48 protein-coding genes (1 of these 48 running past the window's edge) are annotated in these 57,671 nt (G+C 72.2%); 24 read left to right on the top strand and 24 right to left on the bottom strand.

What is annotated here, in order from left to right; all coding sequences use genetic code 11:
- Window positions 1–26 precede the first annotated feature (26 nt).
- Complete coding sequence (locus NOSIN_RS12265) at window positions 27–278, bottom strand: hypothetical protein (protein WP_077690864.1); 252 nt, start codon at window positions 276–278, stop codon at window positions 27–29.
- A gap of 360 nt (window positions 279–638) precedes the next feature.
- On the opposite strand from NOSIN_RS12265, the gene NOSIN_RS12260 reads away from it, so the two are divergent.
- The 4 genes from NOSIN_RS12260 (at window position 639) to NOSIN_RS12245 (ending at window position 7,380) form a co-directional block, all read left to right on the top strand.
- Complete coding sequence (locus NOSIN_RS12260) at window positions 639–2,666, top strand: hypothetical protein (RefSeq protein WP_077690863.1); 2,028 nt, start codon at window positions 639–641, stop codon at window positions 2,664–2,666.
- Window positions 2,656–4,017 (top strand): hypothetical protein, encoded by a 1,362-nt coding sequence (locus NOSIN_RS12255; RefSeq protein WP_077690862.1) that lies wholly within the window; start codon window positions 2,656–2,658, stop codon window positions 4,015–4,017. Before NOSIN_RS12260 ends, NOSIN_RS12255 begins: the two co-directional genes overlap by 11 nt.
- Before the next feature lie 222 nt (window positions 4,018–4,239).
- A complete protein-coding gene (locus NOSIN_RS12250; protein ID WP_077690861.1) occupies window positions 4,240–6,603 on the top strand; it encodes a serine/threonine protein kinase in 2,364 nt (787 codons plus the stop codon).
- Window positions 6,604–6,684: 81 nt separating this feature from the next.
- Window positions 6,685–7,380: a potassium channel family protein gene (locus tag NOSIN_RS12245; RefSeq protein WP_077690860.1), complete on the top strand. Its 696-nt coding sequence runs from the start codon at window positions 6,685–6,687 to the stop codon at window positions 7,378–7,380.
- A gap of 72 nt (window positions 7,381–7,452) precedes the next feature.
- Here the strand turns inward: NOSIN_RS12245 and NOSIN_RS12240 are convergent, their stop codons facing one another.
- The gene (locus NOSIN_RS12240) at window positions 7,453–8,055 is read right to left on the bottom strand and encodes a uridine kinase family protein (RefSeq protein WP_077690859.1); all 603 of its coding nucleotides are present in this window, start codon (window positions 8,053–8,055) and stop codon (window positions 7,453–7,455) included.
- A gap of 111 nt (window positions 8,056–8,166) precedes the next feature.
- On the opposite strand from NOSIN_RS12240, the gene NOSIN_RS12235 reads away from it, so the two are divergent.
- From NOSIN_RS12235 to NOSIN_RS12205, 7 genes are all read left to right on the top strand, one after another.
- Window positions 8,167–9,342: an ROK family transcriptional regulator gene (locus NOSIN_RS12235; protein ID WP_077693556.1), complete on the top strand. Its 1,176-nt coding sequence runs from the start codon at window positions 8,167–8,169 to the stop codon at window positions 9,340–9,342.
- A 313-nt stretch (window positions 9,343–9,655) separates the two neighbouring features.
- Entirely contained in the window at window positions 9,656–10,801 is a 1,146-nt protein-coding gene (locus NOSIN_RS12230; protein WP_077690858.1) for a sugar ABC transporter substrate-binding protein, read from the top strand.
- Between the two features lie 82 nt (window positions 10,802–10,883).
- Window positions 10,884–11,681: an ATP-binding cassette domain-containing protein gene (locus tag NOSIN_RS12225; RefSeq protein WP_077690857.1), complete on the top strand. Its 798-nt coding sequence runs from the start codon at window positions 10,884–10,886 to the stop codon at window positions 11,679–11,681.
- Window positions 11,681–12,961, top strand: a complete 1,281-nt coding sequence (locus tag NOSIN_RS12220) for a sugar ABC transporter permease (RefSeq protein WP_077690856.1) — start codon at window positions 11,681–11,683, stop codon at window positions 12,959–12,961. Before NOSIN_RS12225 ends, NOSIN_RS12220 begins: the two co-directional genes overlap by 1 nt.
- A 298-nt stretch (window positions 12,962–13,259) precedes the next feature.
- Window positions 13,260–13,994, top strand: coding sequence for a TSUP family transporter (locus tag NOSIN_RS12215; RefSeq protein WP_227014386.1), 735 nt, complete (start codon window positions 13,260–13,262; stop codon window positions 13,992–13,994).
- Between the two features lie 267 nt (window positions 13,995–14,261).
- On the top strand, window positions 14,262–16,184 hold the full coding sequence (dxs, locus tag NOSIN_RS12210; RefSeq protein ID WP_077690854.1) for a 1-deoxy-D-xylulose-5-phosphate synthase: 1,923 nt from the start codon (window positions 14,262–14,264) through the stop codon (window positions 16,182–16,184).
- A 69-nt stretch (window positions 16,185–16,253) separates the two neighbouring features.
- On the top strand, window positions 16,254–17,651 hold the full coding sequence (locus NOSIN_RS12205) for an FAD-dependent oxidoreductase (protein WP_077690853.1): 1,398 nt from the start codon (window positions 16,254–16,256) through the stop codon (window positions 17,649–17,651).
- Here NOSIN_RS12205 and NOSIN_RS27200 read toward each other — a convergent pair.
- Window positions 17,644–18,945: a neutral zinc metallopeptidase gene (locus NOSIN_RS27200; protein ID WP_077690852.1), complete on the bottom strand. Its 1,302-nt coding sequence runs from the start codon at window positions 18,943–18,945 to the stop codon at window positions 17,644–17,646. The genes NOSIN_RS12205 and NOSIN_RS27200 overlap by 8 nt on opposite strands.
- 134 nt (window positions 18,946–19,079) lie before the next feature.
- Complete coding sequence (locus NOSIN_RS12195) at window positions 19,080–19,826, bottom strand: TetR/AcrR family transcriptional regulator (RefSeq protein ID WP_077690851.1); 747 nt, start codon at window positions 19,824–19,826, stop codon at window positions 19,080–19,082.
- A gap of 148 nt (window positions 19,827–19,974) precedes the next feature.
- Here NOSIN_RS12195 and NOSIN_RS12190 point away from each other — a divergent pair, with 148 nt between their 5' ends.
- Window positions 19,975–22,206, top strand: a complete 2,232-nt coding sequence (locus NOSIN_RS12190) for an MMPL family transporter (protein ID WP_077690850.1) — start codon at window positions 19,975–19,977, stop codon at window positions 22,204–22,206.
- Between the two features lie 126 nt (window positions 22,207–22,332).
- Here NOSIN_RS12190 and NOSIN_RS12185 read toward each other — a convergent pair whose 3' ends face one another.
- On the bottom strand, window positions 22,333–22,908 hold the full coding sequence (locus tag NOSIN_RS12185; RefSeq protein WP_309232677.1) for a hypothetical protein: 576 nt from the start codon (window positions 22,906–22,908) through the stop codon (window positions 22,333–22,335).
- A 411-nt stretch (window positions 22,909–23,319) separates the two neighbouring features.
- On the opposite strand from NOSIN_RS12185, the gene NOSIN_RS12180 reads away from it, so the two are divergent.
- Window positions 23,320–23,619, top strand: a complete 300-nt coding sequence (locus NOSIN_RS12180; RefSeq protein WP_077690849.1) for a YrhK family protein — start codon at window positions 23,320–23,322, stop codon at window positions 23,617–23,619.
- Window positions 23,620–23,679: 60 nt separating this feature from the next.
- Here NOSIN_RS12180 and NOSIN_RS12175 read toward each other — a convergent pair whose 3' ends face one another.
- The 5 genes from NOSIN_RS12175 to NOSIN_RS12155 all read right to left on the bottom strand — a co-directional run bounded on the left by NOSIN_RS12175 (window position 23,680) and on the right by NOSIN_RS12155 (window position 30,335).
- Window positions 23,680–25,773, bottom strand: a complete 2,094-nt coding sequence (locus NOSIN_RS12175) for a 3-hydroxyacyl-CoA dehydrogenase NAD-binding domain-containing protein (RefSeq protein ID WP_077690848.1) — start codon at window positions 25,771–25,773, stop codon at window positions 23,680–23,682.
- Window positions 25,770–26,969, bottom strand: a complete 1,200-nt coding sequence (locus NOSIN_RS12170) for a thiolase family protein (protein ID WP_077690847.1) — start codon at window positions 26,967–26,969, stop codon at window positions 25,770–25,772. Before NOSIN_RS12170 ends, NOSIN_RS12175 begins: the two co-directional genes overlap by 4 nt.
- A 217-nt stretch (window positions 26,970–27,186) precedes the next feature.
- Entirely contained in the window at window positions 27,187–28,224 is a 1,038-nt protein-coding gene (locus NOSIN_RS12165; protein WP_077693555.1) for a tetratricopeptide repeat protein, read from the bottom strand.
- Between the two features lie 199 nt (window positions 28,225–28,423).
- The gene (locus tag NOSIN_RS12160; protein WP_236743357.1) at window positions 28,424–29,686 is read right to left on the bottom strand and encodes a ribonuclease D; all 1,263 of its coding nucleotides are present in this window, start codon (window positions 29,684–29,686) and stop codon (window positions 28,424–28,426) included.
- A gap of 73 nt (window positions 29,687–29,759) precedes the next feature.
- Window positions 29,760–30,335: a DUF3000 domain-containing protein gene (locus tag NOSIN_RS12155; RefSeq protein ID WP_077690845.1), complete on the bottom strand. Its 576-nt coding sequence runs from the start codon at window positions 30,333–30,335 to the stop codon at window positions 29,760–29,762.
- Between the two features lie 310 nt (window positions 30,336–30,645).
- Here NOSIN_RS12155 and hemE point away from each other — a divergent pair, with 310 nt between their 5' ends.
- Complete coding sequence (hemE, locus tag NOSIN_RS12150) at window positions 30,646–31,671, top strand: uroporphyrinogen decarboxylase (RefSeq protein WP_077693554.1); 1,026 nt, start codon at window positions 30,646–30,648, stop codon at window positions 31,669–31,671.
- 114 nt (window positions 31,672–31,785) lie between these two features.
- On the opposite strand, the gene NOSIN_RS12145 is transcribed toward hemE, so the two are convergent.
- Window positions 31,786–32,874, bottom strand: a complete 1,089-nt coding sequence (locus NOSIN_RS12145) for a DUF4349 domain-containing protein (protein WP_077690844.1) — start codon at window positions 32,872–32,874, stop codon at window positions 31,786–31,788.
- A gap of 161 nt (window positions 32,875–33,035) precedes the next feature.
- Here NOSIN_RS12145 and hemG point away from each other — a divergent pair, with 161 nt between their 5' ends.
- Together hemG and hemQ are read left to right on the top strand one after the other, a co-directional pair.
- Complete coding sequence (gene hemG / locus NOSIN_RS12140; protein WP_077690843.1) at window positions 33,036–34,505, top strand: protoporphyrinogen oxidase; 1,470 nt, start codon at window positions 33,036–33,038, stop codon at window positions 34,503–34,505.
- A complete protein-coding gene (gene hemQ, locus NOSIN_RS12135) occupies window positions 34,502–35,212 on the top strand; it encodes a hydrogen peroxide-dependent heme synthase (protein ID WP_077690842.1) in 711 nt (236 codons plus the stop codon). The genes hemG and hemQ overlap by 4 nt, the downstream gene beginning before the upstream one ends.
- A gap of 291 nt (window positions 35,213–35,503) precedes the next feature.
- Here the strand turns inward: hemQ and NOSIN_RS12130 are convergent, their stop codons facing one another.
- The 3 genes from NOSIN_RS12130 to msrB all read right to left on the bottom strand — a co-directional run bounded on the left by NOSIN_RS12130 (window position 35,504) and on the right by msrB (window position 37,660).
- Entirely contained in the window at window positions 35,504–36,307 is an 804-nt protein-coding gene (locus NOSIN_RS12130) for a CDP-alcohol phosphatidyltransferase family protein (protein ID WP_171986588.1), read from the bottom strand.
- Window positions 36,294–36,962 (bottom strand): phosphatidylserine decarboxylase, encoded by a 669-nt coding sequence (locus tag NOSIN_RS12125; RefSeq protein ID WP_077690841.1) that lies wholly within the window; start codon window positions 36,960–36,962, stop codon window positions 36,294–36,296. The genes NOSIN_RS12130 and NOSIN_RS12125 overlap by 14 nt, the downstream gene beginning before the upstream one ends.
- A gap of 254 nt (window positions 36,963–37,216) precedes the next feature.
- Window positions 37,217–37,660, bottom strand: a complete 444-nt coding sequence (gene msrB, locus NOSIN_RS12120; RefSeq protein WP_077690840.1) for a peptide-methionine (R)-S-oxide reductase MsrB — start codon at window positions 37,658–37,660, stop codon at window positions 37,217–37,219.
- A 204-nt stretch (window positions 37,661–37,864) separates the two neighbouring features.
- Here msrB and NOSIN_RS12115 point away from each other — a divergent pair, with 204 nt between their 5' ends.
- Entirely contained in the window at window positions 37,865–38,296 is a 432-nt protein-coding gene (locus tag NOSIN_RS12115) for a hypothetical protein (protein WP_227014374.1), read from the top strand.
- A 133-nt stretch (window positions 38,297–38,429) separates the two neighbouring features.
- Here the strand turns inward: NOSIN_RS12115 and NOSIN_RS12110 are convergent, their stop codons facing one another.
- From NOSIN_RS12110 to NOSIN_RS12070, 9 genes are all read right to left on the bottom strand, one after another.
- The gene (locus tag NOSIN_RS12110) at window positions 38,430–39,218 is read right to left on the bottom strand and encodes a GntR family transcriptional regulator (RefSeq protein ID WP_077690838.1); all 789 of its coding nucleotides are present in this window, start codon (window positions 39,216–39,218) and stop codon (window positions 38,430–38,432) included.
- Window positions 39,219–39,396: 178 nt separating this feature from the next.
- A complete protein-coding gene (locus NOSIN_RS12105) occupies window positions 39,397–40,206 on the bottom strand; it encodes a dihydrofolate reductase family protein (RefSeq protein WP_077690837.1) in 810 nt (269 codons plus the stop codon).
- 143 nt (window positions 40,207–40,349) lie between these two features.
- Window positions 40,350–42,512 carry a glycogen debranching protein GlgX gene (gene glgX / locus NOSIN_RS12100; protein WP_077690836.1) on the bottom strand — a complete coding sequence of 721 codons (2,163 nt, stop codon included), beginning with the start codon at window positions 42,510–42,512 and terminating at the stop codon, window positions 40,350–40,352.
- A gap of 358 nt (window positions 42,513–42,870) precedes the next feature.
- On the bottom strand, window positions 42,871–44,502 hold the full coding sequence (locus tag NOSIN_RS12095) for an acyl-CoA dehydrogenase family protein (protein WP_077690835.1): 1,632 nt from the start codon (window positions 44,500–44,502) through the stop codon (window positions 42,871–42,873).
- Between the two features lie 256 nt (window positions 44,503–44,758).
- Entirely contained in the window at window positions 44,759–45,367 is a 609-nt protein-coding gene (locus NOSIN_RS12090; protein WP_170293646.1) for a pyridoxine/pyridoxamine 5'-phosphate oxidase, read from the bottom strand.
- A 263-nt stretch (window positions 45,368–45,630) separates the two neighbouring features.
- Window positions 45,631–46,458 carry a sirohydrochlorin chelatase gene (locus NOSIN_RS12085; protein ID WP_077693552.1) on the bottom strand — a complete coding sequence of 276 codons (828 nt, stop codon included), beginning with the start codon at window positions 46,456–46,458 and terminating at the stop codon, window positions 45,631–45,633.
- A 73-nt stretch (window positions 46,459–46,531) separates the two neighbouring features.
- Window positions 46,532–47,236: a phosphoadenylyl-sulfate reductase gene (locus tag NOSIN_RS12080; RefSeq protein WP_077690833.1), complete on the bottom strand. Its 705-nt coding sequence runs from the start codon at window positions 47,234–47,236 to the stop codon at window positions 46,532–46,534.
- A complete protein-coding gene (locus tag NOSIN_RS12075; RefSeq protein ID WP_077690832.1) occupies window positions 47,233–47,439 on the bottom strand; it encodes a hypothetical protein in 207 nt (68 codons plus the stop codon). The genes NOSIN_RS12080 and NOSIN_RS12075 overlap by 4 nt, the downstream gene beginning before the upstream one ends.
- Before the next feature lie 124 nt (window positions 47,440–47,563).
- Window positions 47,564–49,261, bottom strand: a complete 1,698-nt coding sequence (locus NOSIN_RS12070) for a nitrite/sulfite reductase (protein WP_077690831.1) — start codon at window positions 49,259–49,261, stop codon at window positions 47,564–47,566.
- Window positions 49,262–49,660: 399 nt separating this feature from the next.
- Here NOSIN_RS12070 and NOSIN_RS12065 point away from each other — a divergent pair, with 399 nt between their 5' ends.
- The 5 genes from NOSIN_RS12065 (at window position 49,661) to NOSIN_RS12045 (ending at window position 54,900) form a co-directional block, all read left to right on the top strand.
- Window positions 49,661–50,668, top strand: a complete 1,008-nt coding sequence (locus NOSIN_RS12065) for a YihY/virulence factor BrkB family protein (protein WP_077690830.1) — start codon at window positions 49,661–49,663, stop codon at window positions 50,666–50,668.
- Between the two features lie 146 nt (window positions 50,669–50,814).
- The gene (locus tag NOSIN_RS12060; RefSeq protein WP_077690829.1) at window positions 50,815–51,267 is read left to right on the top strand and encodes a hypothetical protein; all 453 of its coding nucleotides are present in this window, start codon (window positions 50,815–50,817) and stop codon (window positions 51,265–51,267) included.
- Window positions 51,264–52,058, top strand: coding sequence for a hypothetical protein (locus tag NOSIN_RS12055; RefSeq protein WP_236743356.1), 795 nt, complete (start codon window positions 51,264–51,266; stop codon window positions 52,056–52,058). The genes NOSIN_RS12060 and NOSIN_RS12055 overlap by 4 nt, the downstream gene beginning before the upstream one ends.
- A gap of 461 nt (window positions 52,059–52,519) precedes the next feature.
- Window positions 52,520–53,962, top strand: coding sequence for a hypothetical protein (locus NOSIN_RS12050; protein WP_077690828.1), 1,443 nt, complete (start codon window positions 52,520–52,522; stop codon window positions 53,960–53,962).
- A gap of 116 nt (window positions 53,963–54,078) precedes the next feature.
- On the top strand, window positions 54,079–54,900 hold the full coding sequence (locus NOSIN_RS12045; protein WP_227014375.1) for a hypothetical protein: 822 nt from the start codon (window positions 54,079–54,081) through the stop codon (window positions 54,898–54,900).
- Between the two features lie 129 nt (window positions 54,901–55,029).
- Here the strand turns inward: NOSIN_RS12045 and NOSIN_RS12040 are convergent, their stop codons facing one another.
- A complete protein-coding gene (locus tag NOSIN_RS12040) occupies window positions 55,030–56,226 on the bottom strand; it encodes an MFS transporter (RefSeq protein ID WP_077690826.1) in 1,197 nt (398 codons plus the stop codon).
- Window positions 56,227–56,544: 318 nt separating this feature from the next.
- Between NOSIN_RS12040 and NOSIN_RS12035 the strand changes: the two genes are divergently transcribed.
- Both NOSIN_RS12035 and NOSIN_RS12030 read left to right on the top strand, forming a co-directional pair.
- Window positions 56,545–57,105: a GNAT family N-acetyltransferase gene (locus NOSIN_RS12035; protein ID WP_077690825.1), complete on the top strand. Its 561-nt coding sequence runs from the start codon at window positions 56,545–56,547 to the stop codon at window positions 57,103–57,105.
- Between the two features lie 131 nt (window positions 57,106–57,236).
- On the top strand, window positions 57,237–57,671 hold the 5' end (the start) of the coding sequence (locus tag NOSIN_RS12030; protein WP_077690824.1) for a phosphoribosyltransferase family protein. 879 nt of this gene lie beyond the right edge of the window; 435 of the gene's 1,314 nt are visible here — the first part of the coding sequence; the start codon lies at window positions 57,237–57,239; its stop codon lies beyond the right edge, outside the window.

Below are 57,671 nucleotides of genomic sequence, written 5' to 3'. Positions count from 1 at the left end.
ACGGGACCGGGTCCACCGAACAGACCCTAGTCGGCGCCGCTCTCGGTGCTGGAGGAGTAGGAGCCGTCCTTGCCGGCGTAGTCCCAGGACTCCTCGAACCAGGCCTCGCCGTCTCCGGCGGAGGACTCGACCTCGTGGTTGAACGCCCCGTGGGGACCGGCACCGCTGGTCTCCGACTCGTAGTAGGCGTCCGCCGAGGCGACGGCCGGAGCTCCGAACGCCAGCACGGGTGCGGCGATGACGGTGAGCGTGACTCGGTACAGGGTCTTCTTCTGCATGGCAGTGTGTTTCCCTTCGTGGCTTGGTGCGGGGACCGCCGATATCGGACCGGCCCTCGGACCGACGCCGCACACGAGGCGCGGAAAGCGCGGTGGAACCGCCCGGCGTCGTCCCCGCTTCCCAGCCTGCGGCCGGAGGAGGGCAAGAGGGAACACCGGGGAGCTGCGCAAACCCCAAAATCGGGGGAGCCGCGTGGAGGGCGCTCGCGGGGCATGCGACCGGCACCGGAGGCCTTGCGCTGGTCTTCAGTATTAGTCCGGTATGTCGCACTTATCCCACGGGTTCCGACGTCGACATGAGGGGTCGGGTAACCGCTTTCACGCCGGCGAACGTCCGTAAATCCCCGATATGCTCACTGCATGCCCGGTGTCACCAACCTCCGTGTCCGGCCCCCCGTACCGGTCCTTTCCTTCCTGGTCCCCCTGGTCCCCCTGGTCCTCCTCCCCGTCCTGGCCGCGGCGCCGGCCTCGGCCGAACCGGAGTCCGGCTTCGGGGCCTACGAGGAGCGCGTGACCCCCGCGGCCCACTACGCCGCCCTGCTGTCCGAGGAGCCCGAGGGCGCTGCCGTGGTCGTGGACGACGCCCTGTCCGGCGGGTACGACACGGACCGGCTCGAAGAGGACCTGCACCGCTCCTTCGGCGGGCTGGGCGTGCCCTACCACGTCGTCGTCAGCCCCTTTCCGGGCACCGGCGCGGAGTGGGGAGGGGAGATGCTGCCCTCACTGCACGACAGGCTCGGCGAGGAGGGGCTCTACGTCCACATCCGGCCGGAGGACTCCTGGATCGAGGCCGAGGCCCATGGCGTGGACCTGCCCGTCGACGACGCCTCCGGAGCGGTCGCGAAGGACCCGGAGACCGACTACGGGACCCCCGTCGACGAGCTGGCCGAGCACTACACCGCCGCCTTGCTGGACCCCGACGTGGCGGAGCGGGCCGCACGGGAGTGGGAGCACGAGTCCGAGTCCGGGCCCACGGTGTGGGAGGAGTTCCTCGGCGACCTGGACCCCACCAGCTCCGTCGGGCCCGGGAACACCGGCCTCGCGGCCGGAACGGGGGCGGGACTCGTCCTCGCCCTGGGCTGCTACGTGACCTGGCGGCTGGCCCGGCGGTCCCGTCCCGGCAGGCCCCGGATCCGGGTGTCCGTCGTCTCCCTGACGGTCGTACTGCCGTTGACCGCGGCCGTCGCGCTGCTTCCCCTCTCCTATACGCTCAGCGCTCCCCCGGGCGGGGCGGAGATCCCCGACCCGGTGGAGGAGGCGCGCTCCCAGCCGCCCTACGTCTCCTCCACGGTGAGGGTGGAGCACCTGGCCCGGGAGCTGGAGCGGGCCCCCGCGCCCCTGTACGTGGACCCCGTCTCGCCGATGCCGCTGGACGGACTGGCGGACGCCGCGGCGCGGCTGGCCGACTCCCCGGTCCCGGTCCGCGCGGTGGTCACGCCGATGGACGCCACCGACGAGTTCGGCGGGAACCCGGAGGTCCTGGCCCACGCGCTGGCCTCGGTGAGCGGGGAGGACGCCGTCTACGTCGTCGTGTCCGGGCGCGCCTACGAGGGCTCCGTCGAGGTGACCGCCGCACCGGTCGGGGTGGGGATCGACACCTTCACCCTGGGGGCGTCCGTCAGCGAGGTCGAGGAGCCCACCCCGGCCCGGGCGATCGGAGCCGTACTCGACCTGGTCGCGGACATGGAGACCTCACCGGAGGCGGACGACGCCCCCTCCTTCGCCGGGGACCACGTGTACGTTCCCGGCCCCCGGTGGGAGAGGTACTTCTCCGGGGGCTTCCTCCCCGGGCTGCTGGTCGTCGGCCCCCTGATCGGGCTGTTCCTCGCCGGTTCCGTGCTCGGCGTCCTCGCCCTGGTCCGCGCGCGCCGAAGGACGCGGCGGCGCAGCCCCTCGTCGCGCTCCCTGCGGGTCCTGGCCGGGAGGGAGCGTGCGCGGCTGGGCTCCCTGCTCTCCTCCGACCGGGCCGAGCGCGTCCCGCGCGCGCTGATGCCCCAGATCGAGGCGGCGCTGATGGTCATGGAGAGGAACCCCGACGACCTGGACCTGCTGGGCGTGGTGGCCGTCTCCCACAGGGTGCACGCGGTACTGGAGGACCCCGGCCTCCCCGTCGACAGCTCCCCGTGCGCGGTCAACCCCCTGCACGGCACCGCGACGGGCATCCACGGCTCCCGGGTGACCGGGGGCGCGGTCGCACCGCTGTGCCGCGGGTGCGCCGACCTGCCGAGGAGTGAGCAGGAGGCGAACGTGCTGCGCATCCGCGACCGCGGGGGAGCGTGGAGGAGCTACCTGTCGATGGACGACCGCACGTGGGTCCGGCACCGCTTCGGAGCGCGCAGCCCCGGCCGTATGGTCAAGAGCCTCGTGGAGGAGATCGATGTCCGCTGAGTCCCCGCCGCTCCGGTACGCGGCGCGAGTGCTGGCCGCCGGCGCCTGCACCCTGCTGGCCCTGCTCCCCGCGACCGGGGCGCCGGCCCAGGAGACCGGGGAGCGGCGAAACCCGGTCCAGGCCGTCGCCGAGGCCCTGGACGAGTCGCGCGTGTACGTCGATCCCGCCTACGAGAGCGCCTTCCCGGTGGAGGAACAGGAGCGCGTGGCCGGGGCCGTCGACGCCTCCGGCCTGGACCTGCACGTGGTCGCGGTGCCCCTGGCGGAGGGCGACGCGTGGGGCGGTGACGCCGCCACGCTCGCGTCGGTCCTGCACGACCGGAGGGGTGGAGGTGAGGGCCACTACCTGGTCTACGACGGGCTGGGCGGGTTCCACGGCGCGGACTTCGCCTCCGGAGGGAGCGGCCCCGCCCACTACGGCGCCCTGGCCGCCTCCTACGGGACGGAGTTCGACGGCTCCATGCTCGAACAGGTCGACCTGGCGGTGGAGACCGCGCTGTCCGACGACCCCCGGGCCGCCTATGACGAGGCCCTGCGGGCCTACGAGGAGGCCCACCCCGCCCCCGAGGACACCGGGGCGGACCAGGACGCGACCGAGCCGCAGGACGCGGTCGTGGTCTCGGACGGGGACGCGGAGCCGGGGCTGCCGGTCTGGCTCTGGGCGGTGCCCGTGCTCCTGCTCGCGCTCGTGCCGACAGTCCTCCTCTGGCGTCGGCGCGCGGCGGGGACGGCCGGGAGGAGGGCGGTCCCGGTCGCCCAGCACGCCGCGTTCGACAACGCCGACCGCGCCCAGCTGGACTCCCTGGTGGAACAGGGCGAGCACGACCTCATCGAGGTCGGTGAGCGCCTGAGCCGCCTGGACACCGAGAGCACGGCGGGGCAGGGGGCGCACCAGGGCCTGCGGCACGCCCTGGACGCGCGTTCCGCGGCGGCCAACGTCCACGACCGGATGGCGGAGGAGGGGGCCACCCTGCCCGACGCCGTCGGTGTGCTCGTCCTGCTGGACATGGCCGAGGACGAGATCGACGCCGTGTCCAGGGGGCTGCGCGCCGTCGTCCGGCGCCGCCACTGCTACGCCAACCCGCTGCACGGCACACGGACCAAGGTGACGCCCTGGCGCGAGTTCGGCGGCACACGCACCATCCGCGTCCCGCTGTGCGACGAGTGCGCCAGGGCCGTACGCGACCGTGTGCGCCCCGTCGTCCTGCCCGCCGAGCACGAGGGGGAGACGGTCCCGTACTACGAGGTGCCCGCCGAGGACAGCGTGTGGGCCGCCACCGGGTACGGCACCCTCACCGACGACCTCGTCCAGCGGATCCAGCGCGGCGCCCACCGCCGCAGCCGCTCCTGAGGGCGCGGTGCGCGGTCGAGGCGCGGCCGACCGTAACGGAGCGGTATCGGATGTGCTCTTCGGAGAACACGCGTCCCGGCGGCCACCATCTGCCCACACGGAGCGGAACTTTGGTACCCGCCCATGTCACCGGGTTCGGACCGACCGAAACGTGGCTATAGTTCCCACGGGCCCGTCATGGGCTACCGGGGGATGTGAAGACGATGGATACGGGGTGGACCGGTGGACGACCTGGACGGCCGGAACGGTAGCGGCGGGACGGGCCGGGACCCGAACCGCACGGCGGGGAACTACCGGCTGGTGCGGTCCCTGGGACGTGGCGGTTTCGGCGAGGTCTTCCTCGGCGAGGCCCCCGACGGCAGCCGGGCCGCGGTCAAGCTCCTGCACGCCAGCTGGGCGGGCGACCCCGAGATGCGCCGCCGCTTCGCCACCGAGGTGGAGCAGGCCCGCAGGGTGAGCGGCTTCTGCATCGCCGCGATCCTGGACGCCGACCCCGCGGCCCGGGAGCCGTGGATCGCCACGGAGTTCATCGACGGCCCCACCCTGCAGGAGGCGGTGGCCCAGGAGGGTCCCCGGAGCGGGGTCGAGCTGCACCGGCTGGCCGTCTCCACCGCCACCGCCCTGGCCGCGATCCATGCCGCGGGGGTCGTGCACCGCGACCTCAAGCCGGACAACATCATGCTGGCCCCGGACGGCCCGCGCGTGATCGACTTCGGTATCGCCCGCGCGGTGGAGACCACCTCGGTCACCGCCAGCGGCGTGGTCGGAACCATCGGGTACATGGCGCCCGAGCAGCTTGAGGGCATGCGGCTGACCTCGGCGGTGGACATCTTCTCCTGGGGTTCGGTGATGGTCTACGCCGCCACGGGGCGGGAGGCCTTCCCCGGGCCGACCCAGGCCTCCCGTATCGCCCGTGTCCTGGGGGCGGAGCCCGACCTCGGCGCCCTCACCGAACCGCTGGCCGGGATCGTCCGCGCCTGCCTGGACAAGGACCCCGACCGGCGCCCCGACGCCACGGTCCTGCTCAACCGGCTGATCACCGCGCCCGCCGCCGACCGGGCACCGGACGCGTCCCCGGGAGCGCACTCCCCGGGCACGGAGTCCAACGGGACCGCGCCGGACGCGCGCACCCGGGTGAGCGTGGACCCGACCCGGGTCGCCTCCGACGCCCCCGCGCGGGTGGGCCCCACCCGGCTGGCGGACCGGCCCCCCGTGGACCCGACCAGGGTGGCCCCGCAGGTTCCGGTGGACCCGACCCGCGCCTACACGCGGATGGCGCCCGAGAGCGCGGCCTCCGCCGGTCTGGCCCCGCCCCACACGGCCCCGCCCCACACGGCGCCGCCCGTGCCGGGACCGGCCCCCGTGGCCCCCGGTACGCCGCGGCCCCACACAGGGCCCGCGTCACCGCCTCCCCACTCCTCGGCCCCCGTGCCTGGACCGGTGGGCGGGAGCCCCGCCGCGCCGCCGCCGCACCATGCCGGTGTGCCCCCGTACCACTTCCACGGCATCCGGTTCACCGACCCGCGCGACCTGGCCGCGGCGATGCAGCAGAACTGGAGCGCCGCCGTCCAGGTCTTCAACGAGCCGGCCGAGCGCTCCGCCCTCGGCGCCTGGCTCATCAACGACCTCGGCGACACCACCCTGGACCGCTCCCTGTTCCGCGGGCACGCCAACAGCGACGCCAACCTGGCGGTGGCCTCCTTCGTCTCCCAGCTGCGCCCCGACCTGCCGCCCATCTTCCGCGGCCGGGGCGCCACCATGGCCGAGCTGCGCGAGATGTTCACCGACCCGCGCCCCCTGCTCACCGGCGCGCCCCTGGCCAACGAGATGCTCCTGATGGCCCGCCCGAGCCTGCTCAGGATCATGGGCGCCCACCACGGCGGCGACTCCGGTGAGCTGTTGCGGCTCGCCGAGCACCTCGACGAGGCGGAACAGGCGGCCAACGCCTTCCACCAGCAGCTGACCAGCGACCTGGAGGGGTGGCGCACGGCGCGCGTCAACGTCAGCACCGCCCTCGTCCTGACCTTCCTGCTGCACCCGGAGCGGATGGTGCCGCCCGCCGACGGGGGCGACACGGGCGTGGGGGAGTGGGTGACCATCCTCTGGCACCGTGTCCGGAACGCGCCGCTGCCCGTCAACGCCGGGTACGCGGCGGTGGTCTACGGCGCGGTGCAGACCATGCGGGCGCTGGCCGAGCAGCGGCGGCACTGGGAGAGGCGCCACGGCGAGGTCAGGGCCAAGCACGACTCCCTGCGCGGCCGGGTGCGGTTCCAGGAACGGCTGATGCTCACCCTGCGGCTCTGCCGGTTCGCCATCCTGGGCATCCCCGCCGGGATCGTGACCGAGCTGGGGGTGGGCTCCGACCTGGAGGGGATCACCAACCTGCTGCTCGCCGTGGGCGTACTCGGCTTCGTCGGGGCCGTCCTGGCGGAGATCACCGTGCGGATCGCCTTCGGCGGTCCGGAGCGGCGCCGCCAGCGCCACGGGGAGCTGAACGGGGTGTCGTCGCAGTTGCCGCCGCTGACGGCGGGGGTCGACCGCATCCGCGCCGACCTGCGCAGGGCCCGGGAGATCTGCGGGCTCTGACGCCCCGCGGAGCGGCCTTCCGGCGCCCCGGCCCCGGCGCGGCTTCCAGCCCGGCGGGGGAGCCCGTGCCAGAGTGAGCCCGTGCGCAGACGTGGAGGCGGTCCGGGCCGCCCCGTACGCCTCGGAGCGTTCCTGGGGTTCGTGGTCCTCGTCCAGTTCGGGTACCCCGTCACCCTCCACGGTCCTGTCTGGGCGGTGCTGTACCTGGTCGCGTACGTGGGAGTGGTGCTCTCCGGCATCCTGCTGGTACGGGAGGAGCGCGACCGGATCGCTCCGGCGGCCGTCACGGGCGCGGTTCTTCTCGGCTGCGGGACGCGGACGGGCGCGACCGGTGGCCACGGCCCGGCGCTGATGTCCATGTTCGCCGCGGCGGCGGCCTTCCAGACCGCGCTGATGTACTCGCTGCTGAGGTTCGTGTACCGCCGCAGCCGGACCCGTGAGCTCGACCTCGTCCTGGCGGCGGTGTGCGCTTACCTGTTGCTCGGCGGATTCTTCACCACCGTGTTCGCACTCCTGGAGAGCGCCTCCCCCGGAAGCTTCGTCGACTCCGTCCACCCCGGCGACCGGTTCGCCTGGCAGCAGCTCGTCTACTACTCCTTCGTCACCCTGGCCACCCTGGGCTACGGTGACGTCCTGCCGGTCTCGGCGTGGGCCCGCACGCTCTCCGCGGCCGAGGGGGTCGCCGGAACGCTGTTCCTGTCCACGGTCGTCGCCCGCCTGGTCGGCGCCTTCACCGGCCTCCACCGGATGGGGACGCCTCCACCGGACGCCGGCTGAGCGCCCCCGGCCCTCCTCGGTCCGGGGCCGGGCCGGAGCACGGCGGCGGGAGCCGACGGGTCCGGCTCCGTCTCAGCACGGCGGGTTGCCGACCACCGCGTCGGCGTGCTCCTCGGGGCGGTCCCGCCGGTGGAAGGCCTCCTCCTGCTCCGCCCACACGCGCCGGTAGGGCGCGTAGACGGCCGCGTCCCACCGGCCGTCCAGCCGCCGCGCGCGCTCGTCGTCGGGCGCGGCCACCCACACCAGCAGGTCCAGGAGGTCGCGCACGGCGGCGGCGCCGGAACCGGATCCCTCCACCACCAGGACCCCGCCCGCCGCCACGTCGTCGGGCAGGGCGGTCCACTCCCGCGCGAACGCGCCCCGCTCCCAGCGGTAGCGCCGCCACGCCGCCCGCCCGCCGCGCGCGAGCGGCTCCAGGACCCATGTCCGCAGCAGTCCCGGAGCCTCGGCCAGGCCCTCCCAGCCGGGGTAGAGGTCCTCCATGGTCAGCACATGGACCGCCTCCCCCCGCGCGGCCAGCGCCGCGGCCAGGTCCTCGGCCACCGTGCTCTTGCCCGCGCCCGAGCGCCCCTCGACCGCCACGACACGGGTGCGGCCCGCGCCGGTGGAGGGGACCAGCCGCGCGAGGCGGTCCGGCCATCCGTGCTCGGTGGTGCTGATGCGTGGTCTGGTCACGTTCGGACCCTAACGCCACCGACGCGAAGTTTCGGCTTACGTTCAATGCTTGTAACATTCCTCGCAACGGTGCCGAAGCGCCGGGAGACCACCGAGGCAGAGGGGCAGCTGGTGACCGAGGCCACCGTGACACCGGGATCCCAGTCCGCCCTGCGCCAGGCCAACGAACGGCGGGTCGTGGACGTGCTGCGCCGCGACGGGACGTGTACCCAGGCCGAACTGTCCCGGTCCACCGGCCTGTCCGCGGCCAGCGTCTCCAACATCGTCCGCGGCCTGCGCGCCGCCGGGACGGTCTCGGTGCGCGACACCTCCTCCAACGGCCGCCGGGCCAGGGCGGTCACGCTGCTGCGGCCGCCGGGCGCCGTCGTGGCCGTCGACTTCACCGCCGACCGCGTCCGCGTCGCGATCGGCGACAGCGACGGCAACATGCTGGCCCGCGAGGAGATCGACTACGACGTGGCCTCCGACGCCGAACGCGGGATACGGCGCGCCGCCTGGTTGACCGAGACCACGCTGGTCCGCTCCCGGATCGACCTGGGCACCGTGTCGTCGGTGGTGGTCTCCGTCCCCGGGCCGGTCGACCCGGCCACCGGCGAGGTCGGCGACATCTCCTGCGTGCCCCGCTGGGCGGGGTTCCGCCCGGCCAAGGCCCTGACCGAGCGGCTGGGGGTGGAGGCCCTGGCCGAGAACGACGCCAACCTCTCGGTCCTGGCCGAGCAGTACCGGGGCGCGGGCGTGGGGGCCGAACACGTGGTCCACCTGGTCATCAGCGAGGGCGTGGGCGCGGGCATCATGATGTCCGGCCGGCTCTTCCGCGGGGCGGGAGGCACGGCCGGGGAGGTCGGGCACATCGCGCTGGATCCGCGCGGACAGGTGTGCAGGTGCGGCAACCGGGGCTGCCTGGAGACCTTCGTGGGCGCGAACTACCTGCTGGACATGCTGCCGCAGAACAACGGTGCGGCCCGCGGCCCGCGGCCCGTCCGGATCCCGGACATGGTGGCGGCGGCACTGGAGGGCGACCCGGGCAGCCGGCGCATCATCGCCGAGGCGGGCACCGCGCTGGGCCAGAGCACCGCGATCATGGCGAACCTGTTCAACCCCGACCGGGTGATCGTGGGCGGTGAGCTGGCCGAGGCGGGGGAGCTGCTGCTGGACCCGATGCGCCGGGCGATGGAGCTGGGCTCGTTGGGAAGCGCCCTGGAGCGGCTCGAGCTGGTACCGAGCGCGCTGGGCCAGGACGCGGCCCTGTACGGCGCGCTGCGCATGGCCGCGCGGTACGCGAACTGACCCGAAGGTCAAGAAACCTCGCATCACGTACCATCGGCAGGTGTCCGCGCATAGGCTGACGGACGGCGAATGTCGAGGTCAGCGCCGCATGAAGGCCACGGTTCGGTAAAAACCGGAATTCCTTCACACAAGCTCACACGTCGGGATCCCCGCTGTGGCCTGGGTTTTCACTTCGTTCAAACCGTGAACGCAAGACTCGTGATGTTTCAGTTATGTGTTCAGGAGTTGACGGCAAGGTAGCGGCGGGGTTTGACTTCACTCCACCACTCGCGAGTTCCACCGTTCGTATCCCCCGTCATGAGAGGCACCCGCGTTGAACACACGACGCTTCGCACCGCGCCGCACGGCCGCCGGCGGTTTCGCCGCCGTCGGAGCCGCTCTGGCACTCCTCGTCTCGGGTTGTGGCTCGCTCACCACCTCGGGCGAGGACGCTGAGCGCGAGACCCACACCGTTGAGGAGGGGTTCCAGGTCGGCCTCCTCCTGCCCGACCTCCACACCGCTCGTTACGAGGCCTTCGACCGGCCCTTCTTCGAGGAGGAGCTCGAGAAGCTCTGCCCGAACTGCGAGGTGTCGTACGCCAACGCCGACGGTGACGTGAACGAGCAGAAGACCCAGGCCCAGGCCATGCTGACCGACGGTGTGGACGTGCTCGTCCTGGACGCCGTCGACGCCGCCGCCGCGGCCGGCACCGTCAGCGAGGCCAAGTCCCAGGGCGTGCCGGTGGTCGCCTACGACCGCCTCGCCGAGGGCGGTGCCGACATGTACGTCTCCTTCGACAACCACCGCGTCGGCCAGGTCCAGGCCCAGTCCCTGCTGGAGGCCCTGGAGGCGGAGGAGACCACGGGGGACGGCTCGATCGTCGTGATGCACGGTTCGCCCACCGACCCCAACGCCGCCAGCTTCAAGGCGGGCGCCCTGGAGGTCTTCGAGGACCAGATCAAGATCGGCCAGGAGTTCGACACCCCGGACTGGTCGCCGGACGAGGCCAACTCCCAGATGGAGGCCGCCATCACCTCCCTGGGCCTGGACGAGATCACCGGCGTCTACGCCGCCAACGACGGCCTGGCCTCCGGTGTCATCTCCGCGCTGCGCAGCGCCGGAGTCTCCGTCGAGGACCTGCCGCCCGTGACCGGGCAGGACGCCGAGCTGGCCGGCATCCAGCGCATCATCGCCGGTGAGCAGTACATGACCGTCTACAAGGCCATCCGGCCCGAGGCCCGCGTCGCCGCGGCCATGGCCGTGGGCCTGGCCACCGGTGAGGAGCCCAAGCTGGGCGAGCAGACGCTCACCGAGGTCGAGGACGGCTCCGGTGAGACCGTCGACGCCGTTCTGCTGGAGCCGGTCGCGGTCACCAAGGAGAACGTCGGCGACACGGTCGTCTCGGACGGGATCTACACCATCGAGGAGATCTGCACCGAGGACTACGCCGACACCGACTTCTGCCAGGAAGCCCTCTAGCACCGGTGCCACGGTCCGGTCCGGTCGGGCGGACCCCGCTGTCCGCCCGCCCGGGCCGGGACGAGAGAAGAGAAGCGAACGCATGAGCACACCAGTCCTGGAACTGTCCGGGATCTCCAAGACCTTCGGTGCCGTCCGCGCCCTGAGCGACGTCGACTTCCACGTCGGTGAGGGTGAGGTCGTCGCCCTGCTCGGCGACAACGGCGCCGGCAAGTCCACCCTGGTCAAGGTGATCTCCGGAGCCCACCCCGCGGACAGCGGCGGGGTCATCACGTGGGACGGCAAGCCGGTCAGTATCGGGAGCCCCTCCGACGCCCAGCGCCTCGGGATCGCCACGATCTACCAGGACCTCGCCCTGTGCGACAACCTGGACATCGTCGGCAACCTCTTCCTGGGCAACGAGAAGCTGCACTTCCCCGGCACCCTCGACGAGGTCGAGATGGAGGGCCGGGCCAGGGAACTGCTGGACTCCCTGTCCGTACGGATCCCCAACCTGCGCGTTCCGGTCGCCTCCCTCTCCGGCGGCCAGCGCCAGATCATCGCCATCGCCCGCTCCCTCCTGGGGCAGCCGCGCGTGGTGATGCTCGACGAGCCCACCGCGGCCCTGGGCGTCGCCCAGACCGCCCAGGTCCTCGACCTCATCGAGCGCCTGCGCGACAAGGGCCTGGGTGTGCTGCTGATCAGCCACAACATGGCCGACGTGCGCGCGGTGGCCGACCGGGCCATGGTGCTGCGGCTGGGCCGCAACGCCGGAGACTTCCCCATCGCGGACACCAGCTACGAGGAGATCGTGGCAGCGATCACCGGCGCCGCCGACAACCCGGTCAGCCGCCGTTCCGAGCGCACCGGTGCCTCGGCTCTGGCCACGGAGGACAAGTGATGACCCAGCAGACTCCTGTCTCCAAGGCACCCGCCCAGGGCGGGGCCGAGCCGGTCGCCCCCAAGAGCGACCCGCGACTGCTGGCCACGGTGGCCTCGCCCAAGGGCTGGCTCGACGCCTTCAAGCGCCGTATGCGCGGCGGTGAGCTGGGACCGCTCCCCGTGGTCATCGGCCTGATCCTCATCGCCGTCGTCTTCCAGTCGGCCAACGACCGGTTCCTGTCGCCGCAGAACCTGTCCAACCTGACCGTGCAGATCGCCGCCATCGGTCTGATGACCACCGGCGTGATCATGGTCCTGCTGCTCGGCGAGATCGACCTGTCCATCGGCTCCGTCGCCGGTCTGGCCGCCGCGGTCCTGGGCGTCGTCGCCGTCAAGCAGGGCGTCTCGGAGTGGGCGGCGATCGGACTCGCCATCGGGATCGGCCTCCTGGTGGGCCTGGTGCACGGCTTCGTCTTCGCGAAGCTGGGGGTGCCGGCCTTCGTGGTCACCCTCGCCGGCCTGTTGGGCTGGCAGGGCCTGCACCTGTACCTGATGGGTGCCGACGGCACCATCAACACCAGCCCGAGCGGGCCGATCGCACTCCTGACCCAGACCTTCTTCGTGCCGGTCGTGGGCTGGTCGATCGCGGTACTGGCCCTGGGCCTGTACGTCCTCGCGGTGTCCGTGGTGGAGCGGCGGCGCCGCCTGGCGGGCCTGCCCCACAAGCCCTTGACCGGGATCCTCCTCCGGACCGCCGTGCTCGCCCTGCCGATCCTCGGCGGCGTGTGGGTGCTCAACCAGTACAAGGGCGTGCCGCTGGCCTTCCTGATCTTCGTGGGCTTCGTCGTCGTCCTCGACCTCGTCCTGCGCAAGACCCGCTACGGCCGCATGGTCTACGCCGTCGGCGGCAACTCCGAGGCCGCACGACGCGCCGGTATCAACGTGGACATGATCCGCATCTCGGTGTTCGGCATCGCCTCCGCCCTCGCCGCCATGGGCGGGGTCCTGCTGACCTCGCGCAACTTCGCGGCGAGCGTGTCCACGGGTGGCGGCGAGGAGCTGATGATGGCCATCGCGGCCGCGGTCATCGGCGGTACCAGCCTCTTCGGCGGGCGCGGCAACGCCTACTCCGCCCTCCTGGGCGGCCTGGTCCTCGGCACGATCGCCTCCGGTCTGCTGCTGCTCCAGATGAACACCTCCGTCCGGTTCATGATCACCGCGGGGGTCCTGCTGGTCGCCGTCATCCTGGACTCCCTCTCCCGCCGGGGTCGCAAGACCCACGCCAGGGGAGGCGCCTGACCGGCGGACAAGACCCGCCTCCGGGGCGGTCGACGGTGTCCACTCCCCACCGTCCCGCCCGCTCCCACCCGGCCCGGCGCCCCGAGCGCCGGGCCGGGCCCTCGTCGTCCCGGCCGCCGGGTGCCGCCGGCGGAGCCGCGGGCCGTACCCGGGAAGGCGTCCCATGTCCCTATCCCCGGACCCCGGTCGGGAAAGTGGAGGTATAGCGTCGCACGCCGTGCCCTCACCATCTCCCGCCCCCACGGCTTCCGCGTCCACCCCGACCCTCACGGAGTTCCTCGCCCCCAGCGGCCACGGCCTGCTCGGACCGGAGGACCTGTGGGTGTTCGTCCTGTGCGTGGCGGTCTCCGTCCTCACGGGGGCCGTCGTGCAGAGCACCGTCGGCCTGGGGCTCGGCATGGTCGCCGCCCCCGCCCTGTCCTTCCTGGACCCCACCCTCATGCCGGGGATGCTCCTGGTCGCCGTGATCGCCCTGCCGGCGCTCACGCTCCTCCAGGAGTGGTCCCACGTGGACTGGCGGGGCATCGCCTGGGGACTGCCCGCACGCCTGCCCGGAACGGTCCTGGGCGTGTGGGTGGTCGCGGTCCTGGAGCCCCGGGCCCTCGCAGGGGCCGTCGGGGCGATGGTGCTCGTGGCCGTCGCGCTCTCGGCCGGGTCCCTGCGGGTGCGCATCACCCCGTTCTCACTCGTGGCGGCCGGCTCCCTGTCCGGCCTCGCGGGCACCGCCACCACGGTCGGCGGCCCTCCCATGGCGCTGCTGTACCAGCACGAGGAGCCCTCCACGGTGCGCGCCACCCTGGCCGCGTTCTTCCTCTTCGGCGGAGCGGTCTCCCTGACCGCGCTGGTCCTGGGCGGCCAGATGGACACCCGGACCGCCGTCGCCGGGGTCTGCGCCGTCCCCCTCGTCGTGGTCGGGTTCCTCGCCGGCACCGCGCTGCGCCGCCGCGTCAACGCCGGGCGGCTGCGCGTCGTCCTGCTGTCGGTGGTGTCCGTCTCCGCGTTCGGCCTCCTCGGCCAGGCGGTGTTCGGATAAAGCCACCTCAACGGGACGAACCGCTTTCGAAACCGAGTAATGTACGCGAAAACCCGGGTGGCGTCCGGCATGGTCCCGGTCACCTGGCGGGAAGACCGTACAGGGAGGCCATCCCGGTTTTCCGGCCCGGGAGGGGTGGGGTAGGACCCGTGGACGTACGCCCATAAACTCGGGTATGCATACCTGCCGGTAGCCGAACCCGGCCCACGTCAGGGGCCGGGGGCGGCAAACTCAACGGACACGCTGGACGAGGGGACTGACGAGACAGTGGCACTGTTCGAGTCGATACACAATCCGGAAGCGCTCAAGAGGCTCCCGGCCGATCAGCTCCCTGCGCTGGCACAGGAGATCCGGGGCTTCCTGGTCGACTCCTGCTCCCAGACCGGCGGGCACCTCGGTCCCAGCCTCGGCGTCGTGGAGCTGACCATCGCGCTGCACCGGGTCTTCGACTCACCGAAGGACCCCATCCTCTTCGACACCGGCCACCAGGCCTACGTGCACAAGGTCCTCACCGGCCGCCACGACTTCACCAACCTCAAGTCCGAGGGCGGGCTGTCCGGCTACCCCTCGCGCGCCGAGTCCGAGCACGACTTCATCGAGAACTCCCACGCCTCCACGTCCCTGTCCTACGCCGACGGCATGGCCAAGGCCAACGAGGTACGGGGCCGCGGGGACAGCACCGTGGTCGCGGTCATCGGCGACGGCGCGCTCACCGGCGGCATGGCCTGGGAGGCGCTCAACAACATCGCCGCGCGCAAGGACCGCCGACTGGTCGTCGTGGTCAACGACAACGGCCGCTCCTACTCGCCCACCATGGGCGGGATCGCCGACCACCTCGCCTCCCTGCGCCTGGCCCCCGGATACGAGCAGGCCCTGGACCTGGCCAAGACCACGCTCAACCGCACCCCCGTGGTCGGCCAGCCCCTATACGAGGCGCTGCACGGCATCAAGAAGGGCCTCAAGGACGCCATCCAGCCCCAGATGATGTTCGAGGACCTGGGTCTGAAGTACCTCGGGCCCATCGACGGCCACGACGAGCAGGCCATGGAGAAGGCGCTGCGCCGCGCCCGCGACTTCGGCGGACCGGTGATCGTGCACTGCCTCACCCAGAAGGGCAAGGGCTACGCCCCGGCCGAGAACCACGACGAGGACCAGTTCCACGCCCCCGGCCCCTTCGACGTGGCCACGGGCCAGGCCAAGCCCGGCCCCAAGGCCGTCAAGTGGACCTCCGTCTTCGCCGACACCATGGTGGAGATCGGCGCCGAGCGCCAGGACGTGGTGGCCATCACCGCCGCCATGCTCCACCCCACCGGCCTCAACAAGTTCGCCGAGGCCCACCCCGACCGCGTCTTCGACGTGGGCATCGCCGAACAGCACGCCGCCACCGCCGCCACCGGTATGGCCATGAACGGCCTGCACCCCGTCGTGGCCGTCTACGCCACGTTCCTCAACCGCTGTTTCGACCAGGTGCTCATGGACGCCGCCCTGCACCGCCAGGGCGTCACGTTCTGCCTGGACCGAGCCGGGGTCACCGGCAACGACGGCGCCAGCCACAACGGCATGTGGGACATGTCCATCCTCCAGGTGGTCCCCGGGCTCCGACTGGCCGCGCCCCGCGACGCCGAGCGCCTGCGCACCCTGCTGCGCGAGGCCGTGGCCGTCGAGGACGCGCCCACCGTCGTGCGCTACCCCAAGGGCGCCGTCAGCGAGCGGGTGGACGCGATCGGCAGGGTCGGCTCCATGGACCTGCTGCGCCGCGCCGGCGACAACGGCCACTCCAAGGACCTGCTCGTCGTGGGCGTGGGCACCATGGCCCAGGTCGCCTGCGAGGTCGCCGACCGGATGGCCGCCCAGGGCCTCGGCGTCACCGTCGTCGACCCCCTGTGGGTCAAGCCGCTGGACGAGGCACTGGTCGCCGAGGCCGCCGAGCACAGCGTCGTGGCGGTCATCGAGGACAACGGCCGCACCGGCGCCGTCGGCGACGCCGTGGCCCGCCTGCTGCGCGACCACGACGTCGACGTCCCGGTGCGCACGTTCGGTATCGCGCAGGAGTTCCTGGACCACGCCAAGCGCGACGACATCCTGCGCGCGCAGGGCCTGACGCCCCAGGAGCTGTCCCGCAAGCTCACCGAGACGGTCTCCCGCCGCACCGACGCGGCCGCCGGCGCACTGGCCGACGAGACCGCCTGAGCCGTCCCCGGCCGCAGGCCGCCGCCCCTTGGGCAGCCCGGGAACGCCCCGGGCTGCCAGAATGGGCGCATGACCTCTCCCGAACCTGAGCAGCAGCCCATCGAGGAAGCCGAACCGCTCCGCGTGGCCGTGATCGGTTCCGGCCCGGCCGGTGTCTACGCCGCCGACGCCCTCACACGGCAGCGGCGCGTACCCGTCCGGGTCGACGTCATGGACCGCCTGCCCACCCCCTACGGGCTGGTGCGCTACGGCGTCGCCCCCGACCACATCAAGATCAAGGGCGTGGCCCGGGCGCTGCGCAGGGTCCTGGAACACCCCGACGTGCGCTTCGTCGGCGGAATCGAGTTCGGCACCGACCTCACCCGCGCCGACCTGGCCCGCACCCACCACGGCGTCGTCTACGCCACCGGGGCCAGCGTGGACCGCCGTATGGGCGTGCCGGGGGAGGACCTGCCCGGCAGTGTCGCCGCCACCGACTTCGTCAACTGGTACTGCGGCCACCCCGACGCCGAGCTGGAGCGGTTCGTCCTCGACGCCGAGGAGGTCGTCGTGGTCGGGGCGGGCAACGTCGCCCTGGACGTGGCCCGCATCCTGGCCAAGACCGCCGACGAGCTCCGCCACACCGACATCCCGCAGCCGGTCCTGGAGGTGCTCGCCGCCAGCCGCGTGCGCACCGCGCACCTGCTGTCCCGGCGGGGCCCGCTCCAGGCCAAGTTCACCGCGCCCGAGCTGCGCGACCTGCTCGCGCTGCCCGGAGCGGACGTGGTCGTGCGCGCCGACCAGGTCGACATCGACCCCACCGCCGTGGGCACGGGAGCACCCGAGCTGCGCGAGGTCTCCCGTGCCGCGCGCACCAACCTCAGGCTCCTGCGTGAGCACGCGCGGCGTCGGCCCGAGGGGCGGCCCCGCACCGTGCGCCTGCACTTTTGGACCCGTCCCCAGGAGGTCCTCGGCGCGGACCACGTGACCGGTGTGCGCGTGGAGGAGACCCGCCTGGACGCCGACGGGCGCCTGGCGGGCACCGGGCGGACCACCGACCTGCCCGCCGGGATGGTGCTGCGCTCGGTGGGGTACGCGGGCGTCCCCCTGTCCGGGGTGCCCTTCGACCCCGAGGGGCGCACCGTCCCCCAGGAGGGGGGCCGGGTCCTGGACGCCGACGGACGCGTGGTCCGGGGGGACTACGTCGCCGGATGGATCAAGCGGGGCGCCACGGGGGTGATCGGCACCAACAAGTCCGATGCCGCCGGAACCGTGCGCTCCCTGCTGGAGGACGCCGGGACGCTGCGCGGGGCGGCCCCGGACCTCGTGCCGCTGGAGACGGTCCTGGACGAGCGCGGGATCGCGCACAGCGACTACGAGGACTGGCTGCGCATCGACACCGCCGAGGCCGAACAGGCCGTGGAGCTGGACCGGGGGGAGCGGGTCAAGCTCCACGGCTGGGAGGCCTACCGCAGGGTGCTCAGGTGACCTGGTCCGGGTCGGCGCCGTAGGTGTTGCAGCCGTCCAGGGTCGGCTCCGACCAGCCCTGCTCCAGCCAGAGCGCCCGGTGGGCGGCGCTGCCGTGCGTGTCGAGGTCGCCGCCGCTGTTGAAGTTGGCGTTGACGGCCGCCAGAGTCTCCTCGTCGGCGCCGGTGATCCCGCGCAGGCCCACCCCGGCCATGCACTCGGCCTGGAGCTCGGTGCGGCGGAGCGTGTCCAGCGCGTCCGCCTCGCTCCCAGCGTTCCAGCGCAGGTCGTGCGAGATGGCGAGGATGCCGGTGACGTGCTGCACGTGGTGGCCGTACTCGTGCCCCATCAGGGCGAGCCAGACGTCCTCGCGGTGCCGCGCGGGGATCTGGGCGCCCATCTGGCGGACGTTGGGCAGTACGACGGTGATGCGGGCCAGGTCGCTCTCGTAGTAGGCGAGCGTGTAGCCCTCCGCGCCGTCGGCGTCGGGGGAGTCCTGGGTGACGGCGAACTCCAGGGGCTCGACGGACAGGCCCATCCCCTCCAGCGCCGGTGTCCAGAGCGTGTCCAGACAGGCCCCGGCGGCGGTCGCGAACTCCTCCCAGGACTCGTCCGAGCCCATGTCCAGCTCGGGGGTGTCGCACTCGACGGCCTCGGGGACGGCCGTGCCGTAGAGGGGGTGGTCGACCAGGTCGACCTCCACCGTGTTGGGCCGCGCGGCCAGGCGGTCGTCGTAGTGGGCGGACAGGTCGGTGCCGCTCGGACGGGGCTCCTCGCGGGGGGCGGTGACGACCATGAGGATGCTCGCGGCCAGCGCGAGGAGGGCGATCACGGCGGCCACGGACGAGCCGACCAGGACGCCCAGGCCCCGGCGGCGCCGCCGTGCCGCCGGGGGCGGGCCCCACGGCTGTTCCGGCGGCGGCCACCCGGCGGGACGGTGGGGAAAGGCCGGGGAGCCGGGGACGTACCGGGGGCCGGGAGGCCCGTAACCGGGTGCCCGGTGCTGGTCGTACCGGCCGGCCTGCCAGTACGGGCCCGGCGGGGGAGCCTGGTCCGGCCCGGTGGCCGGAGCCTGTCCCCGGCGCTGGTCCCAGGGCGGGGGCGGTCCCCAGGCCGGAGCCGGCCTCCCGGGCGGGGACTGCGCCGGCCCCGGGGGGAGGCCGTGCGGGCGCTCCTGGGGGCGCTGGTCGTGCACCGGGCCGGCGGGCCCGCCGCCTTCGGGTCGGGCGTCTTCGGGCCGGGTGTCTCCGGGGCCGGGCTGTTGTGGCCGGGGGGCCTCGCCACCGGGCCGCTCGCCGCCGGGTCGGTTCTCCACGGGGTCCGTCCTCGCTATCGTGCCGCAGCATGCCGGGCTGGCCGCATCCGCCTGGGGAGGGCGAATCCGGCAAGAGTCACAGACCTCCAGTATGGGGCTTAAACCGGCGTGCACAGGGTCACCGGACCACTACCTCACGGCGCCTGGTAGCGCACTCCGAGGCCTGTCAGTATGTTCTGAAGCTCGGACTCGAAGAGTGGTTCCATGTCGCGCATCACGAAGTTCATGTGCTCGAACACCTCCATGCACACCACCCCGTACAGCCGCACCCAGCACGTGCTGAGCACCATGACCGCCTCCACCGGGATGTGCGGAGCCGAGAAGCCGCAGGTGTCGGCGAAGGCGCGCAGCTCACGGGCCAGTTCGGGCGTGATGCGGGCCCCGTCGGGCAGCGGGAAGCGCTCCTCGGACAGCAGCCGGTCGAAGAGCGTGTAGAAGGTCGCGCCGAAGCGCCGCCCGGCCTCCAGCGCCGGTGTGACGTCGGTCCCGGGGGCCAGGCGCACGCGCGGACCGAACATGGTGGCGAACTCGGCCCGGTGCGTGACGGCCCAGGACCGGAAGGCGCGCAGCGAGGTGAGGATGCGCAGGTCGGTGTCCTCGGAGGGCACGCTCGCGTCGGCGGCGGCCACCGCGGCGGCCAGTTCCCCGAACATGTCGGCGGTGATGAGCACCAGCAGCGAGTCGATGCCCGAGACGTAGCGGTACAGCCCCGGCGCGGTCATGCCCATCTCCCGGGCGATGGCGCGCAGGGACACCCCGGCGGCTCCCTGCTCGACCAGGTGGCGGCGGGCGATCTCCTTGATCTCCACGAGTGTGGCCTCGCGCACACGCTCGCGGCGGCTCGGTCTACCGGCGCCCCGGTCCAGCTGCGGTTTCGTCATCTGCTGCGCTACGTCCCCTCTCGGGCGCCGGTCGGGGCGCCGTGGTCCTCGTCGGACATCTTGACATCGTAACGCCTGCACGCTTTAGTGAACGCCGTTAGCAAACACCGTTAACGGACATGAAGTCCGTTTCCTGGAGGGGCGGCGTATGCCGACACACACGGGGCTTTTCGGGCGGCTCGGGCTGGGGACCCACCGCTTCCGCTGGGCGGTCCTGGCCGCCACCGCGCTCTTCGCCGTCTTCGCCGGCGTCTGGGGTTCGGGGGTCTTCTCCGACGTCAGCGAGAGCGGGTTCGAGGATCCCGGTTCCGAGTCCGCGCGGGCCACCCGCGTCCTGGAGGAGGAGCTGGGACACGACGGCGCCGACGTCGTCGCCGTCTACCGCAGCGACGAGCTGAAGGTGGACAACCCCACCTTCGCCGCGGCCGTCCAGCGCGTCGCCGACGACATGCCCGAGGACACCGTCGCGGACTTCGACACCTACCTCGAAGAGGGGCTCAGCGAGACCGAGCGCGGCATGCTCGTGTCCGAGGACATGCACGCCGTCTACATCCCCGTGACCCTCAGCGGCCAGACCCACGCCGACCGCCTCCAGCAGTACGAGGAGGTCGCCGACCACCTGTCCTCCAGCAACCTGGAGGTCCACCTGGGCGGCCCCATCGCCGTCGAGCACGAGCTGTCGGAGGCCGCCGAGCGCGACGTGGTCCGCGCCGAGATCATCACCATGCCGATCCTGCTGGTCCTGTTGGTCCTGATCTTCGGCGGCCTGGTCGCGGGCATGGTCCCGCTCGCCGTGGGCGGCCTGGCCATCCTCGGCTCGCTGACCCTCCTGCGCGTCCTGACCCACGTCACCGACGTGTCGGTGTTCGCGATCAACGTCTCCACCATCCTGGGCCTGGGACTGGCGATCGACTACGGACTGTTCATGGTCAACCGCTTCCGCGAGGAGCTGGGCCGGGGCCGGGGCCTGGCCGCCGCGGTGGGCCGCACCGTCGACACCGCCGGGCGCACCGTGGCCTTCTCCGGCGTCACCGTCGGCATCGCCTTCGCGGGCCTGCTCTTCTTCCCCCAGCCCATCCTCAAGTCGATCGGCTGGGGCGGTATCGCCGTCGTGCTGTTCGACCTGCTGGCCGCGCTGGTCTTCCTGCCCGCGCTCATGTCCGTGGTCGGCCACCGGATCGACCGCCTCAGGCTGCCGCTACCGCTGCCCCGCCGCACCGTCACCGGCACCGTGCACGAGAACGCGGGGTTCTGGTGGCGCCTGGCCCGCACCGTCATGCGCGGCCCCGCCGTGTCCCTGGTCGCGGTCGGCGGCGTCCTGCTGGTCTTCAGCTCCGGCCTGTCCTCCACCGAACTCGGCTCCACCGACCAGCGCTACCTCCCCTCCGACGCCGGGTCCCGGATCGCCACCGAGGCCCTGGCCGAGGACTTCCCCGCGGGCGGCCTGGGCAGGCTCGACGTCGCCGTGCTCGGCGACCCCGCGGACGAGGCCCTGGAGGAGTACGCCGAACGCCTGGGCGACCTGCCCGGGGCCTCCCTCGCCCGCGTCGAGCGCACCGGCGACGGCGTCGCCCACGTCATGGTCGCCTACCAGGGCGCGTCCGACTCCCCGGAGGTCGCCCGGCTGGTGAGCGACGTGCGCGGCGAACCGGTCCCCGAGGGGGCGCGGGAGAGCCTGGTCGGCGGTGTGGCCGCCATGCAGCAGGACAACGTGGCGGCGATCGTCGACGCGGCGCCCATGACCGTGGGCTTCATCGCCGCGGCGACCCTGGCCCTGCTCTTCCTCGCCTTCGGCTCGGTGGTCCTGCCAGTCAAGGCCGTCCTCATGGGCGCGCTGTCCCTGGGCGCCTCCCTGGGAGTGGTGGTCTGGGGGTTCCAGGAGGGCGGATTCGCCGGGCTGCTCGGCTTCGACGCCGTGGGCACCATCGACCCCACCTACCTGGTGCTGATCACCATCGTGGCGTTCGGCCTGGCGATGGACTACGAGCTGTTCCTGCTCAGCCGCGTACGCGAGGAGTACCTGCGCACCGGGGACAACATCCGCTCGGTGGCGGCGGGGCTCCAACACACCGGACAGATCATCACGAGCGCGGCGATCCTGCTGATGGTCGTGCTCTTGGCGATGGGCACCTCGGACCTGCTCTTCCTGAAGATCATCGGGATCGGCCTGGCCATCGCGGTGCTCGTGGACGCCACCCTGGTCCGCGCGGTGATGGTGCCCGCCACGATGCGCCTGCTCGGCGGCGCCAACTGGTGGCTGCCGCGCCCGCTGCGCTGGCTGCACGACCGGATCGGCATCTCCGAGGGCGGCGACGCCGACGAGGTCCCCGAGGCCGCGCGCGAGGCGGGGGAGGGGCGGCGGGTGCGCGCGGGCGTGTGACTCTCGCCCCTGCCTGTCCCGCGCCGAGTGTGCCGGGGGTCTCGGCGGGTGCCGCGACGCCTCCCGCCCGGCACACGGAAACGGGCCCGGCGTCCACGTGGACGCCGGGCCCGCCCCGGGCTCAGATCACTCGTCGAAGAGCTGGTCGATGTGGGTGATGGTGACGCTTCGGTCGAGCCAGGCGTCGAGCTGGTCGTGGTCGCGGCACCCGCTGATGCGCCTGCGTGCCTTTTCGGGTACGTCGATTCCACGCTTGCTCAGGACCCGGAGAACGGCCCTGGCCTCTCCCTCGGCCTTGAGGCTCTCGGTCCAGGCGCTGCTGTACTCGTAGGTGTCCGTCATCATCAGCTCCTCCAGAGCCGCCTGTCCTACGGTCTTCGCCAGCAGGTTCAACGTGAATCCAATGTACTTCGTGGCCCTTTCCCGGTCGATCGCGTCGAGGCCGGTGTGCAGGGCCTTCAGCACGTCCATGTCCTGACCGCCGTGCGCGGCGGCGGACAGCACAGCCAAGGATGGGCGCCGCCCGACCTCCTCGGGGGCGGTGACGGCCGGGATCCCGGACGGGCCCACCACCAGGGGCCGTAGGACGAAACCGGGATGGCCGAGGCGGATCGGTTCGGCGTACCAGTCGGCCACGGCTTGTCCGGGGCAGACGGTCAGCAGGACGACCGGGCACTCGTGCCGGGAGCGCAGCGCGGCCACGTACTCCGGCCACGTGAAGCGCTTGCGCTCCTTCTCGTCGCGCTGGACCTTCCACGATGATCCCCATCAGCTTGTCGGGGGAGTCGGCGGGGCCCGGGCCGCGCAGCATGATCGCGACGTCCGAACGGCGTTCGACGGGGTCCACGTGGCCGAGGTCGCACGAGGTGACCTCGCTGCGGTCGTAGTCGGGGACGTCCACGCCGAGGCCGCGCAGGAAGTCGACGGCGGTGTCGGGGGCGTCGGCGAACAACTCGGCGTAGATCTGGTGTTCAGCGGAGATCGCCACGAGTCAGACGCTACACAGGGTTACTGGCAAGTATGCACGAGTAGCCGTTATGTGGTGACTTTTCGTGTTCGCCGACTTCGGGCAGGGGAAACGGTGCCGCGACGACCCCGCAGAGAGGGCCGAACATGTCCGAAGAGCAGAACAGGCCACTGGTCCTGCACGTGGGGGGCGACGAGCTCGTCATCCGGCGCCGTTACGAGACCGCGAGCATCGTCAACGACATCCTGATCGCCCTGTGGTTCATCGCCGGCAGCGTCATGTTCTTCTCCGAGGCCTGGACCACGGCGGGCACGTGGTGCTTCCTCCTCGGCAGCGTCGAGCTGCTGATCCGCCCGATGATCCGGCTGTTCAGGCAGTTCCACGTCCGGAGCGTCCGCTCCTCCGGCCGGGGTGCGGCCATGGGGGAGTCCTCCCAGGACTTCTGACGCGAGACGGCGGGCCCGGCGTCCGCGTGGACACCGGACCCGCCGCGGGCTCGGGGAAGGCTAGAAGGCCTTCGGGTCGCCCTCGTGGAACCGCTTGCCGTTCACGGCCTCGGACACCCCGACCTTGTCCAGGTACGGGGTGATGCCGCCGGTGTGGAAGGGCCAGCCCGCACCGCTGATCAGGCACAGGTCGATGTCGGCGGCCTCGGCCACCACGCCCTCGTCCAGCATGATCCGGATCTCCCGGGCCAGCGCGCGCAGCGCCCGGTCCAGGATCTCGCTCTCCTCGGACGGGTTGTCGCCGCCGCTGAGGATCTCCTTCACCTCGGGGTCGATCGTGAAGTCCGGGGCGAAGATCTCCGTCTTGCCCGCCTTCACGATCTCGGCCAGTTCGTCGGAGACCGCGAAGCGCTCGGGGAACGCCTCGTGCAGGGTCTCGGCGACGTGCAGGCCGACCGCCGGGCCCACGAGCTGCAACAGCATCAGCGGCGACATCGGCAGGCCCAGGGGCGCCACCGCGCGGTCGGCCACCTCGGGCTCGGTGCCCTCGCCGACCGCGCTCAGGACCTCGCCCATGAACAGGGTGAGCAGGCGGTTGACCACGAACGCCGGGGCGTCCTTGCACAGCACCGCGGTCTTCTTCAGCTTCTTGGAGGCGGCGAAGGCCGTGGCCAGGGTCGCGTCGTCGGTCCGCTCACCGCGGACGATCTCCAGCAGCGGCAGGACCGCGACCGGGTTGAAGAAGTGGAAGCCCACGACCCGCTCGGGGTGCTCCAGCTCGGAGGCCATCTCGGTGATCGACAGCGAGGAGGTGTTGGTGGCCAGGACCGCCTCGGGGGAGACCACGGCCTCCACCTCGGCGAACACCTGCTTCTTGACCGACATCTTCTCGAACACGGCCTCGATGACGAAGTCGGCGTCGGAGAAGGCGTCCTTGGTCAGCGAGCCGCTCACCAGGGACTTGAGGTGGTTGGCCTTGTCGCCGTTGATCCGGCCCTTGCCCAGGAGCTTGTCGACCTCGCCGTGCACGTAGGCCACGCCCTTGTCCAGGCGCTCCTGGTCCAGGTCGGTCAGGACGACCGGCACGTCCAGGCGGCGGGCGAACAGCAGGGCCAGCTGGCCGGCCATCAGGCCGGCGCCGACGACGCCGACCTTGGTGATCTTGCGGGCCAGCGACTTGTCCGGGGCGCCCGCGGGGCGCTTGGCGCGCTTTTGCACCAGGTCGAACGCGTACAGGCCCGCCTTGAGCTCGTCGCTCATGATCAGGTCGGCCAGTGCGTCGTCCTCGGCGGCGAAGCCCTCGTCACGCGTGCGGTTCCTGGCCTCGGCGACCAGTTCGACCGCGCGGACCGGGGCGGGGGCGGCGCCGTGCAGCTTGCCCTCGACGGTGAAGCGGGCCATGTTGACCGCGTTGTCCCAGGCCTCGCCCTTGTCGACCTCGGGGCGCTCGACCACGACGTCGCCCTTGACGACCCTGGCGGCCCAGCGCAGCGACTCCTCCACGAAGTCGGCGGGCTCGAACATCGCGTCGGCGATGCCCAGCTCGAAGGCCTGCTTGCCCTTGAGCGTCTTGTTCTGGGCGAGCGGGTTGTCGACGATGACCTTGAGGGCCTTCTCGGCGCCGATCAGGTTCGGCAGCAGGTAGGTGCCGCCCCAGCCGGGGACCAGGCCCAGGAAGGCCTCGGGCAGCGCGACCGCGGGCACGCCCGAGGAGATGGTGCGGTAGGTGCAGTGCAGCGCCACCTCCACGCCGCCGCCCATGGCCGCGCCGTTGACCAGCGCGAAGGTCGGCACGTCCAGCTCGCCGAGCTTGCGGAACACGTCGTGGCCCAGCTTGCCGATCGCGTGCGCCTGCTCGCGGTTCTGGATCGCGGGGACACCGGTCAGGTCCGCGCCCACGGCGAAGATGAACGGCTTGCCGGTGACGGCCACGGCCACGATGTCGGTGCGCGCCCTGGCGGCCTCGATCGCGGCGTCCAGGCTCAGCAGACCGCTGGGGCCGAAGGTGTTGGGCTTGGTGTGGTCGTGCCCGTTGTCCAGTGTGATCAGGACCGCGGTGCCCGCGCCGTAGGGGAGCTCGATGTCACGGGAGAGCGCCCTGGTGACGACCTCGTCGCTGAAGAGCTCTCGTGCCTGCTCGATCGCGGTGCTCACTTGCCCCCCTCGTAGTTGGTGTTCTCCCACAGGACGGTTCCGCCCATGCCCATGCCGACGCACATGGTGGTCAGGCCGTAGCGGACGTCGGGACGTTCGGCGAACTGGCGCGCGAGCTGCATCATCAGGCGCACGCCGGAGGAGGCCAGCGGGTGGCCCAGGGCGATGGCGCCGCCCCACGGGTTGACGCGGGTGTCGTCGTCGGCGAGGCCGAAGTGCTCCAGGAAGGCCAGCACCTGCACGGCGAAGGCCTCGTTGATCTCGATGAGGCCGATCTCGTCCATCGAGATGCCCTGGCGGGCGAACAGCTTCTCGGTGGCCGGGACCGGGCCCACACCCATGACCGAGGGGTCCACACCGGCGAAGGAGAAGTCCACCAGGCGCATCCTGGCGTCCAGCCCCAGCTCCTCGGCCACGTCCTCGGCGGCCAGGATGGCGCCGGTGGCGCCGTCGTTGAGGCCGGCGGCGTTGCCGGGCGTCACGTTGCCGTGCGCGCGGAACGGGGTCTTCAGGGAGGCCAGCGACTCCATGGTGGTGCCGGGCCGGGGCGGCTCGTCCTGGGTGGCCAGACCGTAGCCCTGCTCCAGGGAGCGGACCAGGACCTCGACCAGGTCGTCCTGGATCTTGCCGTCGGCGTAGGCCTTGGCGACCTTCTCCTGGCTGCGCACCGCGTAGGCGTCGGCGCGCTCCTTGGTGATGGTCGGGAACCGGTCGTGCAGGTTCTCGGCGGTGTTGCCCATGACCAGCGCGGACGGGTCCACGAGCTTCTCGGAGAGGAAGCGCGGGTTGGGGTCGACGCCCTCGCCCATGGGGTGGCGGCCCATGTGCTCGACACCGCCCGCGATGACGACGTCGTAGGCACCGAAGGAGATGCCCGCGCCGGAGGTGGTGACGGCCGTGAGCGCACCGGCGCACATGCGGTCGATGGCGTAGCCGGGGACGCTGGTCGGCAGTCCGGCGAGGATCGCGGCGCTGCGCCCGATCGTCAGGCCCTGGTCGCCGATCTGGGTGGTGGCGGCGATGGCGACCTCGTCGACGCGCTCGGCGGGCAGGCCCGGGTTGCGGCGCATCAGTTCGCGGATCACGCGTACGACGAGGTCGTCTGCGCGCGTCTCGGCGTAGAGGCCCTTGCCAGACTTGCCGAACGGGGTGCGGACCCCGTCGACAAACACGACATCGCGGGCAGTTCGCGGCACGATGACCCCTCCTTCTCCAGTGGGTGGTGGACTGTTCCGCTAATGCTACTCGTCAGTAACAACTTGTGCGAGCAGCAGGGGTGGGAACTTCGGTCCGGACGGGGATCGGAGCCGGTCCACGGCCCCGTCGGTCGCCTTCGTGCCCGTCGGCGTCGCCTGACACACCTCGGGGCCGGGGGTCGCGACCCCCGGCCCCGAGACCGGTCTCCGGTCGGCCCTACAGCAGGGCCTTGGCCTCGCGGTGGCGGCCGGCGGCGTTGTAGGCGCCGGCCAGGTCGCGGCGCAGCCGCAGGGTCAGCCGCCGCACGTCCGGGTCGCCGGAGGAGTTCAGCGCCACCCGGTAGGCGTCGCGCAGCACCTCCACCGCCTCGTCGGGACGGCCCGCCTGGGTGTAGGCGCGGCCCAGCCGGTGGTGCACCGTCAGGGTGTCCAGGTGGCCCTTGCCCATCCGGCGGCGCCGTCCGGCCAGCACCATACGGAGCTGGGTGATCGCGTCGTCGTAGCGTCCGGACATGCTCTGCGCGGCGCTCAGGCCCAGCCGCAGCTCCTCGCGGCGCTCGGTCGAGGCCACGTCCTCGATGGCGCGCTCGTAGTGCACCACGGCCGCGTCCAGGCGTCCGCTGCGCCGGTAGCAGACCGCGAGGCGCATGCGCGCCTCCACCGTGTCCTCGTCCGCGGGGCCGAACTGGCGCTCGCGTTCGCGCAGCAGCATCTCCCACTGCCCGGAGGCGTCGGCAGGACGGCCGGCGTCCTCGTAGGCCCAGGCCAGGTTCTCGCGGATGATCTCGGTGCGCGGGTGCTCGTCACCGAAGACCTCCACCGCCTCGGCCAGCGCCAGCTCGAACTGCTGCACGGCCGCCTGGCGGCGTCCCATCTGCGCGTACTTGGTCGCCAGGTTGTTGCGTGCGGTGATCGTGTCCGGGTGCTCGGTGCCCAGCCGCTCCACCAGGGACCGCAGCGTCCGCTCCAGGGACGCGGCCCGCATCCCGGCGGTGGGAACGGGCGCGGGCGCGCGGTCCGCCTCGGCCACACGCGTCCTCGTGGCCGAAGCCTCGGCGGCCGGTGCCCCCTCCCGTTCCTCCGGCAGGGACAGCGGCTCGGTGGAGGGGCCGCCCACCGGTGCCGGACTCGGCACGGGCACGGTGGCCGGTTGTTCCACGGACTGTTCCTCGCGGGTGGGCGCGACGGTAGTAGCCGAACGGATCCTGGAACCCATCAGCCCGGTCTCGCGCAGCAACGCACGCCAGAACGTCAGCACACTCACCACTTTTCCCCTGCTCGCGCACCGCGGCTCGTGGCCTGCGGTGTAACTCCCGTCGGACGATGCCTCGGTACTCCAAGGCACATTTCTATAACTTAATCGGACATGGGGCTACGGAACAGGCACCAACCCCCCTTGGGGGGCGGTGACTTCGGTCACCCTTGGGTTGACAAGGTGAGAAGAGGGTAAGAGGCTACGCTTTTTCGGCTTCGTCCAGAGCTGTGGCCAGGGGCTGAGCGGTCAGGGCGATCTGCCACTCGCGGGCCCCGCGCTCGCGCAGGAAATCCCCCACGGTGTCGGGGTCCACGGTCTGCGGCGGTGCCCACGCCAGGCGGCGCACCGTGTCCGGCAGCAACAGGTTCTCGGTCGGCATCACGACGTCCTCGGCGATCCCCGTGACCGTGGCCCGGACCGACTCCAGCCGGCTCGCCGCCTCCGGGGCCCGGTCCGCCCACCGGTTCACCGGCGGGGGCCCGTCGCCCGGGGCGTTGGGCCGGGGCAGTTCGGTCTGCGGCATGTCGCGGGCCCGGTTGACCGCCTTGATCCACGTGGTCAGGTAGCGCCGTGCCAGCTTGATCCCGAACTGCCGGATGTCGGCCAGCTCCGCCGTGGTGCGCGGCATGGTCGTCGCCGCCTCCACGATCGCCGCGTCCGGCAGCACCCGCCCGGGCGAGATGTCCCGCTCCTGGGCGATGCGGTCGCGTTCGTACCACAGCTCGCGTACGGCGGCCAGGGCGCGCTGGTTGCGCACACGGTGGATGCCCGAGGTGCGCCGCCAGGGGTCGGGGCGCGGCTCCTTGGGCGGGGCGGCCAGGACCGAGGCGAACTCCTCGCGGGCCCACTCCAGCTTCCCGGCCTCCTCCAGCTCGGCCTCCAGGGCGTTGCGCAGCTCGATGAGGATCTCCACGTCCAGCGCCGCGTACCGCAGCCAGTCCTCCGGCAGCGGACGCTGCGACCAGTCCACGGCCGAGTGCTCCTTGGCCAGCCGGACGTGCAGTATCCGCTCCACCATGAAGCCCAGTCCGACCCTCTGGTAGCCCAGCAGCCGCCCGGCCAGCTCGGTGTCGAACAGCCTCCGGGGACGCAGGTTGACCTCGGTCAGGCAGGGCAGGTCCTGGTGTGCCGCGTGCAGCACCACCTCGGCGTCGCCCACGGTGTCTTCCAGCTTGCTCAGGTCCGGGCAGGCGATGGGGTCGATCAGTGCCGACCCCGATCCCTCGCGGCGCAGCTGTACCAGGTAGGCCCGCTGCCCGTACCGGTAGCCGGAGGCCCGTTCGGCGTCCACCGCCACGGGACCGGTACCGGCGGAGAGCGCCGCGACCACACCGGCCAGTGCGTCGGCGTCGGAGGTGACCTCGGGCAGTCCCTCGCGTGGTTCCCGGAGCAGAGGCGCCCTCTCAGCGTCGTCGTCGCCTGGTTCGCGGGGTTCTGTCTTGGAGTTCAACGCGTTCGCCACACCACTACGGTATGCGCTGTCGCCACTGGACGCGGATCCGGACCGCTCGGGTTCCTGTGCGGGGCGGATCCGCTCAGGGCCGGGAACGCTGTCGGGCGATGTCGGTGACGTCCAGCGGAGGCAGCCCCGCGGCGGAGGCCAACAGCGCCGTCCACGCGCTGACGTGCCCCGACAGGTCGTCGGACTCCGGTGTCCACGAGGCCCGCATCTCGACCTCGGTGGTGGCGCCCTGGTCCGACTTCGTGCCGAATCCCTCGGTGGTGGCCCGGGTGACCGTGCCGCTGAGCGTGTGGTGTGTGGCGCCGTTGGCGCCCAAGGCGTCGGTCAGCCAGCTCCAGGCGACCGGTCCCAGCAGCGGGTCGGTCGCGATCTCCGACTCCAGTTCGGAGTTGACCTGGCAGACCACACGGAAGGGACCCGGCCAGTCACGGGTGTCCTCGGGGTCGTAGAGCACGATGAGCCGTCCCCAGGCGACCTCCTCGCCGTTCACGGTCACCTCGGCCGAAACGGCGGCTGAGTGGGGGGCCAGCCGCTGGGGGGCGGGGATCTCCCGGACGGTGATCTCGGGGCGCAGGAGGGGTGAGCGCAGGGCCTCGACCGCTCGCCGGAACGTCTCGTGTTCGTTCTCGGCGCTACCGACATCGGGCATGGTGGAAACGTCAGCCTTCATTCTGTGGTGATCACGTCTCGGCGGGGGGTGGTCTGGACATGCTCCGCCTCCCCGCCACAGGCAGGGGGGTGGGTACGCAAGAGACCGTGGCACGAGTCACGGGCCGCGAGGCGGAGTTCGCCCGGCGTGTCGGGGTTTTGTGATGATCTTGGGACCGGCCCGTCGTCGGAGGGCGCCGGTTCGCGCTCCCTCGCCGCCCGAAGGCGCCTCGGGGCGGCCACCGGAGGGGGCGTGTTCGGCGATCCGGGTGAGAGCTCGGGGAAGGGCATGGCACGATCGAGGTGTGACGCTGCAAGAATCTCCATTCCTCCGCGCCTGCCGGCGCCTTCCCGTGTCCCACACGCCGGTGTGGTACATGCGCCAGGCCGGGCGCTCCCTGCCCGAGTACCGACGGGTCCGCGCCGACGTGCCCATGCTTGAGGCGTGTGCGCGCCCCGACATGATCACCGAGATCACGATGCAGCCGGTGCGCCGCTACGGCGTCGACGCCGCGATCTACTTCAGTGACATCGTCGTCCCGCTCAAGGCCATCGGCATCGACCTGGACATCAAGCCCGGGGTCGGCCCCGTGGTCGCCGACCCGATCCGGGACGCGACCGGCGTCAAGCGGCTGCGCGAGCTCGAGCCCGACGACCTGCCCTACGTGACCGAGGCGGTGGGGCAGCTGGTCGGCGAGCTGGGCGACAAGCCCCTCATCGGCTTCGCGGGCGCCCCGTTCACGCTGGCCTCCTACCTCATCGAGGGCGGGCCGTCCAAGAACCACGAGCACACCAAGGCGCTCATGTACGGCGAGCCCGAGCTGTGGGACGAGCTGATGCGCCGCCTGGCCACCATCACGCTGGGCTTCCTGCGCACCCAGATCCAGGCGGGCGCCAGCGCCGTGCAGCTCTTCGACTCCTGGGTGGGCGCACTGAGCGCCGAGGACTACCGCGCCTCGGTACTGCCCTACACCTCGTGGATCTTCGGCCAGCTCGGCGAGTACGAGGTGCCGCGCATCCACTTCGGAGTGGGTACCGGCGAACTGCTCGGCCTGCTCGGCGAGGCCGGAGCCGACGTCGTGGGCGTGGACTGGCGGGTGCCGCTGGACAAGGCGGCCCAGCGTGTCCAGCCGGGCACCGCGCTCCAGGGCAACCTGGATCCGGCGACGCTGTTCGCGCCGTGGGAGGTCGTCGCCGAGCGCACCCGCGACATCCTCTCCCGGGGGCGGGCCGCCGAGGGGCACATCTTCAACCTGGGCCACGGTGTGCTGCCCAGCACCGACCCGGACGTGCTCCAGCGGCTCACCGAGTTCGTGCAGGAGGAGACCACCGCCTGAGACGGCGGTCTCCGCCATCCCCTTCCACGGCGTGCCGAACCGGACCGGCACGGGCGTGACGGCCGGAGGCGCCCGGTCCCCACTCGGGACCGGGCGCCTCCGTGATCAGTACACCTAGTCCTCCTTGCCCTCCCTCGGGGGCCCGCCCTCCTCGGAGGGCTCGTTCCCGGATCCGTCGGAGGGCTGCCCGGGGTCGTCGGAACCCGAGGCCTCCGAGGCTTCTGAGGTCTCCGAGGCCTCAGGGGCCCCGTCCCCGGAAGCGGCCTCCCCGGGAGTGCCGTCGGAGCGGCCCCCTCGGCGTGAGCGGTACCACCACAGCGGCCCCGCGGCCAGCACGGCGGCGACCGCCAGGAAGGGCAGCAGCCAGCCCGCGACCACGGCGGCGCCCTGGCCGAACGTGACCAGTGCGCGCCAGCCGCGCTCCAGGCCGCCCAGGAAGCCGATGGACTCCTCCGCGGGCTCCTCCAGATAGGTCTCCGGAGGGCTCAGGGTCAGGTTCACCGTCGAGTACGCCGTCTGGTCGCGCAGCGTCTTCAGACGCGCCTGGAACGCCTCCAGCTCCGACTGGCGTTTTTGGATCTCGCTCTCCACCCGCAGGAGCTCGTCGACGTCCTCGGCCTCCTCCAGGTAGCCGCGCAACGTCTCCAGAGCCGCCTCGGAGGACTCGACGCGGCTCTCGACGTCCGCGACCTCCTCGGTGACGTCCTGCACCGAGCGCTCCAGGTTGGACCGGTCGCCCAGCTCCGCCAGTCCGCCCAGGGCCCCCTCGTAGTCCTCGCTCGGGATGCGCAGCGTCAGCGATCCCGAGGGGGTGCCGCCCTGGGGGGTGGAGACCGTCTCGGAGGCGATGTAGCCGCCCGCGTCCAGGGTCAGGTCCTTGGCGCGCTCGACCGCCTCGGGCACGTCCTCGACCCGGACCGACAGGTCGGCGGTGTGGACCAGTTGCCGGTCGCCGACCTCCACGTCGGAGCCGACGGGTGAGCCGCCGCCCTCATCGGCGGCCTGCCCCTCCTCGGTCCGTCCTTCGGGAGCCTGTGCCTGGGCGGCCGAGCGGTCCTCGGCCCCGGGTGCGAACTCGGCGACGGCGCCGCTGCCGGCGGACTGGCCGGAGGAGGTGCAGGCCGTGGCCAGCAGGGCGGCCAGGCCCAGGGAGAACACCGCCCCGACGCCTCGGCGTACGGGGGAAAACGCTGAAGTAGCCATGACCCTCCGACGTCTCCCGACACGGGCCCGTTGCGAACTCGTGGTAACGACCGCACAACAGCGGCACGGCCGGACGTCTCGCCGCGAACGCGACCCGGACCACCGCGTGTCGAAGGGGACGGCGGATCACGGTGACCCACGTCATCTGGGAAGCTGGGGACATGCCTGAAGCACCGCACGTCGTCGTGGTCGGGGGCGGGATCTCCGGACTCACCGCCGCGCACCGCCTCACCGGTCTGGGCGCCTCCGTCACCGTCCTGGAGGCCGCCGACACCCCTGGGGGCAAGCTGCGAGCCTCACCAGTGGCCGGGGTGCCCGTCGACGCGGGCGCCGAGGCGGTGCTCGCCAGACGCCCCGAGGCGCTCGACCTGTTCTCCGAACTGGGCCTGGACGAGCGCGTGGTGCACCCCGGCCCCGGCGCCGCCTCCCTCTACAGCCGCGGACGGGTGCGCTCCCTGCCCAAGGGACAGCTCATGGGCGTGCCCGGCGACCTGCGCGCCCTCGCCCGCAGCGGGGTGCTCTCACGGAGGGGCACCCTGCGCGCCGGGCTCGACCTGGTGCTGCCCCGCACCCCCGTGCGCGGTGACGTCTCCGTCGCCGACTACGTGGGCGCCCGCATGGGAGCCGAGGTCGTTGACCGCCTCGTCGAACCCCTCCTGGGAGGCGTGTACGCGGGCCGGGCCGACCGGCTCTCCCTGGACTCGACGCTGCCGCAGATCGCGCCCATGGCCCGCCGCGACCGCTCCCTGGCGCGTGCCGTGCACACCAGCCTCCGGGGCGGGGGAGCGGCGCCCACCAAGCCGGGACCCGTCTTCGCCTCCCTGCGCGGGGGCGTGGCCGGACTCGCCGGCGCCCTGGCCGAACGCCACTCCGACAGCCTGCGGACGGGCTCCCGGGTCCGCGCCCTGGAGCGGCCTCCGAAGGGCTGGCGCGTCCGTCTGGACAGCAACGAGCGCATCTCCTGCGACGCCGTCCTGCTGGCCTGCCCCGCCCCCGAGGCCTCCCGCCTGCTCGCCGAGCACGCGCCCGGCGCCTCGCGGGACCTGCGCGGCGTCGAGTACGCCGGCATGGCCCTGGTGACCATGGCGCTGCCCGCCTCGGCCTTCCCCGGGACGCTCACCGGCACCGGCTTCCTCGTCCCGGCGGTGGAGGGGCTCACCATCAAGGCCGCCACCTTCTCCAGCAACAAGTGGCCCTGGCTGGCCGAGGAGCTGGCCCGGGCCAACCCCGGCGACGACCTGGTGGTGCTGCGCTGCTCCATCGGCAGGTTCGGCGACGAGAAGGTGCTGGAGCGCTCCGACGAGGAGCTGGTCCGGGCCGCCGCGCGCGACCTGGCCACGGTCACCGGCATGGCCGGGACGCCCCTGGAGAGCAGGGTCACCCGGTGGACCGAAGGGCTGCCGCAGTACGCCGTCGGCCACGCGGACCTCGTCGGACGCGTCCGCGCCGACGTCGCCCGCAGCCCGGGCCTCGGTGTGTGCGGCGCGGTCTACGGCGGCGTGGGGATCCCCGCGTGCGTCGCCGACGCCGGCCAGGAGGCAGAGCGCCTGGTCGGCACCCTCCCGACGAACACCTCCACCACCGGCGGCGACGAGGCCGCCGGAACGAACCAGCAAGGAGTCAACCCGTGACGGGCCAGCAAAGCGAAGCCGTCGGCCAGGACGGCACCGACGTCAACGAGATCATCCGCTACACCATGTGGTCGGTCTTCAGGGTCGAGGGCCTCGACGGAGTCGACCGCGCAGCCGCGGCCGACGAACTGGGAACGCTCTTCGACAAGTCCGCCGAGCAGGGGGTCACCACCCGCGGCAGCTACGACGTCCAGGGCTTCCGCGCCGACGCCGACATCATGTTCTGGTGGGTGGGCGACTCCCCCGAGCAGGTCCAGGACATGTACACGGCCTTTCGCCGTACCCGGATCGGCAAGGCCAGCACCCCGGTGTGGTCGGTCGTGGGCCTGCACCGCCCCGCCGAGTTCAACCGCGGCCACATCCCCGCCTTCATGGCCGGGGAGGAGCCGCGTGAGCACCTGTGCGTGTACCCGTTCGTGCGCTCCTACGAGTGGTACCTGCTGCCCGACGACGAGCGCCGCGCGATGCTCGCCGAGCACGGCCGCATGGCCGGACCCTTCCCGGACGTGCGCGCCAACACGGTGTCCTCCTTCGGCCTCAACGACTACGAGTGGCTGCTCGCCTTCGAGGCCGACGAACTGCACCGCATCGTGGACCTGATGCGCCGCCTGCGCGGTGCCAAGGCCCGTCTGCACACCCGCGAGGAGGTGCCCTTCTACACCGGTCGCCGCAAGAGCGTCGCCGAACTGGTCGACTCCCTGCCGTAGACGGGTGCCCCTCGGGGCTCCGCTTCGCCCGCCACCACCCTCAGCGGACGCCTGCGGCGCGGAGCCCCTCCTCGCCCGGGCGCCTGAGGGGCGGGAACCCTCGGTGCCTCCGGCGGGTCGGGCCCGTGCCCACGCCGCCGCCCGACACCTCCAGAACCCGTCGGCGCCGGAACGACGCCCCGGGGCCGCGCCGGCGTTGGTCCACAGGTGGCGCTCCGCCCGCCGCACACGGAGAGCGCCCCGGACCGGTCGGTCCGGGGCGTTCTCCGTGTGCGGCCGTGTACGGCTCCGTCAGTCCTGCTCGGCGGCGGTCCGCCGGGTGGCCAGGACGTAGAACGGGAGGGTGACGATGAAGCCCAGGACGACGGCGCTCATCAGGTAGATGAGCGTCTGGCCCGCGGGCAGGCCCATGCCCCAGGCGGCCATCAGGACGACCCCGACCGCCAGGAGGCCCAGCACCGCGTAGGCCTTGCGTCCGCGCGGCTTGGGGTACTCCATCCGGCTCACCATCAGCCAGGAGATGAGCAGCACCGCCGCCACCCCCGCCATCGGCGGCGGGTCGAGCAGGACCACCGTCACCACGGCCATGGCGCCGAAGGGGCAGGGCAGCCCGGTGAAGTAGTTCGCGCCCGGAGCCTGGCAGGAGAACCGCGCCAGCCGCACGATGACCGCAAGCAGCACGGCGCCGCCCGCCGCGACGGGCAGTACGCCGATGCCCTCGGCCCGCATGGCCCACACGACGAAGAAGAACGCCGGGGCGAACCCGAAGCTGATCACGTCGGCCAGGTTGTCCAGCTCGGCGCCCATGCCGCTGCCGCCCAGCCTGCGGGCCACCCGGCCGTCGAGCACGTCCAGCGCCGCCGCGACCAGCATCAGGCCCACCACCGTGGCCATGGCCGTGCGCGGCAGCGGGCCGGCGATCCCGGCGGCCGCGTGCGCGGACTGGGCCGACATGAGCGCCCACACCGCCAGGAAGCCGCACAGGGCGTTGCCGAGGGTGAGGTAGTCGGCCGGCCCCAGGCGGAGCCTGAGGGGCTCCTCCTCAGGGGCGGAGACGGCGTGTCCGGCCGCCACGATCCCCTCAGTCGGTGTCAAGACGGGTTTCTCCGGCGCGGACCCCCTGGCCGATCTCCACCGCCGGGGTGATCCCGGCCGGAAGGTAGACGTCGACCCTGGACCCGAACCGGATGAGACCGATCCTCTCGCCTTGCTCGACCTTCTGCCCCGCAGCGAGATACGGGACGATACGCCTGACCATCGCGCCGGCGATTTGAACGACCGTGATCGCACCGATCTCGGTTTCAAGGGTCCAGATGACGCGCTCATTACGCTCGCTGTCCTTGTCGAATGCGGGGCGGAAACCGCCCGGGCGGTGCTCGACGCCTGTCACCACGCCGGCTAGGGGGGCACGGTTGACGTGCACGTTGAGGGGGTTCATGAACACCGCGACCCGTGTGCGCCCGTCGGGCTGGGGGTCGATGCTCTGGACGACGCCGTCAGCCGCGGACAGCACCCGCCCGGTCGCCGGACCACGCTCGGGGTCGCGGAAGAACCAGGTCATCCCCGCCGCCAGGGCGACCACCGGGACGGCGAGCGCCGTGCGGGCCCGGGAGCCCCGGGCGGCCAGCGCCGCGGCTCCGGCGGCCCCGAGGGCGGGCAGCAGCCACGGAGCCGAGCCCTGGGCCATGCCCCAACGGGGCCGCGCCGCGGGACGGTGGGAAACGGATGAGAAAGGTGAGTCGTCGGTCATCAAGCGCTTTCTGCGGGTCGTCGGTTCGCCCGCACACCGGTTACCGCTGTGAGGGTCGGCCCGGGATTCCGGGTCGGATGGTGGACGGAAAAACCCCGGCGGGCCGGTACTTTTCGCGCCGCGCCCCACGAGCCGACGGGGGTCGGACGTTGGCGCGCTGAAGGTGATTATCCCCGATACCGCCGCGGGTGGACCGCGGTCGCACGATGGTACGCCCCCGCGGACGCGCGTGCGGCACCAGGATCGTACGACACCTACTCCTCGGGTTCCAGGGTCAGAGCCACGGAGTTGATGCAGTACCGGGCGTCGGTGGGCGTGGCGTAGCCCTCGCCGTGGAAGACGTGGCCCAGGTGGGAGTCGCAGGTGGCGCACCGCACCTCGGTACGCGCCATGCCCAGGGAGCGGTCCTCGCGCAGGACGACGGCGTCGGAGTCGGCCGGGTCGTAGAAGCTGGGCCACCCGCAGTGGGAGTCGAACTTCTCGTCGGAGCGGAACAGCTCGGTCCCGCAGCCCTTGCAACGGTAGACCCCGGTGGTCTTGGTGTCGACGTAGGCGCCGGTCCAGGGTTGCTCCGTGGCCGCCTGGCGCAGCACCGCGTACTCCTGGGCGCCGAGCCGCTCGCGCCACTCCTGGTCGGTCTGGGGAATGCCCTCGGCCCCGTCTCCGGTGTTCGGGGCCTGGTCCGCTGAGTCAGCCATGGTACGACGCTACCTCGAATCGGGTCAGGATGCCGCCTTGGTGCCTCCCGTGGCGGAACATCTCATATGGCGTGCGTGGCAGGCGAATCCTCCTTAATAGCCATATACACCTAACTTCACTCGGAATGGCGTTCGGTAACGGAAGCGGGGGGTACGGCTCTAACACAGGGTCAGTGGTCGAACCGTGCGCTTGAGGTAGGTGACATGGCCGTTACAGCTCAACAGGCACTCGGAATAGGCAGACGACCGCTGCGCGTGGGCAGGATCCGCTACGGACTGTGGTGGCTCGACCAGACGACCGCGGGCGCGCGGTCGCGGATACGGGCCGTCATGGACGGGGTGGTCCTCGCGGGCCGCGAGGTGCGCTGGGCCACCGAACTCAGCGTCCGCACCACGGTCTCGCAGATCGACTACGCCAGGCCGGGCCCCTGGAGCGACCGCAGACTGCTGCTGTGCGCCACGGCTTTGGCCGTGGGCGCGTTGGCGGTCGCGCTCGTCCTGGGGTTCGGTGTGGCGCACTGGGTGATGACCGAGTCGGGCTCCCTGCCCTTCGCCGCCGCGGGCGCGCTGGCGGTGGGACTCGTGCTCCTGCCGTTGGCGTACCTGGTGTTCGCCTCCAGACGAGGCGGTCACTGAGTCGGTCCGAGAAGGGGGAGGGGCGCCGGGAACGGCGCCCCTCCCGTTGCCGACGGCGACCCGGACGCGGGGAACGGCTTCCGGCCACCGGCTCCCGCGCCGCGCCGCCGGGGGCCGGGGCGGGGCACCGGCCTCAGGCGTCGAAGTCGTAGCTCAGGACGTACGCCGAGCCGTCCATGGTGATCTCGTTGAACTCCACCGGACGGCGCTCGGCGGTCAACGCGGTGCGCGCCACGTCCAGTACCGGGGTCCCGGGCACCAGTTCCAGCTCCTCGCTCTCCTCGGGGGTGGGCATGCGCACCCGGATCTCCTCGGTGAAGTGGGCCGGTGCCTGTCCCAGCTCGGCCAGGCGCGCGTAGATCCCTCCCGGGCCGCTGTCGTGCTCCCGGACGCGCAGGGCCGCCGAGGACCCCCCACCGCTCTCCAGGACGTCCAGGGGCAGGTGCGAGACCGCGTTCTGCACCGGTCGGCCGTCCACCAGGTAGCGGCGCGAGCGCCGCAGCACGCCGGCTCCCTCGGCCAGTTCCAGCGCGCGCGCCACGTGCTCCTCGGGCACGGCCTCGTCCACGCGCAGGCGGTCCACCTCGTACTCCCGGTCCTCGCTGTCGGTCTGCCAGATCGCGCGCCCGCCGCCCCACAGTTCCTTGGACAGGCGAAGGGCCCCGTGTCTTCGTACGGGCCGGAACAGGCGCACGTAGACGCCCGAGCCGCGCACGGCCACGGCCAGGCCCTCGTTGATCAGTACGGAGAGCGCCTGCCTCGCGGTCGCCCGTGCGACGCCGTGGCTTTCCATGAGAGCGTTCTCCCCGGGCAGGCGGTCGCCGTCGGCGTACCGTCCGGAGCGGATCTGCCCGCGTAGTTCCTCGGCTATCTCGCGATAGACCGGAGGGGATCCGTTTTCGGACGTCGGCACCACGTTCATCCTCTCGGCCGGGGGGCCAGGCCGGTAAGCCCCGTCAATGCGATGTGCCACTGTGTCCAGTGGGGGGTGTTTCCAGATGGAGGGCACACCTCGGGTATGTCCGGTTGCGGGATGGTTCATGCGTGGTTGTGGGGTGGCCGAAATCGACCGGTTACCGCAGAATCCCCGGTAGGCGTCCCTATTCCCTGAGGTAACGCGCGAACAGGCTCCCCTCGGCCTCCAACAGGTGCGCCATGCGCACGGGCGTGCTCTGGGCGGAGGCGTGGTCCGGTGCTCCGGGGGTGTCCGGTCCCCCCGCGACGATGCGCGGCGCACCCGATCCCAGCAGGTGGGGGCTCAGTGTGAGGCACAGGTCGTCCAACAGCCCGGCCGCCACGAACTCCGCCAGCAGGTGCGGCCCGCCCTCGGTCAGCACCCGGTACAGCCCGCGCTCGGCCAGGCCGTTCACCACGTGCGCGGGCGTCACCGAGGCCCCGTCGATCACCACGACCTCGGCGTGCTCGGCCACCTCGCGGCGGCGCTGCTCGGGGGAGTCCGTCGTGGTGAACACCAGGGTGCGCGCGTCCTCGGGGGCCTCCGTCAGCAGCTGCTCGGGCAGGCCGAGCGAGCGGGACACCACCGCCACGGCCGGGGTGCTCGGACGCCCGGTGCGCAGGCCGTCCCACGTCCTGCGGGCGCGGACCGGCCCGTACCCCTCCAGGCGCACCGTGGCCGCGCCCACCAGCACCACGTCGCACAGGCCGCGCAGTACGCCCATCACCTTGCGGTCGGGTGAGGAGGACAGCTCCCTGGTGCGCCCGGAGGGGCCGACGGCGCCGCCGTCCGCGCTGGCCACCATGTTGGCGCGTACCCAGGGCCGGTGCAGGACCTCGGGGTAGGCGTAGGCGGCGGCCAGGTCCACGTCCGTGCCGCCGGGGGAGGGCAGCAGCTCACGGAAGGCGATGGGAGCGGCGGGGGTGTCCGTGCCGCCGGTGTGTGTACTCGACATGGTCACACAGCGTAGGCGGTGGGGGAGGCCGTGCCGAGGAGGGGGGACGCGAGCCGGGTCGCGTCCCCCTCCGGCGGACCCTTCGGGCCGCCCCGGCCGTTCCCGAGGCGGGAGCGGCCGGGGCGCGCCGACGCCCGGCGCCCTCAGGAGCGGGCGGTCCGCGAGCGCTCGTGCGACACCCGGCGCAACAGCAGCAGCGCCCGGTCGATCACCTTCACCGGGCCGGACGCGTCCACGAACGGCCGGCCGCCCACGTCGGGCTCGGCCGTGTCCAGGACCGTCTCCCACGCCGTTCCGTACTCGGTGCCCGGCACGGTGAACTTCACCGTGTCCGCCCCGCTGTTGAGCAGCAGCAGGAACGAGCTGTCCCGAATGCGGCGGCCGCGCGGGTCGGGTTCGGTGATGGCGTCCCCGTTGAGGAACACGCCCAGGGCCTGGTTGGCGGAGCTCCAGTCGTCCCCGGACATCGCCCTGCCGTCCGGCCGCAGCCACACGATGTCGGGCAGGCCCTTCTTCCCGGCCTTGGCGCCTCCCACAGGGCTGCCGCGGAAGAAGCGGCGCCGGCGGAACACCGGGTGGTCGCGGCGCAGCCGCGCCAGTTCGCGTACGTAGTCCAGCAGGTCGTTGTCGGGATCGTCGTCCTCGCCGAGGCCGGCGCCCTTCCAGTCGATCCAGGCGATCTCGTTGTCCTGGCAGTAGGCGTTGTTGTTGCCGCCCTGGGTGCGCCCCACCTCGTCACCGTGGGACAGCATCACCACCCCCTGCGACAGGTACAGGGTGGTGAGGTAGTTGCGCACCTGGCGGCGGCGCAGCGTGATGATCTCCGGATCCTCGGTCGGGCCCTCCACGCCGTGGTTCCAGGACCGGTTGTCGTCGGTGCCGTCCCGGTTGTCCTCTCCGTTGGCCTCGTTGTGCTTGTGGTCGTAGGACACCAGGTCGGCCAGCGTGAAGCCGTCGTGGCAGGTGATGAAGTTGATGGAGGCCACCGGCCGGCGGCCGTCGTCCTGGTACAGGTCGCTGGACCCGGCCAGGCGCGAGGCCAGCTCGCCCATCACGGGCTGGCCCCTCCAGTAGTCGCGCACGGTGTCGCGGTACTTGCCGTTCCACTCGGTCCACAGCGGCGGGAAGTTGCCCACCTGGTAGCCGCCCGGGCCCACGTCCCAGGGTTCGGCGATCAGTTTGACCTGCGAGATCACCGGGTCCTGCTGGACGATGTCGAAGAACGTGCTCAGCCGGTCCACGTCGTGGAACTCCCGGGCCAGCGCCGACGCCAGGTCGAACCGGAACCCGTCCACGTGCATCTCCAGGACCCAGTACCGCAGCGAGTCCATGATGAGTTGCAGCGAGTGCGGGTGGCGCACGTTCAGGCTGTTGCCGCAACCGGTGTAGTCGAGGTAGTAGCGCTGGTCCTCGTCGCTGACCCGGTAGTAGCTGAGGTTGTCTATGCCGCGCAGGGACAGGGTGGGCCCCATGTGGTCGCCCTCGGCGGTGTGGTTGTACACCACGTCGAGCAGCACCTCGATGCCCGCCTCGTGCAGCGACTTCACCATCGCCTTGAACTCCTGGACCTGCTGTCCGCGCGAGCCGCGCGCCGCGTACCCGCTGTGCGGGGCGAGGAAGGCCAGGGTGTTGTACCCCCAGTAGTTGGTCAGCCCTCTGGCCACCATGGCGTGCTCGGGCACGAAGTGGTGCACGGGCATGAGTTCGACCGCCGTCACCCCCAGCGAGGTGAGGTAGTCGATCACCGCCGGGTGCGCGAGGCCGGAGTAGGTGCCCCGCTGGTGTTCGGGGATGCCCGGGTGGCGCATGGTCAGGCCGCGTACGTGCGCCTCGTAGATCACCGTGCGGTGGTAGGGGGTGCGGGGTCTGGACTCGTTGCCCCAGTCGAAGAACGGGCTGACCACCACGCACTTGGGCACGTAGGGCGCGCTGTCCCTGGTGTTCTTTCGCTCCGGAGCGGCGAAGTGGTAGCTGAACAGGGATTCGTGCCAGGTGAGGTTTCCGTTCAGGGCCTTCGCGTACGGGTCGGTGAGCAGTTTGTTCGGATTGCACCGCAGGCCGTGCTCGGGTGCGTAGGGGCCGTGGACCCGGTACCCGTACTGCTGCCCCGGTCCGATACCGGGAAGGTAGCCGTGCCAGACGAATCCGTCGTATTCGGTCAGCGGTATACGGGTCTCCTCGCCGTCGTCGTCGAACAGACACAGGTCCACTCGTTCGGCGGCCTCGGAGAACAGGGAGAAATTGGTGCCGGACCCGTCGTAGGTCGCACCGAGCGGATAGGAACTACCTGGCCAGACTTCCACCATAGGCGTTGTCAGTCTCTTGGAGTCGGGCCTTCGGAAGGTCGGCCCGGTCCGCGTGTCCTCCCCGGTCGGGAAGGCTCCCACGGGCCCGCTCCCCGTCCGAAGGCGTGCGGTCGTGTTTGTAACGACTTCTTTCTTCCGCTCCAACGGCCGAAGTATGCCGATCCGGCCGATGATCATTCATCGGCTGTCCCTTTTTGAGGGCTGTCGCTGGAATTATCAGGGTTAAGGGTGGTAATCGGTATTAGTAGAGTTCGAGGATTTCGTCCGGCGCACGGGCCGGTCCGCGGCGCGTGGGTGAGGGGACCCGGGCCGCGGCACACCGCCGCGGACCCCTCCGCCGGGAGGGGCCCGCCTCCGGTCACCGGTGCGGGCGGGCCCGGTCCAGGATCAACCCGGTGTCCACGCCCCGGGGCAGGGTGCCGAACACGTGCCCCCACTCGCCGCCCAGGCGCGAGGCCGTGAACGCCTCGGCGACCGGGGTGGGCGCGTGCCGCAGCAGTACCGACGCCTGCAGGGTCAGGGCCATCAGCTCCACCACCGAACGCGCCCGGTACTGGGCCTCGTCCAGGTCGCCCAGGGACTGCTCCAGCCGCTTGACCGCCGCGTCGTAGTGGTCGTCCACGCCCCCGGCGGTGCCCAGCTCCGCCAGGAAGGCCTCCAGCGACTCCGGGTTGCGGCCCATCGCGCGCAGCACGTCCAGCGCCGCCACGTTGCCCGAGCCCTCCCAGATGGAGTTGAGCGGGGAGTCCCGGAACAGCCGGGGCATGCCCGACTCCTCCACGTACCCGTTCCCGCCCAGGCACTCCAGCGCCTCGGCCGCGTGCGCGGGCTGGCGCTTGGTCACCCAGAACTTGCCCACGGCCACGGCCAGGCGGCGGAAGGCCGCCTCGCCCTCGTCGCCGCGGACCGCGCGGTCCGCGGCACCGGCCAGGCGGGTCATCAGCGCGGTCGCCGCCTCGGACTCCAGCGCCAGGTCGGCGAGCACGTTGCGCATCAGCGGCTGATCGACCAGTGCTGCGCCGAACGCGCCGCGGTGCTCGGCGTGGTGCAGGGCGTGCACCACGGCGGCCCGCATGCCCGCCGCCGAACCGATCACGCAGTCCAGCCGGGTGCAGTTGACCATCTCGATGATCGTGGGAACCCCCCGGCCGGGCTCGCCGACCAGGTGGGCGACGGCCCCGTCGTACTCCAGCTCCGCCGACGCGTTGGACCTGTTGCCCAGCTTGTCCTTGAGACGCTGGATGTACAGCGCGTTGCGGCCGCCGTCCTCCAGGACCCGGGGCACCAGGAAGCAGGTCAGCCCCTCGGGCGCCTGGGCCAGGGTGAGGAAGAGGTCGCTCATCGGCGCCGAGGTGAACCACTTGTGCCCGGTGAGGAGGTGGTGCCCCTCCTTGGTGGGGACCGCGCGCGTGGTGTTGGCGCGCACGTCCGACCCGCCCTGCTTCTCGGTCATCGACATGCCCGCGAGGAGGCCGCGCTTGGTGTGGGGGGCACGCAGCCCGAAGTCGTAGGCGCGCGCGGTGAGCAGCGGCTCGTACCGCCGCGCCAGCTCCGGGGAGTGGCGCAGCGCGGGGACGGCCGCGTAGGTCATCGAGACGGGGCACCCGTGGCCGGCCTCGGGCTGGGACCACAGGAAGAACTTGGCGGCACGGGCCACGTGCGCGCCCGCGCGCCCGTCCGCCCACGGCGCGGCGTGCATGCCCTGTTCCACCGCCTGGTCCATGAGCACGTGGTAGGCGGGCTGGTAGTCGACCTCGTCCACCCGGTGGCCGTAGCGGTCGTGGGTGCGCAGCACCGGCGTGTAGGTGTTGGCGGACTCGCCCCAGGCGCGCACCCGCTCCGAACCCGCCGCGTCGCCGACCTCGCGCACCTCCGGCTCGGCCCACCCCGCGCCCTCGCGCCGCAGTCCCTCCAGGAGGGCGGGATCGTCAGCGGCGGCGTAGTCGCCGAGCGGGGGCGCCTGGTTGAACACCTCGTGTGTGGGGGGCATGGCGTCTCCCTTTCCGTTGCTGGTCGCGGGCGGTCGGAGTGCGGGAATCCTACCTCTGGAGGGACTCGGAACCGAACCCGGTTCGGTGACACCGTCTCCGCGGGCGCGAGCGCGCCCGGGCCGGGGAACGGCACCCCTGGGGCCACCGGACGGGGGAGCGTGCGTCCGGACCGGGGTGGAGACCGCCCGCCCCGGACGGAGGAGCCCCGCCGCGGGACCGGCCTCCCGGGGGACGGAGGCGGCGCCGGCCGACGGATCACGGCCAGAGCAGGCCGCGTTCCCAGGGCGCGTCCGCGTCCTTGCGGGTGTAGTGCAGCCGCGTGTGGCGCCGGTCCGGGTTGGCCTGCCAGAACTCGACCTCCGTCGGCCGGACCAGGTACAGCCCCCAGTCCTCGGGCACCAGTCCGGGGTCGCGCTCCAGTCTCTCCCGGCCCTCGTCCGCCGCCCGGTCGATGTCGGCCGGGTCGGACAGGGGCTCGCTCTGCCGTCCGTGCAGGCCGGCCACCCGGGACTCCAGCGGCCGTGCCAGGTAGTCGGCGGCGCACCGCTCCGGACTCGCCGGCTCCGCCCGGCCGCGCACCCGTACCTGGCGCCCCTGCGCGCCCCAGTAGAAGAGCAGCGCGGCGTTGGGGTTGCCGGCCAGGTCCCGCCCCTTGCGCGAGGTGGTCGTGGTGGCGAACCACCAGCCCTCGGGCGTGAAGTCCTTCATGATCACCACCCGTGCCGACGGCGCCCCAGCCCCGTCCACGGTGGTGACCGCCATCGCGTGCGGTTCGGACACCCCGTCACGGAGCGCGGCGGTGAACCACTCCAGGAACAGCTCCGCCGGATCCTCGGGCGCCGCACCCGGATCGAAGTCCGGCATCCTCCCGGCGAACACCGGCAGCCCCCGCAACAGGTCGCGGATACCGTCCCGCACCGACCTCGGCTCCTCCGACACGGTCAACCCCCATGGTTCGTGGACCGGCGGTGTCCGTCCGGAGCACCGCGTCCTTCGATTCTTCTGGGCCGCGACGGTCCGGGGCAAGGTGCTTTTCGGGGTTGTGGACAAGGATGCGGGCCGAGAGGGGCGGACGGGTCCGGGCCGCCGTCCCCGAGCGCACCTTCGCGGCGCCTTCCCGGAGTGCCTCAGCCGGTCCTGGCGGCGTGCCCCGCGGCCACAGCGGCGTCGTAGCGGTCCAGCACCACGCGGGCCAGCTCGGGTGCGTCCCCCAGAGCCTCCGACACCGTCCACGCGCCCGCCTCCAGCGACCGGGCGCGCACCCGGTCGGCGAAGAACCCCGGCGCCAGCAGGTAGGTCGCCACGGCCACCCGTGAGGCCCCCCGCCCGCGCAGGGCGGCCACCGCCTCCCCGGGACCGGGCGCCGCGGCGGACGCGTACGCGGCCACGACCTCACGCCAGGGGCCGCGCCGGGCCAGCTCCGCCGCCATCGCGGCCACGGTCGCGTTCGCCTCCGGATCGCTGGAGCCGGCCGACGCCAGTACCAGGGCCGTGTCCGGGCCGGGCCGTACCCCGGCCTCCGCCAGGCGCCGCTCCACCGCGTCCGTCAGCAGCGGGTGCGGGCCCAGGGTGCGGGCGTAGTGCACGCGCAGCCAGGGACCGCGCTCACGCGCGTCCGCGAGCACCCCCGGCAGGTCCACCTTGCTGTGGTAGGCCGCCGTCAGCAGCGCCGGCAGCACCACCGCCTCGCCGGCGCCGCGGGCGGCCAGCTCATCCAGGGCCTCCTCCGCGCTGGGCGCCACGTGGTCCAGGTAGGACACGCGCACGTCCAGTCCCGGACGCAGCGCCCGCACCCGTTCGAACACCGCCGACACGGCCGCCGCCGACCTCGGGTCCGCGCTCCCGTGCGCCACCGCCAGCAGGGGCACGTCCCCCTCCGGCGGCCCCTCCGACGGCCCGCCGTGCGCATCGACGCGCGTCCCGCCGTGCGGTGCCGTGCTCCTGTCCGCCGTCATCGTCACCTCGCCTCGTCCCCGTACGCCCGTGCCCTGCCGCGGGCGGGCCCGTGAGCCCGCCCGCGGCGAGTGCTCACACGTGGATGCCGCACTCGGTCTTGCCCGTTCCGGCCCACCGGCCGCTGCGCGGGTCCTCACCCGGCGCCACCCGCCGCGTGCACGGCTCGCAGCCGATCGAGGGGTAGCCGTCGTACTGGAGCGGATTCACGATCACCCCGTTCTCGGCCATGTAGGCGTCCACCTCCTCCTGGGTCCACCGGGCGATCGGGTTCACCTTGGTCATCCGCCGCCGCTTGTCCCACTGCACGACGGGGGTGTCGCGGCGGGTCGCCGAATCGTCACGGCGCAGGCCGGTCAGCCAGGCGGCGTAGGGCTCCAGCGCCCTCTGGAGGGGTTCCACCTTGCGCAGGTGGCAGCAGATGCCGGGGTCGCGTCCGTGCAGGCGCGGGCCCAGGGCCAGGTCCTGCTCGGCCACGGTGCGCGTGGGCTCGACGTTGACCAGGTTGATGTCGTACACCGAGGCCACCGCGTCGCGGGTGCCGATGGTCTCGGGGAAGTGGTAGCCGGTGTCCAGGAAGATGACGTCGATCCCCGGCACCGCCTTGGAGGCGAGGTCGACCATGAGGGCGTCGGCCATGGAGGAGGTCATGCACAGCTGGTCGCCGAAGGTCTCGGAGGCCCAGGAGAGGATCTCCCGGGCGGAGGCCTCCTCCAGCTCGCGCGCGGCCCGCTCGGCGAGCTCGGGGCCGCCCAGGGGGGTGATGGTGGTGGAGTTCATGAGTTCCCTTCCGTCGGTCTGGAGGGGGCGCCTCCCGCGGAGAACGAAGCGGAGCGCAACCCGACGTACTTGACCCGGAACACCCGGGCGCAGGAGAGGCAGGCCCAGGGGTAGCCCTCACCCCCGGCAGTGGCGCCCTCCTCCGGGACCAGGTCCTCGTCGCCGCAGTAGGGGCAGTAGTGGGGCGCGGCCCTCTCGGACATGGCGCACCTCCTCCTCTTGCTCGGTTTCCTCAGGTCGTTCTTCGGCCGTGGACCCGGGGCGGCCCGTGCACGGACCGCCCCCGTTCCACGGCCGGGCGGTCCCGGCCGCGCCGGCCCGCACGGACTACTTCAGGTCGGCGTCCTCGGCCCGGCCGGCCCAGGACGCGAACGTCTCGCCGTCCTCGCGCTGCTCCTGGAAGCGGTGCAGGACCCGCTCGACGTAGTCGGGCAGCTCGTCGGCGGTGGCCTTCAGACCGCGGATCTTCTTGCCGAAGGACGGGTTCAGCCCCATACCGCCGCCCAGGTGGATCTGGTAGCCCTCCACCTGCTCGCCCTCGGAGTTCAGCATCAGCTGGCCCTTGAGGCCGATGTCGGCGACCTGGATGCGCGCGCACGAGTTCGGGCACCCGTTGACGTTGATGGTCACCGGCTCGTCGAAGTCCGGCAGCCGCTTCTCCAGCTCGTCGATCAGGGAGGCCGCCCGGTCCTTGGTCTCCACGATCGCCAGCTTGCAGAACTCGATGCCGGTGCAGGCCATCGTCTGGCGGCGGAACACGCTGGGGTTGACCTGCAGCCCCTCCGACTCCAGGGCGGAGGTGATCGAGGAGACCCGCTCCTCCTCCACGTCCAGGACGACCAGCTTCTGGTCGGCGGTGGTGCGGACGCGGTCCGAGCCGTGCTCCTCGGCGATGTCGGCGATGCGCAGCAGCGTGGTCCCCGAGACGCGGCCGACCTTGGGCGCGAAGCCCACGTAGAACCTCCCGTCGTTCTGCCGGTGCACGCCCACGTGGTCGCGCTCCTGGCCGGGGTCCAGCTCCGGTCCGGGGCCGTCGGGCAGCGCGTAGCCCAGGTACTCCTGCTCCAGCACCTCGCGGAACCTCTCCGCACCCCAGTCCTTGATGAGGAACTTGATGCGGGCGCGGGTGCGCAGGCGCCGGTAGCCGTAGTCGCGAAAGACCGCGCAGACCCCCGCCCACACCTCGCTCACCTGGTCCGGGCGCACGAACGCGCCCAGGCGCAGGGCGAACATCGGGTTGGTGGACAGGCCGCCGCCGACGAACAGGTCGTAGCCCGCCTCGCCCTCCTCATCGCGCACGCCCACGAACGCGACGTCGTTGATCTCGTGGTTGACGCAGTGCGAGGTGCACCCGGAGATGGAGGTCTTGAACTTGCGGGGGAGGTTGGAGTACAGCGGACTGCCGATGTGGTCGTCGTAGACCTGGCGGATCGCGGGGGAGGCGTCGATGACCTCGTCCTCGGCGACCCCGGCCAGGGGACAGCCCAGGATGACGCGCGGGGTGTCGCCGCAGGCCTCGGTGGTGGACAGGCCCACCGACTCCAGCTTCTCCCAGATCGCCGGAACGTCCTCGACCTGGATCCAGTGGAACTGGACGTTCTGGCGGTCGGTGATGTCGGCGGTGTCGCGCCCGTGGTCGCGGGAGATCTCACCGATCGCGCGCAGCTGGGCCGCCGACAACTGGCCGCCGTCGATGCGCACGCGCAACATGAAGTAGCGGTCGTCGAGCTCCTCGGGCTCCAGGACGGCCGTCTTGCCGCCGTCGATGCCCGGGGCCCGCTGGGTGTACAGACCGAACCAGCGGAAGCGTCCGCGCAGGTCGGCGGGGTCGATCGAGTCGAACCCGCCCTTGGAGTAGATGTTGATGATCCGATCGCGGACGTTGAGCCCGTCGTCGTTCTTCTTGTTCTCCTCGTTCTTGTTCAGCGGCTCGCGGTAACCGAGGGCCCACTGGCCCTCGCCGCGGCGGCGGCGCGGCTTGGCCGCGTTCGCTGTCTTGCCGGGCTGCGCGGAAGAGGGAGGCATCGCGGGTGTCTCCGATGAGGTGTCGCGGGGTGCTCACAGCCCCGGCGCCCGCACCGCATACCCGCCTCGCGCGCACATCGTCGTGCTGGCGAGCGGGTGGAATCCGCGTGTGGAGACTCAAGAAGAAGGGAGAGCGCCGGTGCCGCGCGCACCCCTGGGGTGCGTCAAAAGGCGGCGAGATTAACCGACGCTGCAACAGATGGCACTGCGGACCCGAAGGAAGTCCACGTGGCGGCGCACGCAGAGCATGGGGTCCAGAGCAGCGATCATGCAAAGAGAATGTCACGGGGGTCCGCGCTTTGTCCAGGCACCCCCGCGCGGTGCCCGACGTGAGTCACGTCACCCGTGGAGGGCGGCCTGGGTGGGGCGCGACGTCCCCGGACCGCTAACGTTTCACCCGTGGTGGGTTTCTGGGAAGGACTGTGGTTCGCGGTCGAGGCGTGGCTGAGACGGCATCCCCGCACGCACAGCGGGATGCTCCTCGTCCTGCGCACCATCCGCTCCTTCCTCAGCGACCGGGTCATAGGGCTGGCCGCCGAGTCGGCGTTCTTCACCCTGATCTCCCTGCCCGCGCTCATGCTCTGCCTCCTGGGCGCGCTGGGCCCGATGGCCGCCGTGCTGGGGGAGGACTTCGTCGAGGAGATCCGGCTGTGGATCCTGGACCTGGCCGCACGGGTGCTGACCCCGGACACGGTGGGGAGCGTGGTCGAGCCGCTCGTCGACGACTTCCTGGGCGGAGTCCCGGGCGGGCTGCTGTCGGTGACGTTCCTGGTGTCGCTGTGGTCGGGGTCGCGGGCGATGAACGTCTTCATCCGCTCGATCACGATCTCCTACGGCCTGGACGAGCTGCGCGGCTGGGCGCGCCAGCGCGCCCTGGCCTTCGTCGCCTACCTGGGCGGGCTGCTGTTCTCCCTCCTGGTGCTGCCGATCATGGTGGCCGGGCCGAACCTGATCAACAGCCTCCTGCCGAGCACGGTGGGACGGCTCAACCTGTTCTACTGGCCGACCGTCGCGCTGCTGGCCACCGCCGCGGTCACGCTGCTGTACTCGCTGAGCGTGCCGGTGCGCACCCCGCTGTGGCGCCACCTGCCCGGAGCGCTGCTGGCCACCCTGGTGCTGATCGCCGGCTCCATCGCGCTGCGCACCTACCTGGACGCCTCCCTGGGCCAGGTGAGCATCTACGGTTCGCTGGCGGCGCCGATCGCCATCCTGGCCTGGCTGTACGTGATGGCGATCGCCGTGCTGGTGGGATCCTCCTTCAACTCCGAGATCGACGCCATGTGGCCGACCCCGCGTACCGCCGCCGCCCGGTCGGAGATCGCCAACCGGGACTTCGACCGGGCCGACCGCCTCGTCAGGCGCCGGGAGCAGGCGGTCGTCGACACGATCGCGGACAACGGCCGCTGACCGGTTCGGGAGGGCCACGGCCCAGGACCGTCCGCGGTTCTCCGAAAGTCCCGCCCTGTCGGTAGTGTCGCCGTGCCGTCCGGCGGGCGGGCGCGGTCCCGTCGCCCCCGAGTCCGGAAGGCGTGCCCCCCGAAAGGCCGCCCGCCGTGACCGTTCCCCCACCGGACGAGGGTGCTCCGGACCCCGTGCCCGTCACCGTCGAGACCGTGCTCGGACCGAGGGTCCTCCTCTACGCCCTGTACTGCATGCCCCTGCTCATGTCGACGTTCCTCCTGCGCGAGTACGTGGAGCACGGTACGGAGGCCTATCTGGGGTTCTTCCTCCTGCTCCTGACGGTCCTGGTCCTCCATCCCGCCCTCTGCCTGCGCTTCCTGCCGGGGATGGTCGCCAGGCGGCGGGCCCCCACCAGGTCGCCCGGGACGGAGGGCGCGCTGCTGGGCGCGCTGTGGGCCGGTACCGGGATCCTCCTCTTCGCCGGCGTCCGGGAAGCCATGGCCGGAGGCCTTCCATGGCCGGTGCTCGTGCCAGGTCTGGCCGCCCTCGCCTTCCTGGTCCTCGGTACGGAGGCCTACGCGCGCGACTGGAGGCGGAGCCGGTGAAGCCGTCGGCTCTGCTGGCCCAGACGGCGTTGTTCGGCCTCCTGGCGTGCGGGATGACCGCCATGCGGATACAGGTCACCGGCAACCCCGTGCCCGTGGCCGCGGGGGTCTTCCTCGCCCTCCTGCTCCTCGTCCCGGCCCTGCTCCTGGCATCGGCCAGCGCGGAGATGACTCCCGGAGAGCGCTACCGGCTGCACCACGGCGAGCACGTCTTCGCCGGTCGCGGCCGGCTGGTGTGGCTCCTCATCGCCTTCTGGGTGCCGTGGACGCTGTACTGGGTCCTCGCCAACACGGCGTGGACGCTGGTTCCGCTGCTGCTGGCGGCCTGCACGGCCGGTGTGCTCTCCTTCCCGGCGAGGAGGCGGGAACGGCGGGAACTGCGCGAGGCGCTCGCCTACCCCGAACTGACGGGCCCCAAGATCACCGGTATCCGAAGTCCGGAACAGGTGCCGCCGGACTGGACCCCGGTACTGGTCCACCGGATCGACCGGGGCAGGTTCGACATGCTGGTCGACTACCGGATCATCGTGGACGGCGACCGGGTCGGCGCACTCGGTCCCGGCCAGACCCTCGTCATGGGGCTTCCCCCCGGACCGCACCACGTCCAGGGCGGCCTCGCCAGGCTCACCAACGCCCCCGTCCGCTTCACGGCGGAGCCGGGAGCGGCCGTGTGCTTCGTGATCGAGCCGGCCCGGCCGGACCGGAGGGCGAACGCCGACCGGAGGGCACGTCCCGGCGCGTACTTCCAGGTCGTTCGGGTCCCGTCCTGGCTACGGGCCGGTCCGCTGTGAGCGGCGGACCCGCCGCGGTCGCCGACGCGCTGGGGCCGGGGCGGCCGCCCTCCGAAAGCGGGACCGGCCTGTCGCCGGAGGTCCTGCCACGGGTGCGGCCTGTGGGAGGTACGTGGCCGGATCCGGCCATTTTCGGTGTGAACCTCATGCCATCCAGAGGTGTCCATTTCTCTGTCCGGCAGGTGCGATCAGTGTGTCCGGAATCCCATGTTCGGATGACTTTCCAGCTCAGAGGAGGGAGACCAGGGCACCGGCCGCGGACGCGGTGAGCGGAGCCCGCTTCGTTGTCACATGGCCGGAATAGGCTCGACGAACGACGATCAGTATCATCTCGTGCAGCATTGACTAGGCGTGTGCCAGCGCCACCGCTTGGTAACCCCCGGGCCGCGACCCACCGTCATCGCCGGCCGAGGTCCCCGTACACGAAACAGGTCCACGTTCCCCATGCCTTCGGAGGCACCATGAGCCGGGCGTCCCGACCCGGGCAGTCCCGGCCCACCGCCGTCATCGTCATCGCGCCTGACGAACGCAGAGCCGAGATCCTCATCGAGGGGCACCGCCAGGTCGTCACCGGCCAGGCCCCACGGGAGACGCGGCGTGCGGCGCTGGACGTCGCCACCGGCTACGCGGCCAGGATCGGACAGCCGGTCCTCGTCGACGCCCGTGACGCCAACGGGTACTGGCACCTGGTCGCCACCCCCGACGGCGTGGTGCAGGCCGCGGACCAGGCCGTACCCGGGCACACCCCGGCACCGGAGCCCGCCAAGGCCCTCCGCGGGGAGAGCTCCGGTGGGAGGAGGCGGGCACTGGTCATCGTGGGGGCCGTCGCGGCCGCCCTGCTGCTGCTCGGCGGCACGGGTGTCGTCGTCTGGCGCTTCCTGCCCGGGACCGAGGCGGCGCCCGGATCCGAGGCCACCGCCGACGTGACCACCCTGAACCATCCGGCGCCGCCCCACTTCGCCGGAACCGTCGACTTCAGCCGGGAACTCGCCCCGGGCAGCCGGCCTGGTGTCAGCCGGGAGGGCGACATGCTCGCCTACGTCGACCCCCAGGGAAGCCTCAACCTCTTCGGCGCCGACGGTGAGCGCCGGTGGTCGGTGGAGCTGCCCGTGGCGGCCGGCGAGATCCTCGGTGCCCCCCGCTTCGTGGAGTACGGCGGCGAGACCGCCGTCGTCATGGAGACCGCGGGAACCCTGTGGTTCTGGCCCACCGCGGGCGGCGCTCCCACCAGCGTGGGCATCCCCGAGGACACCTCCGCCCAGTACGTGGGCAGTTCCGTGCTCGTCCGCAACGACCAGGAGGCCTTCGTCCCGGTCGGCGGGGAACTCCGGCCGGTCGAGGTCCCCGAGGGTTCCGCGTCCATGCTGGCCGAGGGGGAGGACGTCCTCACCGCCGTCCTCAACGGCCCGTGGGCCTGGGTCAGCCCCGACGGCGACCCCGTGGAGGTCAACGCCCAGCGTCCGGAGCGGGCGGGCGAGATGGAGTCGGTGGTCACCGCCCTGCGCGAGTACGTCCTCGTCCGCTGGGAGCCCCTCCAGGGCGAGGGCACGGTCCTTGCCTTCCACGACAGCCGGGACGGCGGCGTCGTCGGCAGTGTCGAGGTCGACCCCGCCGACCTGGAGGGCGTGCGCCACCGCTCCGGACCCATCGGTATCGGCCTGGTCGCCTACGGGCCCGCCGTGCTGGACCCGGAGAGCGGCCGGTCCGCCGTGGTCCCCGGCTTCGAACCCGAGATCACGGTCGGCTCCCTCGTCTTCGGCCGACTCGACGGCGCCCTCGTGGCCGTCGACGCCGAGGGTGAGGTGGAAAAGGCCGAGGAGGGCGCCGCCCTGCCCAGCGGCCTGCTCGGTGAGCGGGCCATCGTGGTCCATGACGACCACCTTTATGCCATCCCCTCTGAATAGATCAGTTCACAAGAAAAGAAAGGAGTGGGATGTCCCCAAAAAAGCGGGTTTTTACAGTGACTGCGGCCGGCCTGTTCATGGCCGGGTTCTCCGCGGCACCGGCGTTCGCTGCCCCCTTGGACGAGTCCGCCCCCGAGGCCGCCCCCCAGGTGACCGAGGACACGGTTGACGTCCTTCCCGTCGACGACGTCGTCGACGGCCTCGAGAGCACGGTTGCCACGGTTTCCAACGCCGTCACGGACAACGGCGGTGACAACGGTGTGACTCCGCCTCCCACCGGTGGGGGAGACCCTCCGCCGGACAACGGCGGCGGTGACGACGGCGAGACCCCTCCGGGTGACGGTGGTGGTGACGACGGCGGCACGCCTCCGGGCGATGGCGGCGGTGACGACGGCGAGACCCCTCCGGGTGACGGTGGTGGTGACGACGGCGGCACGCCTCCGGGCGATGGCGGCGGTGACGACGGCGGTACTCCCCCCGGTGACGGTGGTGGTGACGACGGCGGCACGCCTCCCGGTGACGGTGGCGGCGATGACGGCGGCACGCCTCCCGGCGACGGAGGAGGTGACGGCGGCACGCCTCCGGACAACGGCGGCGGTGACGGCGGCACTCCCCCCGACAACGGTGGCACGCCCCCCGGCGACGGTGACGGCGACGGCGGCACGCCTCCGGACAACGGCGGCACGCCTCCCGGTGACGGCACCGACTCGGGTGACGACGGTGACGAGAGCCAGGCTCCCGGCATCAGCGCTCCCGGCAGCACCATCGCCGACGGCGGTCTCCCCGAGGCCCCGGCTCCGGTCGGCAGCGGTGGTGACGAGACCCTCGCCACCACCGGCGTCGACATGCAGGGCTTCGTGCTCGGCGGCGCCGTGGTGACGGGCATCGGTGCTCTGGCTCTGTGGGCCGGCGCCCGCCGCCCGGACCCGGTCGCCTAGCGGTACCCCGCGGCGCACGGTCTCCCGGACCCCCGGGTCCCTCGGGCCGTGCACGCACGGGCCCCGGCCGTCCTTCGACGGCCGGGGCCCTTTTCCGTTGCCTCCGCTTCCGGGAGTCCCCGGGCGCCCTCACACGCGGGGGCGCAGCGCGAACGCGAGAAGGAAGGCGCCCACACCGGCGCCCGCGATCACCCACAGCGCGCCCCCCAGGCTGAAGGAGTCGGCCAGGAAGCCCACCATCGGCGGGAAGGCCAGGAAGCCCGCGCGTCCCAGCCAGCCGACGACGGTGATCCCGTCCCCGGTGCGCACACCCGGCACGTTCCCCGCCGCCGACAGGGTCAGCGGGAACAGCGTGGACACGCCCAGCCCCATCACCCCGAAGCCGATCACCGTGGTCACCGGGTGCGGCAGCAGCAGGGCGAACGCGATCCCCCCGCCCGCCAGGAGACCGCAGGCGCGTCCCACCGCGACCGCGCCGAAGCGGTCGGTCACCCGGTCGCCGACCAGGCGGCCCAGCGTCATCATCGCCTGGCAGGCCACGAACGGCATCGCGGCCAGGAACAGCGGGGCCTCCAGCTCCGAGGTCATGTACACCGCGCCCCAGGATGCGGCGGAGTCCTCGATGCCGCCGGCGAACATCAGCAGCACGCCGAGCACGAGCAGGAGCAGTACGGCCCGCCCGGGGACGCGCAGCCGCCGCCCGCTCTCGCCGTCGGTCCCGTCCTCCCGCTCACTGCTGTCCGGCCCCGGCAACAGCATCCGGCTCACCACCAGGTTCACGCCCACCAGCAGCACGGCCACACCGCCCAGGTGCCACAGGATCGGCACCCCCGCCCCGGCCATGGCCGCGCCGAGCAGGCCGCCGGTGACCGCGGCCAGGCTCCACACCGCGTGGAAGGTGTTGATGATGGTGCGTTTGTACCGTCGCTGGACGCGCAGCCCGTGCGAGTTCTGCGCCGAGTCGGTCCAGGCGTCCGCGCTGCCCAGCACGAAGAGCGCCGCCGCCAGCATCCACCAGCTCTGCGCCAACGCGATGAATGGAAGCGCTCCCAGGGAGACCAGGCTGGTACCCACGGCCGTTCGGCCGCTGCCGAACCAGTGGATCATCGGACCCGCCAGCATCCCGGTCAGGATCGCCCCGGTGGGCATCGCCGCGATCGCCAGCCCCAGCTCCGCGTTGCTCAGCTCCAACTGGGACTTGATCACCGGGAGCCACGGCACGGCGTTGGTGTAGGTGAAGCCGTTGACGAAGAAGAGGGTGGAGACCGCGCCCCTGGCCCGACGGGCCTCCGGAGGCGGGGGCGCGGACCTGGTCTGGATGTTCACGGCGGCTCCCACGGTGGTTTCGGTGCGCGCAGATAGTATCCAGTCCGGTCATCGGATGGCAGACCTTTCCCGCGACCCGCCCCCACGGGCTTGCCTTAGGACGCCGTCCCGATTTACATAGAGGTCCCGAGCCGTAGTCGAACGGACTCCGTCCCCGACCACCGACCTCCCTCCCCGGCCTCCGAACACCGCCCGTGCCCCCAGGGCCGTGGCCCCGCCCAGCGGTCCGCTCCCGCAAAGGGCCCCCAGCCTGCTGTCCGCCGACTCCCTCGCGCCGGGAACCGTGCCCCTACGGCCCGGACGGAACCGGAAGATCCCATGATCAACACGAGCGCGCTGCGAGAAAAACCCACACTGACCGGGGAGAGCGTACGCCTGGTGCCCCTGGGCCCGGAGCACACCGACGCCTACTTCGCCGCCAGTCTCGACGGGGAGGTCCGCAGACTCACCGGCACCCACGGCCACCTCACCTACACGCAGGCCAAGGAGTGGTGCGAGACCCGTGCGGGCCGCACCGACCGCCTGGACCTGGCCATCATCGCGCCCAAGGACGGGCGCTACCTGGGCGAGCTGTCCGTCTACGCCGTCTCGCCCGAGAACGAGAGCGCGGGATACCGCATCGCCCTGTCCGCGATCGAGTTCACCGGTCGGGGCCTGGGCCGGGAGGCCACCCAGCTCGTGCTGGAGTACGCCTTCGAGCGCATCGGCCTGCACCGCGTCTGGCTGTACGTCTACACCTTCAACATGAGGGCCATCGCCGTCTACCGGTCCTGCGGATTCTCCGTGGAGGGGCGGCTGCGCGACTCCCTGCTGTGGGAGGGGCGCCGCCACGACGCCCTGCTGATGGCCGTGCTCAGGAGCGGCTTCCGCCGTACCTGAGGAACGGGTTTTGTCCGGGCCCGGGGTTGCAAGCGCCGTGTCGGGGGGTATCCCGGTAGCACTTTCCAGCGGCTCACTCCACACAGCCGAGAGGAGCGGTACCGGGGCCCGGGTCCCGGACCGGTGAGGACATGAACCCAGTACCCGTTTCACTGCCCTTCGCCGACCGGTCGGAGGCGGGACGCCGCCTCGCGGAGCGGGTGCGCCCCTTCGCGGTCAACGATCCGCTCGTGCTGGCCCTGCCCCGAGGCGGGGTACCGGTCGGTGCGGAGCTCGCCCAGCGGCTCGACGCCGACTTCGACGTACTGATGGTCCGCAAGATCGGCCTGCCCGGGCGGCCCGAGCTGGGGGTCGGGGCGATTGCCGAGGACGGACACGTGGTCTACGACGACCTCGCCCTGGCCCGGATGCACGTGCCCCGCCAGGCCCTGTCCGACACCGTCGCCGCCGAACGCGACGAACTCGACCGCAGACGCCGTATCTACCGCGGTGAGCGCCCGGCCCCCAGGATCGCCGGGCGCGACTGCGTGGTCGTGGACGACGGCGTCGCCACCGGCGGTACCGCA

Origin of the sequence: Nocardiopsis sinuspersici (assembly GCF_001998325.1) — a bacterium.
Classification (GTDB): Bacteria; Actinomycetota; Actinomycetes; order Streptosporangiales; family Streptosporangiaceae; genus Nocardiopsis; species Nocardiopsis sinuspersici.
Note: the sequence above shows the minus strand (reverse complement) of the source record. Positions and strands in the feature narration are given on the sequence as shown.

Bases quoted from the DNA above. Each gene is read 5' to 3' on its own strand.
- NOSIN_RS12265 (WP_077690864.1), bottom strand. From the start codon at position 278: ATGCAGAAGAAGACCCTGTACCGAGTCACGCTCACCGTCATCGCCGCA.
- NOSIN_RS12260 (WP_077690863.1), top strand. From the start codon at position 639: ATGCCCGGTGTCACCAACCTCCGTGTCCGGCCCCCCGTACCGGTCCTT.
- NOSIN_RS12255 (WP_077690862.1), top strand. From the start codon at position 2,656: ATGTCCGCTGAGTCCCCGCCGCTCCGGTACGCGGCGCGAGTGCTGGCC.
- NOSIN_RS12225 (WP_077690857.1), top strand. From the start codon at position 10,884: ATGAGCACACCAGTCCTGGAACTGTCCGGGATCTCCAAGACCTTCGGT.
- NOSIN_RS12220 (WP_077690856.1), top strand. From the start codon at position 11,681: ATGACCCAGCAGACTCCTGTCTCCAAGGCACCCGCCCAGGGCGGGGCC.
- NOSIN_RS12205 (WP_077690853.1), top strand. From the start codon at position 16,254: ATGACCTCTCCCGAACCTGAGCAGCAGCCCATCGAGGAAGCCGAACCG.
- NOSIN_RS12195 (WP_077690851.1), bottom strand. From the start codon at position 19,826: ATGACGAAACCGCAGCTGGACCGGGGCGCCGGTAGACCGAGCCGCCGC.
- NOSIN_RS12190 (WP_077690850.1), top strand. From the start codon at position 19,975: ATGCCGACACACACGGGGCTTTTCGGGCGGCTCGGGCTGGGGACCCAC.
- NOSIN_RS12180 (WP_077690849.1), top strand. From the start codon at position 23,320: ATGTCCGAAGAGCAGAACAGGCCACTGGTCCTGCACGTGGGGGGCGAC.
- NOSIN_RS12155 (WP_077690845.1), bottom strand. From the start codon at position 30,335: ATGCCCGATGTCGGTAGCGCCGAGAACGAACACGAGACGTTCCGGCGA.
- NOSIN_RS12145 (WP_077690844.1), bottom strand. From the start codon at position 32,874: ATGGCTACTTCAGCGTTTTCCCCCGTACGCCGAGGCGTCGGGGCGGTG.
- hemG (WP_077690843.1), top strand. From the start codon at position 33,036: ATGCCTGAAGCACCGCACGTCGTCGTGGTCGGGGGCGGGATCTCCGGA.
- NOSIN_RS12125 (WP_077690841.1), bottom strand. From the start codon at position 36,962: ATGACCGACGACTCACCTTTCTCATCCGTTTCCCACCGTCCCGCGGCG.
- msrB (WP_077690840.1), bottom strand. From the start codon at position 37,660: ATGGCTGACTCAGCGGACCAGGCCCCGAACACCGGAGACGGGGCCGAG.
- NOSIN_RS12115 (WP_227014374.1), top strand. From the start codon at position 37,865: ATGGCCGTTACAGCTCAACAGGCACTCGGAATAGGCAGACGACCGCTG.
- NOSIN_RS12110 (WP_077690838.1), bottom strand. From the start codon at position 39,218: ATGAACGTGGTGCCGACGTCCGAAAACGGATCCCCTCCGGTCTATCGC.
- NOSIN_RS12105 (WP_077690837.1), bottom strand. From the start codon at position 40,206: ATGTCGAGTACACACACCGGCGGCACGGACACCCCCGCCGCTCCCATC.
- glgX (WP_077690836.1), bottom strand. From the start codon at position 42,512: ATGGTGGAAGTCTGGCCAGGTAGTTCCTATCCGCTCGGTGCGACCTAC.
- NOSIN_RS12095 (WP_077690835.1), bottom strand. From the start codon at position 44,502: ATGCCCCCCACACACGAGGTGTTCAACCAGGCGCCCCCGCTCGGCGAC.
- NOSIN_RS12090 (WP_170293646.1), bottom strand. From the start codon at position 45,367: ATGCCGGACTTCGATCCGGGTGCGGCGCCCGAGGATCCGGCGGAGCTG.
- NOSIN_RS12085 (WP_077693552.1), bottom strand. From the start codon at position 46,458: ATGACGGCGGACAGGAGCACGGCACCGCACGGCGGGACGCGCGTCGAT.
- NOSIN_RS12080 (WP_077690833.1), bottom strand. From the start codon at position 47,236: ATGAACTCCACCACCATCACCCCCCTGGGCGGCCCCGAGCTCGCCGAG.
- NOSIN_RS12075 (WP_077690832.1), bottom strand. From the start codon at position 47,439: ATGTCCGAGAGGGCCGCGCCCCACTACTGCCCCTACTGCGGCGACGAG.
- NOSIN_RS12070 (WP_077690831.1), bottom strand. From the start codon at position 49,261: ATGCCTCCCTCTTCCGCGCAGCCCGGCAAGACAGCGAACGCGGCCAAG.
- NOSIN_RS12050 (WP_077690828.1), top strand. From the start codon at position 52,520: ATGAGCCGGGCGTCCCGACCCGGGCAGTCCCGGCCCACCGCCGTCATC.
- NOSIN_RS12035 (WP_077690825.1), top strand. From the start codon at position 56,545: ATGATCAACACGAGCGCGCTGCGAGAAAAACCCACACTGACCGGGGAG.